General features: G+C 50.0%; 31 protein-coding genes (1 of these 31 running past the window's edge). 7 read left to right on the forward strand and 24 right to left on the reverse strand.

The annotated features are described in order from the left end of the window. On the forward strand, positions 1-525 hold a 525-nt coding region (locus ABEA66_RS10320), incomplete at its 5' end, for a transposase (protein WP_345587484.1). Between the two features lie 361 nt (positions 526-886). Here ABEA66_RS10320 and ABEA66_RS10325 read toward each other — a convergent pair. Continuing rightward, the gene (locus ABEA66_RS10325) at positions 887-1,261 is read right to left on the reverse strand and encodes a DUF805 domain-containing protein (RefSeq protein WP_079912365.1); all 375 of its coding nucleotides are present in this window, start codon (positions 1,259-1,261) and stop codon (positions 887-889) included. 159 nt (positions 1,262-1,420) lie between these two features. After that, on the reverse strand, positions 1,421-3,094 hold the full coding sequence (locus ABEA66_RS10330) for an MFS transporter (RefSeq protein WP_345587485.1): 1,674 nt from the start codon (positions 3,092-3,094) through the stop codon (positions 1,421-1,423). Positions 3,095-3,262: 168 nt separating this feature from the next. Between ABEA66_RS10330 and ABEA66_RS10335 the strand changes: the two genes are divergently transcribed. Beyond that, on the forward strand, positions 3,263-3,835 hold the full coding sequence (locus ABEA66_RS10335) for a TetR/AcrR family transcriptional regulator (protein WP_345587486.1): 573 nt from the start codon (positions 3,263-3,265) through the stop codon (positions 3,833-3,835). Between the two features lie 97 nt (positions 3,836-3,932). On the opposite strand, the gene ABEA66_RS10340 is transcribed toward ABEA66_RS10335, so the two are convergent. Both ABEA66_RS10340 and ABEA66_RS10345 read right to left on the reverse strand, forming a co-directional pair. After that, positions 3,933-4,562, reverse strand: coding sequence for a helix-turn-helix transcriptional regulator (locus ABEA66_RS10340; RefSeq protein ID WP_345587487.1), 630 nt, complete (start codon positions 4,560-4,562; stop codon positions 3,933-3,935). 39 nt (positions 4,563-4,601) lie between these two features. Beyond that, positions 4,602-5,795: an ABC transporter substrate-binding protein gene (locus ABEA66_RS10345; RefSeq protein ID WP_345587488.1), complete on the reverse strand. Its 1,194-nt coding sequence runs from the start codon at positions 5,793-5,795 to the stop codon at positions 4,602-4,604. A 646-nt stretch (positions 5,796-6,441) separates the two neighbouring features. On the opposite strand from ABEA66_RS10345, the gene ABEA66_RS10350 reads away from it, so the two are divergent. Next, positions 6,442-6,846 carry a DoxX family protein gene (locus ABEA66_RS10350; RefSeq protein WP_345587489.1) on the forward strand — a complete coding sequence of 135 codons (405 nt, stop codon included), beginning with the start codon at positions 6,442-6,444 and terminating at the stop codon, positions 6,844-6,846. Positions 6,847-6,957: 111 nt separating this feature from the next. On the opposite strand, the gene ABEA66_RS10355 is transcribed toward ABEA66_RS10350, so the two are convergent. The 8 genes from ABEA66_RS10355 to ABEA66_RS10390 all read right to left on the reverse strand — a co-directional run bounded on the left by ABEA66_RS10355 (position 6,958) and on the right by ABEA66_RS10390 (position 37,594). Further along, positions 6,958-7,647, reverse strand: coding sequence for a S1 family peptidase (locus ABEA66_RS10355; protein WP_345587490.1), 690 nt, complete (start codon positions 7,645-7,647; stop codon positions 6,958-6,960). A gap of 29 nt (positions 7,648-7,676) precedes the next feature. Next, on the reverse strand, positions 7,677-17,186 hold the full coding sequence (locus ABEA66_RS10360; protein ID WP_345587491.1) for a chitobiase/beta-hexosaminidase C-terminal domain-containing protein: 9,510 nt from the start codon (positions 17,184-17,186) through the stop codon (positions 7,677-7,679). Positions 17,187-17,264: 78 nt separating this feature from the next. Continuing rightward, positions 17,265-24,878, reverse strand: coding sequence for an S-layer homology domain-containing protein (locus tag ABEA66_RS10365; protein ID WP_345587492.1), 7,614 nt, complete (start codon positions 24,876-24,878; stop codon positions 17,265-17,267). A 101-nt stretch (positions 24,879-24,979) separates the two neighbouring features. Continuing rightward, entirely contained in the window at positions 24,980-30,475 is a 5,496-nt protein-coding gene (locus ABEA66_RS10370) for an Ig-like domain repeat protein (protein WP_345587493.1), read from the reverse strand. A 366-nt stretch (positions 30,476-30,841) separates the two neighbouring features. Beyond that, the gene (locus tag ABEA66_RS10375) at positions 30,842-33,907 is read right to left on the reverse strand and encodes a hybrid sensor histidine kinase/response regulator (protein ID WP_345587494.1); all 3,066 of its coding nucleotides are present in this window, start codon (positions 33,905-33,907) and stop codon (positions 30,842-30,844) included. 19 nt (positions 33,908-33,926) lie between these two features. Continuing rightward, complete coding sequence (locus tag ABEA66_RS10380; protein WP_345587495.1) at positions 33,927-35,036, reverse strand: response regulator; 1,110 nt, start codon at positions 35,034-35,036, stop codon at positions 33,927-33,929. 456 nt (positions 35,037-35,492) lie between these two features. Further along, positions 35,493-36,347, reverse strand: a complete 855-nt coding sequence (locus tag ABEA66_RS10385) for an NAD-dependent epimerase/dehydratase family protein (RefSeq protein ID WP_345587496.1) — start codon at positions 36,345-36,347, stop codon at positions 35,493-35,495. Further along, positions 36,344-37,594 carry an MFS transporter gene (locus tag ABEA66_RS10390; RefSeq protein WP_345587497.1) on the reverse strand — a complete coding sequence of 417 codons (1,251 nt, stop codon included), beginning with the start codon at positions 37,592-37,594 and terminating at the stop codon, positions 36,344-36,346. Before ABEA66_RS10390 ends, ABEA66_RS10385 begins: the two co-directional genes overlap by 4 nt. 130 nt (positions 37,595-37,724) lie before the next feature. Here ABEA66_RS10390 and pdxR point away from each other — a divergent pair, with 130 nt between their 5' ends. Next, positions 37,725-39,134: a MocR-like pyridoxine biosynthesis transcription factor PdxR gene (gene pdxR / locus ABEA66_RS10395; protein WP_345587498.1), complete on the forward strand. Its 1,410-nt coding sequence runs from the start codon at positions 37,725-37,727 to the stop codon at positions 39,132-39,134. A 79-nt stretch (positions 39,135-39,213) separates the two neighbouring features. Here pdxR and ABEA66_RS10400 read toward each other — a convergent pair whose 3' ends face one another. The 3 genes from ABEA66_RS10400 to ABEA66_RS10410 form a co-directional block, all read right to left on the reverse strand. Beyond that, entirely contained in the window at positions 39,214-39,774 is a 561-nt protein-coding gene (locus tag ABEA66_RS10400) for a DUF1697 domain-containing protein (protein WP_345587499.1), read from the reverse strand. A gap of 82 nt (positions 39,775-39,856) precedes the next feature. Then, complete coding sequence (locus ABEA66_RS10405; protein WP_345587500.1) at positions 39,857-40,474, reverse strand: cyclase family protein; 618 nt, start codon at positions 40,472-40,474, stop codon at positions 39,857-39,859. 86 nt (positions 40,475-40,560) lie between these two features. Then, positions 40,561-41,031 carry a GNAT family N-acetyltransferase gene (locus ABEA66_RS10410; RefSeq protein ID WP_345587501.1) on the reverse strand — a complete coding sequence of 157 codons (471 nt, stop codon included), beginning with the start codon at positions 41,029-41,031 and terminating at the stop codon, positions 40,561-40,563. Positions 41,032-41,269: 238 nt separating this feature from the next. Here ABEA66_RS10410 and ABEA66_RS10415 point away from each other — a divergent pair, with 238 nt between their 5' ends. Both ABEA66_RS10415 and ABEA66_RS10420 read left to right on the forward strand, forming a co-directional pair. Further along, a complete protein-coding gene (locus tag ABEA66_RS10415; RefSeq protein WP_345587502.1) occupies positions 41,270-41,581 on the forward strand; it encodes a PadR family transcriptional regulator in 312 nt (103 codons plus the stop codon). An 18-nt stretch (positions 41,582-41,599) separates the two neighbouring features. Continuing rightward, entirely contained in the window at positions 41,600-42,229 is a 630-nt protein-coding gene (locus ABEA66_RS10420) for a DUF2812 domain-containing protein (protein WP_345587503.1), read from the forward strand. A 214-nt stretch (positions 42,230-42,443) separates the two neighbouring features. On the opposite strand, the gene ABEA66_RS10425 is transcribed toward ABEA66_RS10420, so the two are convergent. The 6 genes from ABEA66_RS10425 to ABEA66_RS10450 all read right to left on the reverse strand — a co-directional run bounded on the left by ABEA66_RS10425 (position 42,444) and on the right by ABEA66_RS10450 (position 53,542). Further along, complete coding sequence (locus tag ABEA66_RS10425; protein ID WP_345587504.1) at positions 42,444-43,607, reverse strand: anti-sigma factor; 1,164 nt, start codon at positions 43,605-43,607, stop codon at positions 42,444-42,446. Then, positions 43,604-44,104 (reverse strand): sigma-70 family RNA polymerase sigma factor, encoded by a 501-nt coding sequence (locus ABEA66_RS10430; RefSeq protein WP_345587505.1) that lies wholly within the window; start codon positions 44,102-44,104, stop codon positions 43,604-43,606. The genes ABEA66_RS10425 and ABEA66_RS10430 overlap by 4 nt, the downstream gene beginning before the upstream one ends. A 234-nt stretch (positions 44,105-44,338) precedes the next feature. Next, the gene (locus ABEA66_RS10435) at positions 44,339-49,858 is read right to left on the reverse strand and encodes a family 43 glycosylhydrolase (protein ID WP_345587506.1); all 5,520 of its coding nucleotides are present in this window, start codon (positions 49,856-49,858) and stop codon (positions 44,339-44,341) included. A gap of 142 nt (positions 49,859-50,000) precedes the next feature. Beyond that, the gene (locus ABEA66_RS10440) at positions 50,001-51,566 is read right to left on the reverse strand and encodes an extracellular solute-binding protein (protein ID WP_345587575.1); all 1,566 of its coding nucleotides are present in this window, start codon (positions 51,564-51,566) and stop codon (positions 50,001-50,003) included. A 70-nt stretch (positions 51,567-51,636) separates the two neighbouring features. After that, the gene (locus tag ABEA66_RS10445; protein ID WP_079912342.1) at positions 51,637-52,530 is read right to left on the reverse strand and encodes a carbohydrate ABC transporter permease; all 894 of its coding nucleotides are present in this window, start codon (positions 52,528-52,530) and stop codon (positions 51,637-51,639) included. Between the two features lie 34 nt (positions 52,531-52,564). After that, a complete protein-coding gene (locus tag ABEA66_RS10450; RefSeq protein ID WP_345587576.1) occupies positions 52,565-53,542 on the reverse strand; it encodes an ABC transporter permease in 978 nt (325 codons plus the stop codon). A gap of 380 nt (positions 53,543-53,922) precedes the next feature. Between ABEA66_RS10450 and ABEA66_RS10455 the strand changes: the two genes are divergently transcribed. Next, positions 53,923-56,178, forward strand: a complete 2,256-nt coding sequence (locus tag ABEA66_RS10455) for a helix-turn-helix domain-containing protein (protein WP_345587507.1) — start codon at positions 53,923-53,925, stop codon at positions 56,176-56,178. Between the two features lie 148 nt (positions 56,179-56,326). Here the strand turns inward: ABEA66_RS10455 and ABEA66_RS10460 are convergent, their stop codons facing one another. The 3 genes from ABEA66_RS10460 to ABEA66_RS10470 all read right to left on the reverse strand — a co-directional run. Then, positions 56,327-56,776 carry a hypothetical protein gene (locus ABEA66_RS10460; RefSeq protein ID WP_079912341.1) on the reverse strand — a complete coding sequence of 150 codons (450 nt, stop codon included), beginning with the start codon at positions 56,774-56,776 and terminating at the stop codon, positions 56,327-56,329. A gap of 124 nt (positions 56,777-56,900) precedes the next feature. Further along, a complete protein-coding gene (locus ABEA66_RS10465) occupies positions 56,901-57,023 on the reverse strand; it encodes an NUDIX hydrolase (protein WP_345587508.1) in 123 nt (40 codons plus the stop codon). Positions 57,024-57,048: 25 nt separating this feature from the next. Beyond that, positions 57,049-57,671, reverse strand: the 3' portion of a protein-coding gene (locus ABEA66_RS10470; RefSeq protein WP_345587509.1) for an aminoglycoside 3'-phosphotransferase. The gene runs 109 nt beyond the window's last position; only the last 623 of its 732 coding nucleotides appear in the window; the start codon falls outside the window, past its right edge — the gene reads right to left on this strand; its stop codon occupies positions 57,049-57,051.

The raw sequence follows: 57,671 nt of genomic DNA on the forward strand, positions 1-57,671 counted from the left end.
GGTTATTTAACCAACCCTATCTGTAAAAGCCTTCATGATAGAAAGATCTTTGCGGTTATTGCGCATCGTCGTTTTCACCCTACACAGGGTTTGTTTCCCAAATGGAAATTTCACTACGACACAGTAACGAATTCATATACGTGCCCAAACGGTCAGCAGCTTACTTACAAAACAACGAATCGGGAAGGCTACAGACATTACGCATCGAATCCGGAGGTTTGTAAAAACTGTCCTTTTCTCTCCCAATGCACTCGTTCCCGGAACCATAAAAAGATCATCACACGACATGTGTGGGAAGCAAGTAAGGAATGGGTGCGCGAGAATCGTTTGAGTAAGTCAGGTAAATATCTGTACAAGAAGAGAAAAGAAACGATTGAGCGAAGCTTCGCGGATGCCAAACAGCTCCATGGGTTTCGCTATTGCCGTTTGCGGGGGTTGCAGAATGTGACTGAGCAAGCGTTGATGACGGCAGCCGTACAGAACATGAAAAAGATCGCTCTCCACCTGGATCGACAGGTCAAATGAGGAGAACGATCTTTTTATGCATTCCATTTATTACCTAATGCGATGAAGTTTCTTTACACAGAGGGACTTTTTCGACAATCTGGAGACCTCTTTCGAGGTCTAGAGTCTGTTGAAAAACCTGAAAACCGGAAATATTGCTTCGGTCCCCCGGTGGGGTATCCCCTTCCGGCCGCTGTTGTTCTCGGGAAACTTTGATTAAATTTGCTTTATAGCGGGAATTTCCCGAGAACAAAGGCGAACGCTTAAGAGTTTTCCAAAGGAAAACTTACATCGTAAGCAAAGGGGATACCCACCTCTTACCTTTTGCATTTTTCCGTAGGATAAGGTTTTCAACACCTTTGACCTCTTTCGAGGTCTCTTTTTACATAGTGTGAGTCGTATTTCCGTACAAATCACCTTTAGGATTCGGGCCGTACTGATTATCACCCGCTTGGCTGTCTTGACACATAAACACAATCAGGATAATGCTCCCGATGATCGGGATCAAACCAATCAGCAGCATCCACCCGCTTCTTCCCGTATCATGCAATCGACGTGCCCCAACCGCAAGAGACGGTACGAGTATTGCCAAAGCATAAAGCATCGATAATATGGAGAACAGACTTGTGATGTTGCTTAATAACGACAGGACAACAGAGATAATAACATTGAATAGAACGAACATCCAATACTCCTGCCGTCTTGCCCGCCCTTCAAATCCTGCGTAATTTTTGATTACTTTCATGTACCATTCCATTTGTACACGCACACCTCATTTTCATTTTGATAAATATTTCCTTTGGTTGACTTTATCGGCAAGAAAATGACATTAGTTAATAGGTATATGCATTTTTTTACATAAATGATATAAAATAAGTCCCCGCTCCTATGAAGAGGGGGACCTATTGCTCACAGCCTACTGCCTGGCAGGCCTAGTTTTTCTTGCTAAAATGAGACTTAAAGGCAATAGCAAAACTGCATATACCGCAAGCACGTACAGACAAAAGACAAAGGCTGCCATATAGCTCCTTGTGGTCGCCTGCCGGACCCCGTCCGCGAACAGCTTCTTGGCTTCAGGGGAGAAGGAGGCCAGATCGGTACAGCCAGCTGAAACGGAAGCACGGGTGCTTATGAATTCGGGATAGCAGACCCGGAACCGGGAAAGTGCCGCTTCGCTTTGTTCTGTAGACAGGGGTGCATAGACCGCCGTTTGCTGACGAAGCTGCGCCTCGGTCTGAGCGCCGGCCTTATCCGCATTGTGGCTGAGCGAATTTAACCATACGATCCCGATAAGAGCGATTCCGATGGCATAAGCCACTTGCATTCCTGTCGTCAAAATCCCGGAGGCAGAGCCAATATCCTGTCTGTTGACCTTGGAAAGCACGACATTCGTCAGCGGAGCGGCAATAAAGCCCTGGCCTAGTCCAAGGATGGTCAACGCCGGCAGCCATGCGGCGATATTCGGCGACAGCCCTGAGCCCTGCACCGTAAGCGCGAGGAACAGGTACCCTCCTGCTGTGAGTACTGAACCCAGGCTCAGAACATGCGGCCCTATCCGGGAGGCAACGCGCGAGGACAAGAGTGAGGCAAGGAAATACCCCATTCCCATGGGCAAAATGACAGCTCCGGCTTTGAGCGGGGAAAATCCCAGCCCGATTTGGAACAAATAAGCGGAGATTAAAAAGAAGCTGGCTTGGGAGGACATAAGCAAGAAGACGACAGCCATCCCGACGCTGAAGCCCCGCTGCTTGAACAAATTCACGTTCATGAACGGATCGCCGTTCCGGCGCAAAATGGCTTGCTGTACCCAGACGAACAAAGCCAGCACGGGAATCGATAGGAAGAGGCTAATGATGAGGATAACCGGCCAGCCCTCTTTTTGGCCCTGCACTAGCGGGTACACGAGCAGGAGTAAGCCGGCGGCGACTAACGAAGCGCCGAACCAATCCAGCTTCGATTGAACCTTTTCCTTGGAGTCGGCGATAAAAGGAATCATGCCCAACAGTGCGATGCCTATCGGTACGCTGAAGAAGAATACCATTCTCCATTCCAGATTCCAGGGGTTCCAATACAGCAGCAGCCCTCCGATCAACTGCCCCGTAGAGGCGGCAATGCCCTGCGCAGCTCCGTAAAGGCCGAATATCCTCCCTCTTTTCTCAGGCGCATATTGAGCTTGAATAAGCGATAAAATTTGCGGGGAGATCATGGCTGCACTCAGGCCCTGCACGACCCGGATCACGGCGAGCATCCCCACTCCGGTAGATAACCCGCACAGCAGGGAGCTGACCGTAAAGCCGGCGACGCCGGCAAGCAGCATATTTCTCCGTCCGAAGCGGTCGCCAAGTCTGCCGCCGATAATAAGCGCAATGGCATAGGACAGGGTGTAGGCGGAGATGACGAATTGAACGCCGAAGAAATCGGCATGGAGCCCCTGCTGTATCGAAGGGGTCGCCACATTGACAATAAAAATATTGGCTACCGCCATAAAAACAGATAGCAAAATGACCGCCAGCATGAGACGCGGACGCTGGAGGGCACGCACCTCCACCTGCTGACGATTTAGCGAGCCTTGTGCCGCCGCTTGAGACATAAATCTTTCTCCTCCTTTACGCACCCTGGGAACATTGACATAAGCAGGTATGCTCGATTACAATAAATGAGACAGAACTGTCTCATCCATTACTGATTCGTATCATACAGACAGATCTGTCTCATGTCAATATCGTTTTTTCTTACATTTGGAATTGGGTGATCATCTATGGAAAAGAAAGAAACGGCGAAGGAGCGCATTTTGCGCGTCGCTTCCGGGTTGTTTTATAAAGAGGGGGTTCGTGCCGTCGGCATCGACAGGATCATTGAAGAATCCGGGGTTGCCAAGGCGAGCTTTTACCGCAACTTCCCGACCAAAGACAGCCTTATCGTCGCGTATTTGGAGAAAAGGCATTGCAATAGATCAATATCCATTGAACAAGCCATTCAGCGCTTTCCCGACTCCCCGAAGGATCAGCTGTATGCCCTTCTGGATGAACTGGTCGAGCGGATGACTCATCCGGAATTTCGCGGATGTCCATTTATGAATGCGGTTGTCGAGTTTCCCGATCTGGAGCATCCGGGTCACCGGTCCGCCGTAGAGAACCGCCACCGGACATGGGATAAGGTGAAGGAAATCGCGATGAAAGGCGGCGTTAGCGATCCGGAAGAGCTGACTTCACAGCTCCGCATCATTAGCGATGGGGCCATGATGAGCGCCTATATCGATAAGACCTCCTTCCGGCCGGAACATTTCCTGAGTGCGGCCAAGCGGTTGATTGAGCATCATTTTTCAGGTTAAAAGCATCGCCCTTTATCAGACTGCGGCCTGATAGGGGGCGATGCTTCTTCTGGCGTCAGGCAAGAACCACGCCTGTCTCCAACCTGGCTTTTGGCCGCTATTTCACCATGCTATATACGGTGTCGGTCAAAGCGATCCGTGTCATCTTCTCTAGAGCATAATACTCTACTTCTCCCGATTGCTCGCAAAAGGCGATCACATACATATGGGAGGACTGGGAGTAGATTCGATACGGGTGTACAAGGACGGTATACTCATCTTCCCCGTCCTGATACGTAAGATGAAGCTTCAGGCTCCTTTTAATAGCCTCGTCGATACTATACTTCATGTTGGCCTGCTTCGCATCTGCATACAGGAGCGGAATCTCGCTCTCTTCAGGCTGATAAGGAACGAAGCGCTTGAGCGTCTGCACGACCCGGTCCAGTCCTTCGATATACCCCATGGACTGTGCCGCTTCCTCATACTTGTAGATTAAAAAGTTAAGAATCCGCACATCCGTCTCCGTCAAAAATACGGAAGGTAAAATATAAGCCGCATCCTCATATTCGTAGCCGCGATGCTTGGCATTATACGATATCGGTGCGTGGAGCGAGCTTTGCATGTATTCGATATCGCGTCCCGCCTGGCGAACGGATATTTCGAACTGCTCCGCCAAGTCCTTTGCATTCGGGTAACGCTTGGCGCGGATTCGTTCGTCGAACCACAGGATCCGATGCATATTGCTCATGGTACCGTCATCAACTCCATTTGCGGTCTTGTTATCCAGCTACCAGCCCGGAAGCGAGTGAGGGTCAAGAGGCTGTAAGACCGGTGTTCTATCGACCGTTTCCTGCAGTACCCGCTTCACATCGGATGCATGGCGCATCTTATCAAAGGTTTTATTATGATGGAAAGTCGGAATCATATTCAGCCATTGATAGGCGCTCTTTCGGCCATATTTCAGCTCCTCCAGGAATGGGATATATAATGGATCTGCCGCCTGCCCGCTTTGGATCGCCGTCGTTTTGGATACGGCCAGATTAATAACCGCCCATAGCTTATCGACCCCGCTACCCGGTAAAGCAAGCTTGCGCAGAAACGACCATGCCAGCTCCTTGTTGGCACATTGCGGCGAAATTCCATAACCGTAGACTTGAAAAACATTGGCTTTCGGCTGTATCTTGTTCGATGGAAAGCCGACGACGCCGAATTTGTCTTTTTGCACTTGTGACATCGGTTTGATTGCCCAGTTCGCATCCATATACATGGACATTTTGCCGTGAATGAAGCAATCTATCCAGGATTCGCGCCCCACGCCCAATCTTGGAGAAATTCCTTTATCGATCAGACTTAAATACTGTTCGAAGGCTTCTATTGTGGCCGGATGGTTTAAAAAGCCGTCCAATGTCCTGCCATCCGCGGACAGGAATGCCCCTCCGTTGTTCCAGACAACCGGTTCGATGTAGAACATATAGCCGAAGCTGGTGAATACGCCGTGACGCACAATATTTCCTTGCTCATCGGTCCGTGTCAGCTGTGCCGCGGTGGCCGTAAATTCGTCCCATGTCCATCCCTCCTGCGGATAAGGCAGGCCTGCCTCGTCAAAATGCTCCTTATTGTAGAAAACACCAATCGTTTCCGTCATCACCGGCAGAGCCCCTACCCTGCCCTGGTCTGTTATTGCATTGCGGATGCACGGATAATAATCATCAAGATCGACTTGGTCTCGTTCAATGAACTCGGACAAATCGGACAGCAAACCTCCCTCCAAACATTGCCCTATGTTCGCGTCTTCCCATTCCACAATATCGGGACCATTGCCGTTACGAAGCATCTCCATCAGCTTTTCCCTCATCCACGTCTTATCCGGAAGCATCTCCAGAACAACGCTGACATCCGGATGCTCCTTGCGAAACTGCTTCACTGCTTCTTGAATGACGGCCATTCGATGCTCGTCGTGTGTTGCGATACGGATTTGCATGGGGATATTCCCTCCTTGATTGGTTTGACTTACACCCTCAGTATAAAGGGAGTACCCTGACATATCGTGTCCGACTGTTTAGTCCGCTCAGGGAGATTTCTGTTTTATACCATACAAAAACATAACAATACCCAATATCAAAAAAATGACGACAAACGGGTTATCTGCAAAATCTATTTGAGGCGAGCTGAAGGAGCCATTCCCTGAATGGACAGCCAGCCCTCCGGATGATAAGCCAATGGCAATCCAAGAACCAAACCGTTCTACGGTGTAGAACAAGCCAGCTAGTATTATGAATAGGACACCTATGCCCTGATAAAATTTGCACATCTCGCTCTCTCCTTCCTCATAAAAACTTCAATAACCTCAACCCCCCACCATTTTACCATAATAATCCAATGGGTCTTAAGATATGTTCTTGCTTTACTTGCTGCCTCAATCTAAAATCGAAAAATAATTTAAAATATTCCTTTACAGGAATATTCCTTATCGGTTATATTATAAACATGAACTCGACAATAACGTTTTTGCAGTGCCTAATCGGCCGCACATTGCAGAACTCTTGTGTAATGCCCAGCGGGAGAAAACGGTTTAACAAAGTTGTTTGTGCCAGAAACAAAACAAAACTGGAGAGGAAGAAAAACGCATGAAAAAAACAGCTATCTTTTATTGGATTTTTACCGGGCTGCTCTCAGCCATCATGGTTTTCGGTTCTATACCGGACATTATGTCCGTACCCGACGCAGTTGCCCTGTTCCAGCATCTAGGTTACCCAGCCTACCTCCTGCCTTTCATTGGAACTGCAAAACTATTAGGGGTTATAGCCCTGCTGACGCCCGGTTTTCCACGGCTAAAGGAATGGGCTTACGCCGGGTTTGTTATTGATTTATCCGGAGCCATGTATTCCAGCATATCGGTTGGCGACCCGCCCAGCGGATGGTTGCTCTTTATAATCGGATACATTTTGATTGCCGGTTCCTATGTTTTCCATCACAAAAGAGCAAGATCGGCGGCAAGGCATTCGGGGCTGTCAGCAAAGCCTTCTCTATAAAATGAATTCAAGTATCTACTGAGAACAGATCACACTATAATGTAAAAAAACCGGTACACCATTTGGCGTACCGGTTTTGCGTCAATCGAACAGCTCTTTTACAGATTCATCTTATTGCGGCGAAGGCATCAAACTTCGCACATCATTCATCGGGATGACTAGATGGATATTATTCATCGTCTTCAGCGAGCCGGAAATAATCCCGGCTAACCGCCCGTACTTGTCTATGATCGGTCCGCCCGACATGCCGCTCACGATCTGGGCCGAGGTCAAGATACGCCCCCGCCCGTTGATCTCTGCATTCGGAGAGTTCACAATGCCCTCGGTTATGATCGGAGTGTCTTTCAACGGATAACCGATGGCAAATACTTGTTCTCCATGCTTTACTGCCGTTTCTCTAAATGGGAGCGCAGGATATTCGGTAATCCCCTGCGGGCCCTCATGGAGAGCAGGCAGCTTCAGCAGCGCCGCATCCGTCTGCTCGTCGCAGTTCAGCACCTCGATTGGAGAAACCGTACGTCCGTTGTTAAACACTCCTTCCAGCTGCACCGCTTCGGAAAGAACGTGGCACGCCGTCGCTGCCATTCCATCGGGTGAAACCACCACCCCGGTTCCGGTGGCTTTTAACGCCCCCTCGCCGTTCAGAGCCCGGATGTAGAACACGGCGCTTTCTGACCGTTCATAAACATCCTCGGCATTATATACAGCCGCCTCATCTGCATTCGCTTTGGCAAAAAAAACGACACCGCTCAGCAGCAAGAGGAATATGCCTAACCCTGCAGCCAATACTTTTTTTCTCATCTGCATTGCCGCCTTTCTAAATCTGAAGCTTATTTCATAGCTGCCATAATATCTTGATAAGCCCAGTGAGATGACGGAAGATCACTGAATTTTGCAGGCAAATCCTGCTTCTCCTTGCCAATGATACGGTTGATCAGGACAACGGCCTGAGCTCTTGTAATCTCGCTGTCAGGTTTGAAGGTGCCGTCCGGGAAGCCGTCAACGTAGCCTGCTTTTGTAAAGGAATTGATATATTTCTCCGCCCAATGGCCGGATACGTCGTATAAGGCAGCCTCTCCCGCATCGCTAATTTGGAGCTTCAGCACTCTGGACATGATGACGACAAATTCGGCTCTTGTGAGCCCTTTATCACCGCCATACGTATTGTCCGGGTACCCGTCAATGATGCCTGCGGATGTAAAGAACGCAATTTGATTCTCCTTGCTGGTATCGACGTCCTTCAGCAGATTACCGACACTTACATCCTCCTTATTCAGCAAAGGAGCAAGCATGTCCGTGATTTCGTATCGGCTGAGCGATTTTTCCGGTCTGAACTCGTTGTTCTCATAGCCGGAAATGTACTTCATTTGTCCAGCATCGCTCTTTAAATCGAACTTCGCATTTTCCACCTCGTAGCGGATCGTGACTACTTGATCGTTTTGATCCGTTATCATCTTGATCGTCATACTCCGGGTAAGAATCAGCTCTCCTGTATAGCGCAGGCTGTTCTTGGTCGGAGTGCTTCCGTCGGTCGTATAATAAATGATTTGACCGTCTGGCGCCGATAGCGTCAATTTGCTGTTTCTTGCAACGGTCACGGATGCATTGTCATCCGCCTTAACCGCTTTGGAGCCAATATACGCTGTAACAGCCGGCTCAGCTACCGTAGGAGGAAACCAGATACCGCCTCCTCCGCCTCCCCTAGGTTTATCTGGCTCTAACTTCGTCCAGGCTCCCGACAGCACTTCGCTGCTTTCCTTTTCCTCTGCGATGGTGATGGCCTTGATCGTTGTCGTCTTGGTCAATACGATTGGATCTGTGTAGATCATGGACCATTTGTCCGGTTGACTGCCGTCCAAGGTGTAATAAATGACCCCGTTAGCTTCATCGGTAGCCAGCTTAACGGATACTTGGCTCGTGAAAGTCGTATTTCCCGAGACCACTTTCGGCTTCAGAGCCGTTTCTGCAAATGCAGGAGCAGGCACATTAACAGTTAATGCTCTTGTATCGCCATTGACTGCAGCTGTCAAAACGGCACTTCCCGATGTTACCATAGAGCCTTTCGCTGAACCTGAAGTTAGGTTAAGCGCAATAGCCTTCGAATCTGCCGTCCACACCACTTCATTATCGCGAGACAGCTCAAATTCGGATTTGATGCTGGATAGGGTATCTTTATCACCCAAAATCAAGGCTGCAGCGCTCAGCTTGGATGCCGCGGTTCCATTGAACGCAGCGAGCTGTGGATAAAATCCTGGAGCCGCCTTCCATACGGCTGCATCCAGACTAATCGGGAGCGTTCCTTTGACCATATTCTTGGCAAGCAGGCCAACAGCTTCTCCTGCCGCTCCTTCGGACCGTTTTCCCGCCGCCGTATAATAAGCTGTGCTCGTTTTGAGCATTTGCTTGTTAAAGGCGGTATTTTTGATTACGGCCCCATCGTTCTTCCGACCCGCTATACCGCCGAAATACGCGGAGCCAGGCACCATTTTACCGTTTACGGCTGCAGAAGCTTCGCCATAATTCATCGAATCGCTTATCGCACCTTCCGCTGCGTAACCGGCGATACCCCCAGCCCATGCTTTTGTCGTGCCCATAGCTTGGATACGACCTGAATTGTACGTGTTAGCTATCGCTCCGCGATTCAGCCCCGCAATACCTCCGGCCGTCGCTTGATCTGATGTAATCAAAAGATCTGCAAACGAGAACGACTCGCTGATCTCTCCGGCTTTTCCATTCTCTCCCGCAATTCCGCCTGCCATCACAGTCTGGCCTTCCTGGAGGGTACGGAGAGTACCTCTTGCATAAGCTTTGCTGATTTTACCGTCATTCGTACCTGCAATACCGCCCATAACACTGCCTGCAGCGTTAATGATGCCGTCGACAGACACTTTGCTGATGGTACCAGAGTTCTTGCCGGATACGCCGCCCGTGTTATTAGCTCCTTCAAGTGTCAGAGACGTAATGCTGACTTCCGACAAAGTCCCTCCATTGGTCCCTGCCGCGCCGCCCGTCAAGTCAGTGCCATTTACTTTTACAGCTTGAATGCTGATATTCGTAAGCCCGCCTTGGTTCTCACCTGCAATTCCACCCGTATTCAGAGAGCCTTTTACGGACAAATCACCAGCATTTACTTTCGAAATCGAGTTCTCATTTTTTCCTGCTGCGCCGCCTGTGTAATCTGTACCGGTTACGCTCAAGGCTTGAATCGTTACATTCGTAATCTCACCTTGGTTAAGTCCCGCTGCTCCTCCGGTATACTCCGTACCTTTCACCGACCCGCCTACTGTAATTCCGCTCAGGACCGCTCCCGCGTGATTGATTCCTGCTGCGATACCTGTGTTCGTTCCACCAGTGAGGTTAGCGTCGTTAAAGACGATGTTGCTGATTTTACCGTTGTTTTCTGCGACAAATCCATAAGCAGGCGCGCCTTCAGCCGTACCTTGGAGTCCTTTGATCGACTTGCCCTTACCATCGAATTCCCCGTTAAACACGGCAAAAGGAGTCCATGAAGTGCCTTCCATCAAAATATCTGCACCGAGCGAAAGCCTGTTCAAGCTCGGCTTGGCATCGGCTGTCCGGTTAAACAACCGGTAAAAGCTCAGATCTGAATCATTGTACAGCGCTACTACGCCATGAAGTTGTTTTGCGTTTTGAATCACAACTTCCCCGGCATCGTACAAGCTCAGGTAGGAAGCATCCGCTTCGAAATTCCAATTTCCGAAGCCGTAAGAGCCCGTTTGGTCTCCCTCCGCTTTGGAAGCTTCTACGGATCCCAAGCTGCGGCCGACCGCAGCCATAGAGCCGAGATAGGTGGAGGAGGATACCTTACCGTCTCTAAAGTTATAGCCGATGAGTGCACCGCTGAACGCATTGGCGCCCGTTACATTCATCTTAATGTCTGTACTGCCGGCAAAAGCCTGTTGAACTAGGCCGTCGTTATACCCTGCAAAGCCTCCGGTATACGATCGGGTGGCATGGTTAACCCCGTTAGTCGTCACATGGTCCTGCGCCGCATAGGCGTTCTTCACGGTTGCATACCGTTCAATGACACCCGCAAAGCCTCCGGTTCTCGTATCGAAGCCTGTATTTACTACATTCCCGGTCGCATAGGCATCATTAATCTCATAACGGTCTGCCGAACCTGCAAAACCGCCTGCATAAGCGCCCGTTATACCCTGGACATCAACGCTGCCTTTGGCATAAGCCCGGTGAATGGCCCCTGCGCCTGCCGGATCTGCGTCGCCCAACAAGCCTGCAAAGCCGCCTGCATAAATGGTATTATCCTGATTGTCGCATACGACCTGCACAGGAATATTGGCAAAAGAATCCGCGAACAACGCGTTGTCCGCCATTCCTGCAAAGCCGCCGACATGTGCGGCTGGTATCATGCCTGATTTCGTAACGGCACTGCCAACGCTAATCTTCTCTCCCGCAACAGCTGCAGCGTTCGAATAATGAATTTCTCCTCCTGCCGCAAGACCTACGAATCCGCCGACATGATAGACGCGGCTGGCATCAGCAGCAATGCTGCTATGGGCCGTTGTGCTTACCATAATACCGCTGCTGAAGCCTGCGATCCCGCCGACGATAGAGGTTTTCCCTCCGTTGACGGTAATCCCTGCAGCAGATAAGGAATGATAAATGGAAGACGCTCTATTGCTGCCGGCAATACCGCCGACGTATAGATCCGCTCCATTATCGGCACTTACGGCTTTCACGGTTTTGGATGACACCGATGCATTATAAACACCGTGATACATTGGAGCAAGCTTGCCAAAATCAAAGCTTTTGTTACTATCGTTCGACGATAGAAGTCCAACAACGCCGCCAACGAAGGTTTCACCTGTCTTGGAAGCTGACTCGATGTCCGACTTCACATCAACCATATAAAGAATGGATTGTTCGGCTTGCCCTGCGGCGCCGCCGACGGTCACCCGATCACCGGCAGCTTGGAGCGAACCGGTTACTGATGCCTGACGCACAGCGGAGTTGACGAGCTTTCCTGCAATACCGCCGACGATGGCTTGCTCACTTGCTTCCAAGCTGGACAGTGTCACACCATCTGCTTTTACTTGATCCATATCAAAGGAATTGCTGCCCTTTCCTTCCTTCACACCTACGATACCGCCGACAATGCCATTCCCCAGCATATGTTGGCCGGCGTTGGCAGCAGCAATCGCCACATGATTCATCGGATTATCCGCGCCGGATTGTCCAACGACTCCTCCCAGAGTCGATCCCGCTCCGAGTGCTTGCAAGGTACCGTCTGTAAAGGCGAGACTAATGTTCTCGAGCTTGCCTGAAACCTGCTGCCCGATCAGTCCTCCCACAATGCTGCTTGGACCCGCAGCTGAAATTCGGTAATTAGCCGCAATATTCATGTTGATTCCGGTGATATCCCCGGCTTGTCTACCTATCAGCCCGCCGATGGTAGCCTGATTTGCCGAGCTTCCGATACTTCCGTCTGCCGATTGGAATGTAAACAGGCCTGGATTCATGGCAAACGCATTGTCGCCAATAAGTCCTCCCGCAACGGCATTGGCACCAGTGCCCTCGATCCGGCTTCCGCCTTCAATTTTAATGTCCACCTTGTTAATCGTACCGGTGTTTTTTCCCAATAGGCTGCCAACCGTACCGCCGCTAATCTTGGCCCCGCCTACCAGCTTAATGTCTATACCCGATACGGCGCCTTTATTGAATCCGGCAAGCACGCCTGTATATTGCTGCCCGGCTATGGACAAAGGTTCCAGCTTGATGCTTTCCACTTTAGCCTTCTGCCCGATCACTCCGAATAGTCCGGAATAAGCGGTTGTCGACGTTAACGTCAGACCGTCAATCAATTGGTTATTTCCGTTAAAGCTACCTTGAAACGCACTGTCCTCATTAAGACCGATCGGAATCCACTGTTTGGATTGAATGTGGATCGGGTTCATAACTTTAATCGTTCTGCCTTCAAAAGAGAATTTCGGAACGCCAGGGATCGTGCCGTTCACTATAGCCGCGAGTCCGGCAAGCTCTGCCTCGCTTTTCAGCGTGAAGGTAATCGCTCCTGGATCACGAACATACCAGTTGATATTGGCATTGACGTCACCGCCGCCGCCCGTCTCTCCTCCGCCATTGGCAACACGGATTAGCTCCGGATATTTATACTCGGCATCCACCGAGCCGTATCTCCAGGTTGAATTGAAATCCCAGCCGGACAATCCCGGGAAGTAGCTTCTGTCCTTCAGCGTGGCAGACAAGATCGTGCTCAAACGGGCATGAGCATTCAGCCAGAGGAAGCTGCCGTCTGCAAAATCCGGCAAATCCCCATTAATGTCGTTGTCTATATCCTTCACATAATAAGCCTTGTACAGCAATTCTTTATTGGTATTGTCATAGCGTCCGGCAAAGCCGCCCGCATACGAGCCATCCACTGCCGTTACTTTGCCTGCAGAATAGGCGGTCGTTACGGTTCCGTTCGTAATTCTGCCGAGAAGACCTCCGGCATAAGAGTGGTCGGCACTTGCAGTAACCTCTTTGGCCGCATAGGCATTCGTCATGCTGCCCGCAACATGATCACCTACCAAGCCTCCGACAATGGAGTAGCTGCCTTTTGCCGTAACCGTGGAAACAGAGTAGGATTTGTCCACAGTTCCGCTGTTACGGCCTATCAGTCCTCCCAAATAGACAGGACTGCCTTCCGTACCATGTGCATTGCCCGTGATAGCGATGTCCACATAAGAGGCCAGCACTTGACCCAGGTTCTCGCCCACCAAGCCGCCGGCAAGCGTGTTCTCGCCTTCGATCGTCATGTTCGCATTAGAGTAAGTGTAATATAAGGTTCCCGTTTCCGTATTCCGTCCGGCTAAACCGCCGACAATACTTGAATTCCCTTCGGAAGTAACGGAAATTTTATCGGAAATGCTGTTATTGGCAATCAGGCTCCGGTTCTCACCGACCATACCGCCGATTAGTGAACCTTCTGCATTTACCAATAAGGTACCCACGGCCCGGCTGTTCTGAAGGGTACTGACCGCTTTGCCCGGATCGGCAGTCGGGTCTCCCGCACGCCGGTCGTTGATCCCAACGATACCGCCTACTGTGGAGGAAACCGCAGTCGGTGTCACCTTCAAGCTGAGTGCAGACGTATTATTATTGATAAGAATAGAGGTCGTTTCCGTCCCTAGATTATAGCCGACCATACCGCCGACTACCGAACCAGGTCCATTTACAACCAAATTAACGGAGCCCGATGCGAATTTTTCCATTCGGGTTTGGCTGCTATATCCCGCGATACCGCCAATATGGGGTGACTCAGCAGCAGCCGTGCTGATGATAAACAGATTGTTTGCATTGATTTTGACTTCGTCACCAATGATCTTGCTGTTTTCGATGCGACCTGCGATACCTCCGGCCTTGGCATTGATGCCCGCGACAGATAATGTAGCGTAATCAGGAAGCTCCGCATCTACCGAGAAATCCTTGATTTCCGTATTTTTGACATATCCGGCAATACCGCCAAGAACGTTGTTGGCTCCCGACGATTGGATCAGTGCCTCTTCTCCGGCTTGTACCGAGACGCTGTTAATGCTTGCTGGCGATGTACTTCCGTCCGGTGCTTCGGATCGTCCAACGATACCGCCGATTTCTCCTGCTTCACCACTATTCTCAAGATGATGCTTCTGGGCCTGCACATTGGCAATCGCGCCGAGGTTTTTACCGGCAATACCCCCGATTTGGTTCGCCGAACCCGCTGCAATCACATGAACATTAGTGGCCAAGCTCTTAGGCGTTGTCTTGTCGTTTTCCCCAAATAGTCCACCGAGCTCAAGCGCATTTCCTTGGGAGGTCATAGTGATATCTTTACCCTCTATGACCAAGCTGTTGTCGGTCCCATTCCCTATTACCGTGTCCTGAACACCGGCAGCACCACCCACCTTATTCTCGGAACCCGATACTTGAACGGATAGTCCCTCAATAAAAACAAAAGTTTGCGGCGCACGGTTTACACCGATAGCTCCACCTATATTACTTTGATCCACGTTGATTTGAATGTCCACTTGCTTGACCTTTACGGGAGCCCCTGCCGCTCCAATTTGAGCTTCAGGCGTCAGCGTACCCGCCATGGCACCCAAGCTGTAGCCGGTTCTTCCCGCTTCATTCAGCAGGGCGATCCGGGTTACTAAAGTGTCTGCACCCGAAATAGTGAGAGGTCCTTCATTGCGGCCAATGATCCCCCCCGCTGTCAATCGGTCGATGCCGTTGGCAGCAGCAAGCTTCACACTATCGCTGCCGGATGCGTCAGCATCCCCAACGACCACTTTGCCGCTAATGGCTCCTTGCGCGGTGCCGGCAATTCCCCCGGCAAAGCCGTCTGCCGTTTGAACAATTGCTGTCAAATACTTGATGGCTGCTGTATCGACAGTACCTTTCAAGTAGCCCGCTACACCCCCGATGAAGCCGTCGGAAGTGATCGCTGCTTGACTCTCCTTCGTGTTTCCTGCATTGACGTTGGAAACCGTCCCTCCATCCACATATCCGGCAATACCGCCGGTATACGTGCTAGCGCCGCCGCCTGTGGATACGATCGTACCACCCTTGTAGGTTTGGACTCCGTTAACCACAGCCGCAGGGGTTCTGGTAAAGGTAGCATTGCTGATGCTTGCATTGCCGCCTGCCATATAGCCGACGATACCGCCCGTACTAACTGTACTTTCAGGAGCGGAAGATGCAGCCGTGACGGTAATATCATTGGCAAACATTACGTTTGCTATCGTTTTATCCGGGCTATCGGCCGGAAGAAGACCAATGTATCCTCCCGTATAGAGCTTTGTCTTACCATCAACCTTGATGTCTCCCTTACTCGTGACATTGCTGATCGTATTCCCTGTTCTCGAATAGGCCCGGTTGGAAATAACACCTCCGGTATAAACGCCGGTTCCGCCGCTTACCGTAATCGTTCCGCTGTTTTCATAAGCCGATGGAGCTGTACTTTCGAATAAAACCCGATTCTCAGCATAACCGATCAATCCGCCGGTATAGGCTTCATCCGGTTTATCCGCTAGAGCTCCGCCTGTTACGCGGATCGCTCCGGTATTTTTGGCATTTCCTTTAAAGCTGAAATCCCCTGTTGCATAACCGATCAATCCGCCGGTATACACATGATCTTTACCGGATGCCGTCACGTTAACGCTATTCACATAGCTTTTTTCCCAGGAAAGAGCACCTTCGATATAACCGGCAGCCCCCCCTGTGTACACGTTGCTTCCGCCGTTGTTAGTTACAACGCCCGTATTGTTAAACACAATATCTGTACTCGCGGTGCCCAATGCTCCCGCCAATCCGCCTGCGTAGGATCCGCCTGCAGAAGAAGCGTTAATGTTGACGGAGCCGCTATTGGAAGTATTGGCAGAAAACTTCGCCAGCCCGTTAGCCTTGCCCACGATACCGCCGGCATAATTTTTCAAACCGCCGGATACGGTAACCGTACCGGAGTTCGAGATGATCGTATTGTCCGTATCCATCACAATGGAGATCGGCGATTGTCCGATTATTCCCCCGGCGTACACATCCTGACTGGTCTTGCTTGTCGCGTTCAGCGCGCCTGTATTCCACGTTTTAACCATATTTCCGTACACGCTGCCTGTAACCCCACCGGCATAAACGTTGCCACCGAGAGCAGTTACTGCACCATTATTTTTCAAGTTGGATAACGTCCCTCCCCCTTGACCAACGATTCCTCCCACGTAAGTGTCGCGGGTCTTCGAATCGACTGTAATGGGCATATCATTAGTGATGTCGTACAAAATGCTGCTGTTCACCATCTTACCGACGGCTGCACCCACATAGACATCTTGAGTCACTGAGGTCATGGTAATACTGCCGGTTCCCGTAAACTTAAAGCCGCCTACGGTAGCTCCATCCATGTACCCAATGAAGCCACCGTACATGGTATTGTCGCTTACGGTCATGCCCCTAATTTCTTTAGTCACTCCGCCTGCGGCAATCAGCGTGCCCTTGAAGGGTCTGGCATCCGTTCCGATAGGTACCCATTGGAGCCCGGACAGGTCCAGATCCTGGCTAATCTCTAAAATTCTCCCGCTGAACCCGTTGACAGCTACCCCATTCCGGTTGGTCCCATCGTTAACAAGCTTGGCAACCCCTGCCAGCTTAGCCGACGTATCAATCGTATAGGTTCTGTATTCTGTTGCGTTGTCAAACCAGCTCGTATCCGCGTTACTGCCATCCGTCCAATGGCTTGCGCCTGCATTGGCACGGAATGTCATAAAGCCAGCTATTAACGCTAAAACTACTATAGCAAATCCAATCGCATAGATGGATTTTTGCTTCAATGCCATCTTTACACCGCCTTAGTTAGGTAAAAATCCGAAGAGCTACCGGCGAAAGTCATTTTGACTTAAGCCGGTAGCTTTCGTTTATGGATTGCTTGTGATCCATGAATCAAGCCTTACCGCAATGGCGGCCGCTTGCGCCCTTGTCAGCTCGTCCTGCGGATTCACTCTGCTGTTGTCTCCCTCAATAATGCCATTCTTGATGCAGATGGCTGCCGGTATTCTTGCCCACTCAGGGACGCTTGCCGCGTCCGAGAAGGTGCTGAGCAGCTGATCGGCCTCCTCCTTGGAGATCTCCTCGGCTAACCCAAGCGCTTTAAGCAATCTTCCCGCCATGGTCATCGCTTCAATTCTTGTCAACGTTGCCTGTGGCGCGAAGGTGCCGTCGGCAAAGCCGTTCACGATGCCCATTTGAGCAGCTACTGACACGCTGCGTTCGTACCAGTCTCCCGAATTTACATCCGTGAACGAAGCTTGACCGTTCTTATTCATCATCCCCGCTGCACGCAGCAGGATCGTCGGATATTCAGCCCGGGTAATATGGCTTTCCGGATCAAACTGGTCCTTGTCTTTCCCTAGTACGAACAGCTTCGCAGCCGCCTGGCTGATGCTGTCCTTGCCCCAGTAGCCGTCCTCTACATCAGAGAATGTTTTTTCGTTTCGGATAAAGGCGATATTTCCGTTCCCCGTCAATTGAACATCGACGTAAGACCCATTGCCGCTATTATTCAGCTTCCAAGGCAGCGGGGTCCAAGCGCCCTCCGGATTTTTCAGCATAACCGCTGTAAGGTGGCTCGGGTCGATGGAACCCGGTACCGGTACGCGAAGCGGTACGTAGGTGCTCCAATTGGACGCCGGAATATTCGTCTTAATGGAAACGCCTTGTCCTGCTCCCAGTAAGGTCGAATCCAGACTGTCCGCTATGCTGCCCAGTTCTCCCAGCTCGTAGCTTTCGTTCTGGAATATATGGACCTCCAGGTTTCCTTTCAGATCCTGCAATTGTTTAGGCGTTAAGGTCAACCGCGCCAACGGAACATCGATAACAAGATTCCGCTGCTTGCTTACCGCATGCTGTACCACCGCCGGATCTACCCGGAACGTATAGCCCCTCATGGTATTATCCAAAGAGGTGATCACAATGTCTCCGCTGCCTGCAGCATCCACGTTCGCCGCCGTAATGTCGGCTACCAGAACATTATCCTGCTTCTCGGCATTCATGCGCTGCTCATTAATGGTAATTTCCGAGGTTTCCGTTGGCGTTAGAATTCCTCCAAAACCACCGCCACCTCCGGCACCGCCGCCTCCTTTGGACCGCCATACATTGGCGGACAGTCTGCCTGTTGAAGCTACGGCCAGCTTGCCCGTGGAGGTTCTTTTGGCGACAACAACGTCATTTCCGGCTTCTGCATTTATGATTCCGTTCGCAGGCAGGATACTCCAGCTGCTGATATCCTGATTCAGCTTCGGAAGCACTGCGCTTGTTCTGGCAAACACCTTGTACGCCAGCTGATAGCCGAGCATTTCACCAGCATCGGTTACTGTTACTTTTGTTCTGCTGCTATCGTTACTCAAAGCTGAGGTGGTCGCCATAATGGTTCCCAGCTCTGTTGGTGCTGGAACCTCTACCGCAGCCGCAGCCATAGCCTGCAAGGTAACCCCTTCTGCGACCTCATAGCTTGCCTGAACCAAACTTGCTCCTCTCGATTGCGCTGTGATCGTTCCATCGTCTTTCAGATCGACCGCGTCGCCTGACAGGACCGAATAGCTGACATGCCCTGGAACGGCTACCTCTTTGAACTTCGGCTTGCCTTGAGCGTCCTTGCCATCGGACACACGCAGGAAGGCCTCCAGCTTCTGGCTGTCTCCGCGCTTCATGACCGGCACTTGATGAATGACGAGCCCTGCCGGAACTTGATAACGATCATTCGTCACCGATACAACAGCCGTATTCTCGTTACCGGCTCCATCGACCGCCTTGACGGTAAGCTCTGCTGTCGGGCCGTTGGATTCTACAGCCACCTCACCGGAGAATCGGCCGTCATCCTGCACTTTCAGAACGGTTTCTTTCCCGTTTCCGATCACCTTCAGAACGGCGTCGTTCGAGCTTCTGCCGGAGAATACAATCTTGCCGTCCTTCGTTCTGGCACCTGTTAACGGCTTGTCCAGATACAATACAGGAGCAAGTGTATCCACGGTCAGATACAGCATCTTCACCTTGCTGTCTTTGGTTTTCGTATTTGTGGTGAGCAGCTCAATAGCATACGTTCCATCCGTCGTAAGCGGCTGCTTCAGCTCAAGCACACCGTGGCTTCCGCTGCCATCATTGTCGAGATGAACCTGGCCAATCGATTGGTTGTCGTAGAAGGCCTCTACGGCAACATCCGGCTGATTCGAGAACAGCTCAATGCTTTGCTGTTTCACATTGTTGGTCAGCCAATCGATTTTCGGCTGCGGCTTCTGCAGCAGCTCCTTGCTTGGTTGAAGCTCTGGCTTCACAGGCACAGGAAGCAGCGTATTGGCGCTATCTACCCGGTTCGCATAATGGTAGTTTTCATTTTTATCCAGATCCTTGGAAGGCTTGACGACAGACGACACGCCTATCGTATACTCCTGGCCAACCTGCAATCCGACATACTTCACTTCAGCCGGATCTACGGGCTTGGCGTCCAGGCTCTTCGGATCCGTCTTGGCTTCCGATGTCGTGGTAGCGGTCCAGCCGCCGAGCATAATGCCTTCGTATTTGCCTGTAGCAGGATTCCAATGGCTTGCAAGCTCTTTTTCCGTGAACATGAGCTCACCGAAATTGTTGTAAGGCTTCAGCTTGCCTCCTTGCTCCTGCATCGCATTGATGACATAGCTGTGTTCGAAATTGCTTAACGCGTCCTTCTTTGCAGCCGGTTTGAAGGATAGACTGAAATACCCGTCCCCTGCCGGCTCTATCGTTACGTCACTAACGGCCTGCGGAGCTAGACGATCGATGATCTCGAATTGCTCTGCCGATGTTTTGGTACCGAAGGTGGATTCGGATTTGAGCTCGGCACGCAAATAATAGTTGCCCTGCTGCATAAGCCCGGTAATATCTTGTATATCCTCCTCGCCACCGTTTTCGTTCAGGGATACTTTAGTAACGTCAATCACTTTATGGCCGTCGGCAACCGGAATATTTTTGGCAATCAGAATACCCGGATCCCCTGGCTCAAGCACATCTTCCCCGTTTGCAAGCTTCGTAGTAGCAGCACTTACCGTATCCTTAGTCAAATACAGATTGACCGTATCTTCCTTCTTGGCATTGGCGACTGTCCAGCTTGCCGTGAATTTGTTCTTGTCACCGGCATCCTTGGTCAAGCTGACGTTTTGCAGCTGAGGCAGAGTAGGCACATTCAACAATCGGCTCTGTACCGCCGCCTCGGAGGTAAGGGTCCATGTACCGCCATTCGCTACGCGATCCTGCGGAACAATAATGTACGCCTTCCAATGATCCGCTTTATCTCCGTTCTTGGCGTCGGCCTTGATATGCTGTGTAAAGGCTGTCGCTTGCGGATTCGTATTTTTCTCATCAAAAATGATCGGGTAAGGCTGACCAGCTGCATCCTTCAACGTCAGGTTTGGCAGATCCTTGTCATATTCCACTTCAATAATCGCGTTGCCGGATACGTCATTCATCGGAATTTCATGAATGCGTCCGCTGTTTTTCACTTTGATGCCGCCGATGCCGATATTCATCGCACCGTTATCCAGCACTTTAATTCCATCTTCCACATCGCGGTATACGATCTCATGAGTTTCCTTTTCCGACTCTACCCAAGAGGTTGCGACCGTCTTGACCCCTTGCCCGATAACGAGCAGACGCGGACCGCGTTCCGGATCGTCGATCAACAAATGAGTAAATCCGTCAGGAAGCTGCTCGCTGGAGGTTCCGAATTCAACCCCGCCGCCCCAGTAATAAGTAATTCCCAGGGAAATGAACAAGATGCCTACGCTTCCCCATACCTTGTCGTTGTTCACCCCGAAAAATACGCTGGACAACGGCATACCGCCGACAACCGGCACTTCTTCAGGAATTTGTATCTTCGCTCCGATATAGCCTTCAAAGTCCGTCCGGTGCTTCTCCAGATTTTGTCCGACGAACACGCCGACTCTGCCTACGATGACATTCCAGCCGCCAATATCGACCTCCGCCTGCATTCTTACGAACCATGGAGTTACCCATTGCGCTTCGATCAGTGCTTGGGTCAGCATTTTGATTAATTCTTTATCTTCAGGATCACTTTTTGGCGAATAATCCAGCTTCCCTTGCAGCGCGATTCCTGTTCGCTTCAGCGTCAGATCGATATCGCCAAAGAAGTAAGCAGGGGCGATACCAAACCGCAGGCTGACGCCGGCCTCTACGACAAGCGGGAACGGATCATCCTTGGTTCCCCCGGCAATCGTATCTGCCAGCTCACGGACCGCTCCCCGTATTCCGGTCAAATAAGTTGCTCCGGTAATCAGCACTCCCGGATTTTTCAGCGAAGCACTAAAGCCAAGCACATCCGGTAAAATCCGTCCGTCATCCACTTTCTTGAACGCAATTTCGACCCCGATTTCCGTCATGCTTTTCAATTGGGCATCGAATTTTAATCCGTAAGTATTGGAAATGCCCTCAACCGGCTGCACAAAGTGAACAATGTCGATCTCACCGCTCGGCTTCTTAGGACCTTCCGGATCTTCCTTTGCGTCTTTCTTATCCTTGTTCTTTGGTTCGAATAACCCTAACTCTTCATTCAAATCAAATTTCAGTCCGGCTTCAATCCCGACAAAGCCTTTCTCGTTAAACAGGACGTTGCGAACTTCAGCGTTCAGCACCTTAAGCGAGATGGTTCCTCCGAAGGAGACGCCGCCGGGTCTAAGAATAAAATCGTTAAACGATAACCCAAAGCCGGAGAAAGTAAAATTCGGCACGGCAAACAAGCTATGCTTGTTGAAATACACCAGCTCGATCATCACCTGACGCAGCGGATTCGCCTTGTCTCCAAGCGCACCTGAAGCCCATTTTAAGGAGCCGTTTAAGCTGTCGTCCTCTTCATTTCCTTTCTTCTCGGGATATTCCGCTTGCGGAATGGTATACCCTTCACCTAATGTTTTCTCAAAGCCGTTGAAGAAATCGAGCGTCCATTCTCCTTTATGGAAAACAAATCCGCTGTTCGCTACACTAAGCGTTCCGTCCCCCTTTACAAAGAGCGTGTCGAAGAATGGCATGCTGTCATAGCCGTTCACCCGCTGTTTGGCACCGAAAATATCCAGCTTGCCACGGGCAAACACCATATCCTTACCCCGATAAGCAACGGCCCCGTTAATAATCGCCGGCTCGGTCTTCGTATCGACAACGACCTGACGATCGCTACCGGTGCCCGCCTGCTTGATCATCCCGCGGATGTCTACCAGCTTCTCCCGAGCTTCATCCTCGAAAAATTCATCCATTTCCTCTTCCGATTCAAACATTTGGTAATTGTAAGCAGGCACTTCCTTTAGCTTTTCATCATCCAAAAACGCCGCCAAATCAAATTCCGGATCCAATGCCTTACTCGCTGTACCGAAAAACGCCTTGGTCTGCTTGTACACCGTTACGGCACTGTACAAATCCTCTCCCTTTTTAAACGGCTCTCCCGGAAAAGCTTCATTGATCTGTTCCAGCAGCTTACCGTTCAACGAAGGCGTCACATGGCTTAAATCGACCTTCTGCTTGTACACGGCCATCAGCTTCGCCTCGCGGACACGGTTGATCTCGTTATCCGTTACGGCAAAGGTTTGGGACGTCGTGATGTCATACATCGCAGCGATTTCCGGATCGCCTCCGGTATCGCCTTTATAATCAATTTCTACCTGGTATTCACCCAAAGGCAGCTCAGGCCCAAGTCCTGCTTGGATCACTTTTCCCTTGTTATCTACCAAGTCTCCGCCACGATACGTAATGCGCATATCTCCGGAGAACCCGTCATCGGTCGGTTGGATAATGACCGAGCTTTTGACAGGAACCTTATAACGTTTGCCTGTCACCCTCTCCTTGAGAAACAGGTCAAAGTTGGGCTCGCTTGTCTCGTTGCCCGTATTGTAGGCATCAATATTAGAAATATTGGCCGTAATGTATTTCACATCACTGGAATACACTTCTTTAGGCGATAGGCCGTAAGCGTACGTTGGTACGGCATTGCCGATAGCCGGCAATAAGATAAAGTTGGATTTGCTGGATTCATACTGGGCTTTAATCCCTTCATCCGTCTGCCCTTCGAGCTTGACCTGGGTTTCCGGACTTCTCGCCGTCAGCAAATACTGCTTGGTTGTCGGCCAAGGTCTTCCCTTTGCCTGTATTTTAAAGGATGCGGTAACGGTCTCACCCGGCTTGTATTTCGGAATGATGCCCTTCTCCGCTTCCTCCGGCGTAGCCGTTTTTCTAAACTCCAGCTTTTTGTTTCGAACGGGCTCCGTCAGAGCTTTGCCGTTCGCGTCGCGCATAATGTTGCCTGACTCATCCAGCTTGACGAAGCTGAGTCCGGAATCCAAGGTCAGCTCGACCTCTATTTTGGACTGCTCCATATTGTACATAGCGAGATTTTCTACTTCGGCGTACATATCGAATATGCCCTCGTTGGCATAATTGCTGTTGTCGCTTAGAGTAGCCAGCTGCTGCGGGGTATCGAGATAACGAATGGAGAATACTTTATCCGGTTCGATAATTTCCCCTAAGCCGTACACCGTTTCAAACGTTTGTACCGCATTGTTCGCGAGTGATTTCGGATTCCAATAGAAAGCAACGGCCGAATCCTTGGTTCCGTAATCGTTCGTATCTCTCGTAAAATCAAGATTCGGGTTCGGCGTATAGTCCCATTTGGTATTCGCCAGACCGTTCCAATGACCAACGATCATTTCATCGACGATGTTAATATTTTTTTCCGCAAAGTTATTGAAGCCATAAGCCATGACGTTGGTAGCCTGCGGATTCGTCGGATCCAGCTTATCCCGCATCACCCAATAAGGCGGCAGTTTATATAACGGTCTGTCCTCCTCCGTAATCGCCGGGTCATTCTCCGGATCGTGAACGAGCTTTCTCTCGACCAATAGAGGCGCCTTGGACGCGGTTCCAATCTGGAATTCAGGACCGTCATTCCCTCCTACCATCGTATCCAGCAAAATCCGGGAGCCGAGCTCTACCTGAGCGCCGCTCCGGTTGATGACTTCATAGCGGATGTTCACATTGCCTGCGTTCTTCTTATCCGAGCTGTCGCTATAGAGCATCAGGATCTGTTTGATTTCTACACCCTTGATCCGCCAGATCGTTTCGATCTGTTTGGTGCCATCGGTGTTCTCAACAACTCGAGGGGGAGTTACTTCTGAGAAAAAATTAGCCCCAAACTTGTACGGATTTCCGAAAATATAATCGGTTCCATCAATCCGAAACGTCGTAAAGGAGGTTTCCGGGTCATCACCACGGAACAGCATGTTAACGTTATCGTCCTTTTTGCGAATCGGCTGTCCGGCTACCGTTCTTATGCCATACCGTCCGGTACCATTATCGACTGTAATTTTAATGAAATCGTTTTGCAGCACCGTCACTTTGGGAGCGCTGAGCTCTGCCGCAAGTACGGACGCAGCCTGGGCATTCGCCCCCATGATGAAAATGATTACAAACAATAACACAAGCGTCCTTTTGAGAAGCTTCAATTCAACTGCCTCCTATCTTGAACCCCGTAGATGCCATCTATTGAACAAGGACAAGGGCTTCCTTCACAGGGGCCCTTGCTCTTGCTCCTAACAATAACCATTTAATCTTTCTTGCCGATAAAGAAGGTTGAATATTCACGTTCCCGCTCCTGGTTTCTCACAATGATCGTGTACCAGCCTGCTTCAGGGAAGGTGACCTTAAACTTGCCGTTCACCAAGTCGCTGTACGAAATTTTGCTGGCGATGTACTTCATTTGCCCTTCCCGGTACAGACCCGGCTGATACATCAGATCGTAAGTACCCCATTCGTTAACCTGCTGCTGCCCGTTGACTTCCATGATGTTGTACTTCAGGATGTTGAAGGTCAGCGTATTTTTATCAAACAAGGCCGATTCTCCGCTGGAGGCGGAAATAAGTACGTCATCAGCGAAGATGAGCATGCCATCGCTCGAGACCACGGTCACGTCTTGATAAGCTACCGAAGTATTACCTACCTGATCTTCGGCGGTATAAGTCACTCTCTGACGGCCAAGCTTGTACAGATCCAAGCCGCTGATCGTAACCTTGATATCTTGGGCAGCGGACACATTGTCGCTTACGGTATAACCGCCCAAATCCTTGGCTGCATCGAAGTCTTGTTTATTTTGCGTAATGCCGACCGACGACATATTGAGCTTGATCTCCGGAGGCGTGTTATCCAGGCCTTTGATCGTTACAGGAACTTTCCTCGTATTCCCGAGAAGGTCCGTCAAGGCGACCAGGGTCGATCCATCCGCTGAGAACGTACGCGAGTAGCTGTACGATCCGTCCGCATCGCTGATCTGATTCGTATACTGACCATTTACTTGAATTGGCGTCGTTCCTGTAAATACTTTATTGACCTTATGCTCCTGCTGTCCGGTCAGCGTTACCTTCATTTTGCCCTTGGCATATGGCTGCCCGTTTATCGTTACGATTTTGCTGTCCGGCAAGGCATTGCCGTCTTCATCGACAAAGGTATACGTTATCGCTGCCGGTGTCGGAGCCGTGGAAATGATATTGTTTACCTCGCCCTTCACCACCGTCGTATTGCCGTACTGGTCGGAGACCGTAAACGAAGCGGTGCCGTTGTCGAGCAGTATCACACTATCCTTGCCATCCACGTAGAAGATTTGCTTGTTTTTGTCATTGTCATCTTTTTCTACCGTTAAGGTGACTCCGTTGGAATACAGCACTTTGCCGTTATCGTCCACAATCGTTCCGAATGTCTTGCTGCCATTCTCACCGTAAGCATAAGAACTCACGACTCTTACTTTCGGCGAGCTTTTATCGATATTACTGACGGTTGCTACGGCTTCGCCTTCATTCCCCGCCTCGTCCTTAAACTTAAATGAGAATGTGCCGTTTTCATTAAAAGTGTAGGTCGAACGGCCCTCAGGGGCAGTAACCGTAACCGGTTCGGATAATCCGGTCAGCTGAACCGTTACATTCCCGTTCGTTTGCGTTGTGGTCAAGTATTCAACCGTGCCCACCGGTTTAGTGGTATCCACATTTTTGACCACGGCATACAGGGTCGCTTTTCTGGACGCATCGGCGTTGTCCGTCAGATCAAAGGAATACAGCCCGTTTTGACTGACATGAAACGTATTGCCGGTACGCACCGGTATCGAAGGATTTACAGCCGAAGGCACGACTTTGATCCCCAGCGGAGCTGAGATATCAATGTCTACTCCTGTCTGTGCATTGACCGGTCTCTCGGCGCTTAAGGTCGCTAATGCATAAACCGGCGTCTGCTTGGATATGCTGCCCGCATCGAGACTCTTCGGTTCGCCGACAACTCCGGCAGCCGTTCTGTATTTCACTTGAATATGCAAATCGCTCGTTTTATTCGAAGGCACCTTAAGTGCAACAAAGTTCGTATAAGGGCGCCATCTGAGCCAATTAGCCCCATTGTCAGGAGATACGGAGAAATCGTAACCGCCCTTATCTACCGATTCTTCAGCCAATCCGAGCTTCACAATAGCCGTATAGCCGTCTTCTTCATCGCCGTACAAGTAGATCAGGTCGGATGTCACATCGGCAGGAGGCTTGTCGGCACCCTCAGACTTCGATACAACAAACACTCCGGACGTTTTTGCAATGACGCTGTTCTTAGCACCATCGGTAGCCCATACGTACAGCCGGAAGCTTTTTTGCTCCCCTGGCTGAAGCGCAGCATTGCTAATTTCAACTTCCCCGCTTACCGGCAAATCGGACCATCCTGGGGATGCTTCGTTAGGAGCTGGAAGCTGATCGTCGATCCATTGATATTTCTTTTGCAGCCCTTTATCGCTCAAGCTCTCGTTCACCTTTGCGGTTACCGTTTGCTTATCTTGCGGATAACTGACACCGGTCTTGCTGAAGGTAACCGTTGGAGGCTCGTTATCGAAAGCGTATTGCTTGGAAAAATAATACGTTTTCTCGAAACCGCCGTCATTGACCTTGATCAAAATATGAATGTACGGCTTACCATTTAGAGACGTATCGGCAGGTACCGTGTAAATACGCTCTCCATTACTCCCGTTGTTATAACTGGCAAAGGCTTTAAATGAAGCTTCTCCCGGGCGCAGCTGGCTGGAAGTAACCGCGTAACCCGCATACGTTGCATAAATAAGATTGTTCACAGATAACAGGGCTTTCCCCTGGTAGGTCGATTGCGTTACAGTTCCCGAATACGTCGTTTGTGTCACCGTTCTTGTATAAGTCGTTTGGGTGACGGTTCCCGGGTACGTTGCGGATGTCACCGACATCAGCGACAGAGGCCCCTGACTGTTAAGCCCCATGAGCTTAAATTGCACATCGTGGCTTTTTACATAGACCTCCATATTGGAGTCAGGCTCAAAGCGGCCGCTGATTTGATCGGAGGAGTTGACTGTAATCTTCTCACTGTCAAACATCCGTTCGTTGCCAGCCTTATCACGCGTTTTCACTTTCAGAACATACTCTCCATCTTCAACAACCTCGTTTTGAGTTGTTACTATAGCTTGGTTTCCTGCGAGAGGCATCCATGCCGCTTCTTCTATTGAGCCGGATTCTTTTTTCACCCATTGGTAGAAGCTGCTATCTACACCGCTGTGCTCATCCGTGATGCTGAGCTTCATTTGAACCGCAGCCGTATTGTCTCCGCTGATTTCTTGAACAGCGACCGTCGGTGCCTTATTGTCTATCTTGATGGTTCCTACACTATGTACCCAGTTGGAATCGTCTTGTTTAAAGTCGGCTAATGGCCAAACCTCCAGGTTGCCGTAGTCGCCCACTTGGGCTAACGCTTTATTGTCTGCATAAAAGATTTTATCCGCTTCAGAGCCCGGGGCCTCTGCTTTCCACGCTTCATATTGCTCTGGGTGACTCTCAACATACTTCTGTTTCTTCTGGTATTGCATCAGTTCCCTGGCCGAATCCCAGGTCATATCGGCTGTCCAAGTATGCAAGTACCATTCGCCGCTTTTCTCCTCAGCCAATGCCTCAGACGGCACGGCGATCAGATTCGTTTTGTTATTGGCGACGCTAAGCTTGATATCTTTAAAAGCATCACCTGGATACAGATCTTCACCAGGCTGCTTAGCCTTCAAAGAGAATCTTTTGACTGCTGCAAAATGATCCGCTTCTTTGCCTGCAAAAGGATCGTTCGGGCTTTGACTCCACATGTAATAGACCAGCCCTACAGCAGGTGCAGATGATCCCGTCATATTGGAAGGACGGTAAATCCCCTTGCTTGGTCTAATCTCTCCAGGTTGGTTAGGATCCAGCGACGGCACGATCAAAGGCGGATCGTTAGCGTCAATCGTGACCTTGCCTGATTTTTGATAAATCTTGTCGGTTGCTCCGCCTGCTTCATACCGGTAGCTGACTTCCGGATTCGTATTGTCGATGGACAGCTGAGCCCAGTCTATTTTGGAATTGACCTTCGAAGCGTCCTCGCCATCCTCCGGATCGGTGAAGATATCGTCATAGTTAGCTGGCTGAATCAGCATATTGCCTGCATAATCTTGAAGCACATTAGTATCTTTGTTCTGATTGGTCGCAGGATCAATGACCTGATTCTCATGGGTCAAGGCTATGACCTTAAGAAGTGGGGCCTCTATGTTAACCCCATCCGGAATATCCAAGTGGAAGGTCCATTTATCCGTCTTATCACCTGAAATATACTTTGCTTTCATCCCGTTATTCAGCAGCAGGTACGTTTGATCCGCTTCCCACCCTGTTTTCACAATGGCTTCTTCCGTCAGCTGTACCGTGAAATCAAATCCATCGTTTCGGTTCAAGGTGACCCCGGTCAAAATTTCCGGCTGAATCCCGTTGCCAACCTTCGTATATTTGGGCCGCACAGCGTCTACGATGACCCGGAAGCCGCCTTCCTTATAATTGAAGGGATCGACGGACTTGTTGATTAAGTAATTTCCGCCTACCGTAGTTACGCTGCTTGGAGTATTTAAGGCTGAAAAATCATGAACTATATTTCCTGCTGCGTCAGCAAGTACAGCTCCCCTAAGCTTTTGCTCCAGGGACGAATCCATATCGTAGAGATCGTTGTTTGCATTCGTCTCTGCCTCAGTCCTTGATATGACCGGTTCGAGAGGAAGGTTGCCGCTATGATGATACTTGCTAGCCGTATACTTATATTCAAGGCTTTTCGTAATGGGCACTTTGTCAAAGCCCTGAGCAAAATCCGCTGCGGTGTAGTTTGTATTCGTTAAATACTGCTGAACGCCGGCAGCCGGCAACCCTGTATCTGCCGGATTTACAAACAGCTTATGCTTCAGAAAAGGATCGCTGTATGCTGAGCTTACTGATGTCGGTCTTACAGCCTCACTGAAGTTATAAGCGATACTGATAAATTCATCCTTCTTAGCGTATAACTCTTGTTGGCCTATCTTTTTATTTTCCCGCGACACGCCATTACCATTAAAGGTATAATCCTTTAAAACGGGACGTTTTTCATCTTTAAATTTAACGTATAATCCTCTTGGACCTGACGGAGCATCGGTTTCGTCCCGAACCCCTTTTATTTTAATGGCAATCACAGAGTTAGTTTTAATAGCAACATCGTTAGTGTGCCTAGAACCGACTCCACCATCCCAGGCAGTTTCATCGAGTAGGACTTTGCCATCGACACTGACTGTCACTTCGGTTCCCTGAAAGCACTTAAATGCTCCAAAAACACCGCACCCGCTCCCTTGTTCAACCCAATGCAGAGACGACCATCCGATAGCAACCGTCGCATCCCCACTCATAGCCAAATCATGCAAGGTAGGATTTTGGGCAACATTGATGGATAAATTCATCGTATCGCCGGAATAAACAAAAATATTCCCCCCGGCAAAATCCTGGTTACCGCCAATATTACTGGGGCTGTAGCCTGGAGTTGAATTCCAAAAATTCGCTAACGCATTCTCCGCGTCGTAGGAACAGTTACCAACTCTAACCGCTGCAGAACCGAATCTGACCTCCAGATCTCCGGATCCACAAGCGCCGCTCGCCGCCTCCACCTCAGGAACATCCCAGGGCAGCAGCGAAAATAACATGCTCAAGCATAAAATGATTGAGCACCATCGTCTTGCCGTCTTGCTGTTAAGCATTAAAACTAGACCTCCTCAGATAAATAGAATCCTTGATGACTAGGCTGTCGTGAACGCCTTTTGTCCGGTATGCCGGAGTCTTAGAGAACCATCCCATCTTGCCTACTAGGACCTTCCTAGTGTTTTTTTACACCTTACGACACCAAACCTTAAAGAAACCTTAAAAACTAGTTCTTAAGACTCATAATTTATCGAATGATGTAACAACCTATATCCTAAAGATTTGTTTAGAAAATAGATGAATCGCAGGACGGTGAGTTGGCTTGTAAGCTTAATCAGCTGCTTCACAAGAAGTCCCTAAGCTTATAAAAAAAGACAACCTTCTCCGATTTGCATCGGTGAAGATTGCCGTCTTGGTGCAGCACATCAAACGATATTTGCTTTTGGAATAGAGTCCCGGATCGCTTCCATCGGAATCAGTACCGTGACCTTAGTGCCTTTTCCAGGTGTGCTTTCCATCCGCAATTCGGAATGATATTCATATTGGAGGCGTTTCATAATATTTTTAAGTCCGACTCCCCGGCCAGCCTCCTGATTCTGATCCAGCAGCTGCTCGATCTTCTCGGCTTCCATCCCGACCCCATCATCTTCAACCTGAAAGCAGTAATGGTGTTGGGTTTTGTTTGCGGTAATTTTCACTGTGCCTCCCTCGGTCAGTCCGCCGATCCCGTGACGGATTGCATTTTCAACAAGCGGCTGGAGCAGCAGCGGCGGGATGCTGACGCCGTGCATCGTCTCCGATACGTTATATTCAACCCTCAGCCTGTCTTTAAATCGGGCACGTTCAATCTCCACGTAAGAACGGATCAAGCTCAGCTCTTGAGAGAAGGTAGTCCGCTTCTGAACATTGCTGAAACGGAAGCTGCCGCGCAAATAATCAGCCAAATCCGTTATTAATTTCCGTGACTTTTCCTCGTCCGTATAGCTTAAGGCAATGATCGTATTCAGCACATTGTACAGGAAATGAGGCTTGATCTGGGACTGCAGAAAGGCCACCTCCAGCTCGATTGCCTTTTCAAGCGAATCCTTCATCAGCAGCAAGCCTTTGACCCTCGCCTTCAGCTCCATCGCATCGAACGGTTTCGTCAGAAAGTCATTGGCCCCCGCTTCGAAAGCAGCGAGCTTATCTTGAGGCTGAGACGCGGTCGTCACCATCAACACCGGCATCTCCAGCAGCGTATATTTGCTGCGGATCTTCTGGCATACCTCGAACCCGGACATTCCAGGCATCATAAGATCCAGAATAACCAGATCGACCGTGTTAGGCATATCAAGCTGCTCGACCGCCTCATACCCGTTCTTGACGGCGATGACATTACAGCTCAGCGGCTTAAGCGCATCGATCAAAATTTTCAGATTCGCAACATGATCGTCCACGATGAGAATCGTATGCGGCCCTTCGCTCTCCATATAGTAAGGAGTGGAGAAGGATTCCGTCAGCTTGCCGCCCAGTTCACCGTGTGCCGGTCTCTCCATCTTGACGCCATTGCTATTTCCGGCAGATGGAAGGCTGAAGGTAAATGTAGTGCCTTCGCCTTTGACAGAAAAAACCGAAATGCGGCCATGCTGCAGCTCAACCAGCTGCTTCACGATAGGTAACCCCAGACCGAAGCTATGACTTCCCGATGATTCAAACGATTGAAAGGGTTCGTAGATAAGCGCGATAGCTTCAGGGTCGATTCCTTCTCCCGAGTCTTTGACTGAAATTTCAATAACCCCTTCCCGTTCCTCCGCAGATACTTCAATGGTGCCATTTTCCGTATGCTTCACGGCATTATCGAGCAGATTGTTCAATATTTGCCGAAACCGGTTTTCGTCCGCCAGCACATTCGGCAAATGCTCCGGAACGTTATTGATTAAGCTTATCTGTTTGCCTGCTATTAGGAAGGAAAAGATCCGCAGGACAATATCCACCGTAGTACGCACATCCACCTTCACAGGCCTGACCGTCAGGTCTCCCTGCCTGAGCCTTGACAGGTCTAAGATATCGAAGACCAGCTGCGACAGCTTCTTGCTGATGCTGTGCACCAGCTCCAGCTTCTCCTTCTGCTCCACCGGCAGAGGTTTGTGCTCATCGCCGATCATCGATTCTGAAATCATGATGATGCTCTGCAAAGGCATTTTAAATTCATGCGAGGTTTTCGACAGAAAGTCATCCTTCAATTTATCCGCTTTAAGCAGCTGCAGGGAAAGCTGCTCGTTCTTCTTGAACGCATTGGAAAACCGAAGCGACATCAGCAAGGCAAGCATCAGCAGAACCAGGAACACCTCGAAGGGAAAGGTGAGATATAACGGGACATTCGTATAAACATTGAAGCTTTGAATCATGGAGTGGTAATTAAAGGATATCGCCGCTACGACCAGATATAAGCTGCCTTCCGCCCGATGAAAAGCGGCAAGCACATACACGTACGTCGCATATAAAAAAGGGGCCGTGGCGTAAAATGTCGTAAGCACCCTAAGGTATTTGCTATTGTTAATATCGACAAGCCCGATTAGCATCAGGCACAATCCGAAGCCGATACCCACATACACCGTCCACTTGGAGCAAAAGGGGCGAAATGCCGTATACACGTACAGCAACAGCGAGATACAAGCGGCGTACACCGAAATCGTCTGCATGCGGATATAGAGGCTGTAGGGGACGTTGTCAAATAACACAAAAAGCAGTCTTTCTCCGCGCGTCGATAAGTACACGGTCGTAAATAAGCAGAGAAGGCCAAAGGCAGCCAATGAAAAATCGCTTTTCCGCTGCAGATACATGCCGATAAAATAGATGCCGATAATAAAAAAGCAGCAGATTGAGATTAAATCGTGAGCAAGCGCGGTATCCCGCAGCTTGGAAATCTGCTCCGAATAGCCGAAAAATATAGAATTGGAAATTCCGCTGCTGGTGGCGAAGTCGTAATTGGCGGCTTGGACGATAATTTCATTCCAGCCTGGCTTCAATGTGAAATAGCTTACATACGGCTTGTTACTCCCGGTGTAGGAGCCTTGGTCCGGTCTGCCTGCCGAGCCAATGACCGCTCCATTGACCAGAATCCGATTGGACATTTGAATGGACAGCGTCTTTAATCCATAGGTTCGACTGGTGTCATCTACACGAAGTAACAGACGGTAAGTAGCCATACCGAACATATCCATCCGGCTTCCCCACGAACCGGGTACATTGATCAGATCATGCGAAACATCGGAACCGACCGGGGTGGAAAGCAGGTCATCATGCCCAAGCAGTCTGCCTGGATAAAATTCCCATTCCCCGTCAAGCGGGACCGCTCCATTTTCGAAAAAGAGCCATCCGCTAAGATCCATTCGGCCTCCGGTCGCCACCGGCGTACGTTCCTCGTTCGCCATGAACATATGATATAAAAATCCGTAGCTAACAGCTAACATGATTAGAGTTACCGCCGCTGCGGCCAGTTTTTTTCTCATGCTGGTCTCCTCGAATGAATTAAGCGAAGCTTCTGTACAAGCGAACCGTCTCTTCTTCCAGCTCGACGCCGAGATTGACTCGAACCGCGTGATCCAGCTGCCGGAATATTTTCATGGCCTCGTTACGCTTGTCCGTATGAAGATACAGCCGGATCAGATCTCTCCCATCCTTCTCCGAGTCGGGGGAAGCTGTCAACACATGCCGTAGGCTGTCAGCAGCAAGCGCCATATTGCCGGTTCTCAAAAAATGGCCGTATGCCGTCCTCAACGTTTGTATGTATTTATTCTTCAACTCTTCTCCTTTCCACATCGCCCAATGAAAATCGCAGCCCTGCAAATACTCCCCCTTATATAGCACGTTCAATTTTTCGTATTGCTTCTCACTCATAGCCTGCTCGGTTGCCGTCTGCTCGGCTAGTAACAGGAACTCCGCGACATCGCTTTGAGTTCCTTCCATGTCGATGGCGTAGCCTCTGCCTGCTTTGGTTACCTTCAGCTTGACGTGGTTAGCCTGGAAGCTTTTTCTCAAATACGAGAGGCATGTATACAAATAAGCTTTCGCTTTATCCAGCTCAGACTCCGGCCAGATCGAGTTAATCATCACCGCAGCATCCGCTTGTTGGCCCGCATGATGAATCAGGAATGCGCAAAGCTCTTTTTCCTTATTCGTCTTCCAGGAAAGCAGACCGTTGGCCGTCTGAATTTGGAAGCCTCCGAAGCATTGAACGTAGGTTCCAGCTCCAGGCTCAGCTTCTGTCGGGCTGTTATGCGGCTGCAGCTTCACAAATCGGGAAATGGTATTTCGCAGGCGTTCCTTTGTAAACGGCTTCAAAAGATAGTCTATGGACTGAAGCTCAAAGGCTTCGACTGCATATTCGGAATAGGCGGTGGTAAAAACAATTTGGGTATGCGGAGCTGCAGCCTTAATCCGTCTCGCTGCTTCTATTCCCAGCATACCCGGCATCTGGATATCCAAAAATACGGCATCCGGCTGCAACTGTTCCAAAGCATCAAGCGCCTGCATCGGATTCGTATAGCGACCGGTCACCGTTACACTGCCAATTTCGCGCAATAGGATTTCCAGAATATCCAGCGCATTCTCTTCATCATCGATAAGTATAACGCGCATTAGCTTCATTCACTCCTTGTGAAGGGATAGGGTCAAAGAGGCTGCTGAAAGGGGAGTGGAATCTTTCATGTCTTAGCTAAAAGCATTATACACTGCCGATTCTTAATAAATCTACTAGGTAAAATAACCTGATTCAGGTACTTTGCGGGGAACCACGAAGTTTAAAAATTATATTAAGATCAAATAGGACTGCCCAACGGCAGTCCCCAGATTGTCGAGAAACCTATAAGGCTTGAACTATTGCTAATATACTACGGTGGGGTATGCCCCTCCAGCCGCTGTTGAAACCCGTGAAAGGGATCAGATTTAGTGGTATTTTCACGGGTTTCAAAGGCGGACGTAAACTCTTCCGAGGAATACCCCACCTCCATATTTAGCAAAGTTCGCGCAAAACTAGGTTTCTCGACAGACTCATAGGACTGCCTAACGGCAGTCCTTCACTGATTTTCTACTATATCATTTTAAGCTTTGTGCAAATCCGGATCTCCAGGAAGAGTACATCGGCATCCACCCTAACTCTCCCCGTGCTTTGGTGTTCGATGCCCCGCGTTCCCCCCGATTACTTCCAGGTTTATACACGGGGGCAGGAGCATTCAGGGCTTGCGCGTAAACAGGCAGCCACTCCTTACCGGAAGCGGGCTCATCATCTACGATGTTTACCGCTCCTGTAGGCCAATCCAGTGCCTGGACAGCGGCAATTGCCGCATCCTCCACATGTAAAAACGACGTGAGTCCGTCCGTTGCCGGCAGCTCACCATTTCGTACCTTTTCCGCCATGTCTCCCTTGGCGTCATACCAAGTATCCGGTCCGTAGAGCATTCCATACCGGAGAATGACGTGGTGCGGCATTTCGGCTACGGTCCTTTCCAATGCAACAATTCCCTTTATCATTGATATGCGGGGCAGAGGTGCATGAATATCCAAAGGAACTTCTTCTGTTGCAGGATGATCGCCAGGCTCATATGCCCAAGAGATGCTTTGTGCGATCATATGCCTAACCCCTGCCGCTTGTGCGGCATCCACCAGATTGCGGGTTCCTTCTATTCGAATCCTGGCATTCTCGGCGAAATTCCAGTTGCTTAACGAAGTCAGCTGATGAATAATCACATCCGGCCGCACTTCCCCTATTGCCTTAATCATAGCCTCGCGATCAAACACATCGACTACCATAGACCTTGCCCCCATAGCTTCAATGAGGGGCCTCCGTGCTTCATCATGGGTCATTCCAATGACCTCATGACCCGCTTGCCCTAGCTTGGGAAGCAGGAAACGACCGATAACCCCTGTGGAGCCTGCTACAAATATTTTCATCCTATTCCCTCCTGCATGCTTGTAGTTTGAGTCACCGCTTTTAATTTCCTATTCATATTTCGAGAGCAGATAAGAGCTTGAATCACCATTAATATAACCGTGACGAAGATCAATAGCAGGATCGCCAAGCCAAATTGGTGCGTCATGTCATTAAACCAGCCCAAAAGGATGGGTCCTAATGCCCCGATAATGTATCCCGCCGATTGCGTCATGGCAGCCAGGGAGGATGCTTCCTGCGGACTTGAGGCCGCATCGATCGGGAGCAAGGTTCCAAGCGCAAACAGCATCCCCGATCCAAAGCCTAGCAGCACAGCTGCTAACCAGGGAACCATCGTGCATAAAATCAGCAGGAATCCGATGAGCTGCAATAACGATGCGGTAAGCAGCCACAACAAGCGGGATGGGACACGCTTCAGCAGCAATTGCAATACCCAGCTGCTGGGAATCTGAACTACAGCAAAGATTGTCAGCACATTTCCCGCATAGAGGCGGGAATAACCGAGGCTTTCTGTGATAGGCGACAACCACGCCATTAACGAATAAAATACGAATGCCATGAGACCAAAATGCAAGGTCAATAGCCAAGCCCTCTTACTTCCCCAGGGCAGCTTTGCCGCCTGAGCTGGATCAGCCGCACCCTTGGGAGCCTCCTCCCTTTGTCTGACAACAGCATACCACACTGGTGCTGCTGCCACAGCCAGCATCGCCCAAAAAGCCAGCGACATCCGCCACGAATGGGCGGCCATTTGCAAGGGAACGGATAAGCTGGAGCCTAGTGCGGCCCCCAAAGACAGGGCCATAGAGTAAACGGCGATCATCATGGGGATATTGCGCGGGAAATGCCGCCGGATAAACCCTGATAATAAAGGCCCCATCGCTGCAATCCCCGAGCCTGCTAGGACCGAAGTCACCAAGAGAATGGCTGTGGAATTTACGACCAGGCGCAGCATGGTGCCCCCGCTGATCAGCACCAGTGACCAGGCAATAACCCGCTCGATTCCGATACGTGCGGCAATTTTAACAGCAAGCGGTGAGAAGAAGCCCATGCACAAGACGGGGATGGAGGTCAGCAAGCTTGCGACAGAGGCATTCATCCCCAATTCTCCCCGGATGCTCTCAAGGACAGGCGCTATGCTGCTGATCCCCGGCCGCAAATTTAAAGAGGCCATGAAGAGGGCTGCGATCATGAATCCATCGGCCATCTTGCCCTTCTTACCGATTCTCTCAAGCTGCAGCCACAGACTCATCGTTTCCACCTTCCTCCCATGTTTTGTTTTCCATTGGCAATGTCCATGTTATCATGTTAAATTGGTAGCATTAAGTACCACATTTTGTTTAAATTAAGCATACCAATTTAGGGTCAAAGGGGGCAGCCTTATGCCAAGACAGCCCATGTCCCACCCTGCCGGGACGAAGACAAAGCAGGTTTATACCCTTCTGCGGGAGAGAATCTTTCTAGGCACATACCCGGCTGGCAGGAGATTGCCGTCAACGAGAGATCTTGCAAGCGAATTCGGGGTATCACGGGCACTTATCGTGGAGGTCTATGAACAGCTGATCGCTGAAGGCTATTTGGAAGGCCGACAAGGCTCAGGCACTTATGTCGTGGATTTTGGCGGCCGACGGCCCTCTCCGGTTTTTCAGCAGGAAAACCTCTCCCTTGACGCAGCCAATTCTATAAAAACTACTACAGGCTTCCATCGCATTGATTTCCGCCCAAGCTTCCCGGCACTGGAGCATATTCCCCGCAAAAAATGGAAGGAAACCGCCTCGGCCGTATACGAAACTACAGATGCATGGGAATACGGCTATGACCAAACGGAGGGCCATCTCGAGCTCCGCACGGTCATATGCCAGCTCTTACGAAATACCAAGGGGATTCATTGTCTCCCATCCCAGGTCATTATTACGGCCGGTGCTACCCAAGGCATAGCCCTGCTGTGCCAGCTTTTATTGAAACCCGGAGCTGCCATGGTCTCAGAGGATCCGACTGCTACCTTTATTTATGAGATGTTTGCCTCTACCGGCGCTGACATTGTACCCGTTCCTGTCGATGACCACGGACTATGCATCGATGATATCCCGTCTTCCGTTCGGCCCAAGTGCATCTTTGTTACTCCTTCCCACCAATTTCCGTTTGGCAGTATTCTGTCGATAGGGCGCCGTATGGAGCTTCTGGAGTACGCCAGGCAGACGGGCTGTTACATTATCGAGGATGATTACGACAGTGAATTCCGCTATGCGGGAATGCCGGTCCATGCTTTAAGAGAGCTGGATGCAGAACGGGTCATCTATGTCGGAACCTTCAGTAAAAACCTGTTCCCCGCACTCCGGATAGGTTATTTAGTTGTCCCTAATGAACTGATCGCTCCTCTTCATCGCCTGAAGCGACTGGCGGATATGCAAAGCCCGACTCTACCCCAGCTCACTCTGGCAAGGTTCATAGCAGAACATCATTTGGAGCGTCATATCGCTCGTATGAAACGCATCTATGGCAAAAGACGAAACCGTCTCATCGCCTGCTTATCCGAAGCGTTCGGCAGCGGGGTCCGAATATCCGGCGATGCCGCGGGCCTGCATCTGGTAGCGGAGTTAAACCAATTCAAGCTGGATTCCTATGCAGCTGCGCGGCTTGCGGAACGGAACATTACCATTTATCCTGCGGAGAAATATACTATCGCCAAAGGACAGTACGAAGACCGGCTCATTATGGGATTCGGCAACGTGTCGGAACCAAACATTGCGGAGGGGGTTAAAGCCCTTGCGGAGATTTTACAAGCGGAATAGCGGAGGATACACGACCACCCAGGATAGGTTGGAATGAGAAAGCAGGCCTCTCAAGAAGGCCTGCTGAGCTTGCCGCGGCTCAAGACTCCATTGCCAGCCCTAGAGCCAACAGCTTGGATACTGTCTTCCAGTTGCGTACGGTGGTCGGAACCGCCAGCTTGGTAAGATGAGCCGCCAGCTTGGAATCGCGGACGCTGTTGCGGAATAAGAGATAAATCTCCCGTCCCGCTGCATGATATTTATCATCCGCGGTTTGGTACGGCTTCAATTTTTCAAGCTTCTCCGGCAACGGCTCTTCCAGCAGAAACGCCACATATAAGCTTTCCGCATCGGAGGCCGCATCCGCTTCGGCAATTTCTTCTTCAGTGAATGGGCAATGGGCAGCCACCTCTCGCAGCTCGTCCAAAGTTCTTAAAACGACTGTAATAGCGAAGCCAAATGTGTTCTCCAGCTCCCGCTCCATTCTTTGGCGCAGCGATCCATGCTCTTCATCGCACTCTAACAGCACATTGCCGCTTTGAATATAGGTTTGCACGCGGCTTATGCCGTCCATTTGTTCCATCATTTTCTTCAAATCGGCCATTTTGACTTTATTTTTGCCGCCTACATTAATCCCCCGCAGCAGTGCGATATAGATCATCAATGCTTCATCTCTTTCTTGGTAAAATTATTGAATCCATCGTCTCCGTTAAAATAACATGACCGCCGCTTTCCCCTGTCATCTATTCCGCTTTCGCAACAACCCTGGTTAAAGAAGAGTCCGCTTTAATAGATAACGGCAAGGCTATAATTTCAAAAGATGGCACTTGCAGCAGCTTCTCCACATTAGTCAAATTTTCAATAATCAGAATGTCGTGTTGAAACAAATACTTATGGATTTCAAATGGGTATGAGTCCGGTGACGGGAAATCCAGCCCAATCATTTTCACCTGCTTCCGCACCAGCAATTCTGCAAATTGCAGGGTCAGCACAGGATGATCCGTGTAATACCGGGGTTGTCCATAATATTGACTGTACCCTGTATACAATAGGACGATTTGCTTTTGCTGAATGTGCTGCTCATATTCCGCTTTGTAGTCGATCGTTCTATCTTGGGAGACATCAAGCAGACATCCTTCCCCTATAAAGGTTTCCACTGGAAATTCATTAAGATACTTATCGCAATCCAAAAGATGCATAGGCCCGTCGATATGCGTACCGGCATGCATATTTGCGGACAACTGATGGTTAGTATAGCCATCTTGCTTGATATGCTTGGAGCGTACCAGTGAGGTTTCAGCGTCTCCAGGATACACAGACATTCCGTCATAAATGGGATGCGAGAGATCTATGATTCTCATTCAAGCTTCCTCCTTTGATTTAATGCAAACCAATATGATTTAGGTTAGGGGAATGAGGTGGCCAGCTCGGGATTTTAACGGCTTCCTCATAACGACTTGATCATTTTATAATTCGCTAATTTCACCCCCCTGCGCTCTACTACCTGCGATTCCAGGACCCGGTACCCCATCTTTTCAAAAAAAGGCTTGGCCGTAATGCTCGCCTCCACATCGATCTCAACCAGCCCCAGCCGTCTCGCTTCCTCTTCCAAACTATCCACCAACGCCGAAGCAATGCCTTGTCTTTGATAGTCTTTGTGAACGTACAGCCTGTCCAGATGTCCCTCAGAAGTCATATCCGAAAATCCGGTAATGACCCCGTCAGCCTCAGCAACATAAGTGACATTGCGGCTCATCGAAGCTTCCCAGGCTTTCAGCTTTAGGGCTTGCTCATCTCTCGGCGCCCATGCATCCAGCTGCTCTTGCGAGTAGTCTCTGCCGTTAACCGAATGGACGGTTTCGTAGAACAGCGAGACGATCTGGTTCATATCGGAAGCTTGAAATCTTCTGGTTTTCATAACGGTCCTCCCTAAGGGAAATATTGCCATTAGTCCATTATACGGCTTTGTACGCTTTGAGAAAACCTTTATCAAAACCCTCAAACATAGAGCGGCCCCATTCGATGCCCTTTCAGCCCCAATAGAGTTCATTCCTCTCTAAGGCTTTTTCCCCATTGCAATATACAGTCAGAATGTATATAGTATAACTATACAGTTAGACGATATACAGTTTGGTTGAATAAAAAGGAGGTCCTATATGAGTCGCGATAAGCATTTACCGCTCACGGAAACCGTCTACTATATTCTCTTGGCTTTGATGGAGCCTGCTCATGGCTACTTGATTATGCAAAAGGTGGAGGAGCTCAGCCGCGGGCAGGTCAGAATGGCGGCAGGAACGCTGTATGGAGCGGTCGAGAATCTGCTGAAGCTTCAATTCATAGAGCCCGTTCAAAGCGATGATAGCCGGCGCAAGGTTTACGCTATTACAGATAAAGGCAGAGAGATTTTGCGGCTCGACCTAGAACGAATGATTCATATGATTGAAGTAACCAAACCAATTCTCGGTTAAGAACGGGAGGAATGACAGATGAGAAAATTCAAGTTTTTTCTTAACTTTGATAAAGAAGAGCAATGGTTGAACGAGATGGCGAAACAAGGGTATCAGCTAACCAATAAATCATCGTTTGGATATGAGTTTCAACCGGCGAAGCCTGAACCTGCCATGATCAAAATCGATTACCGCACCTTTAAAAAGAAGGGGGATTTTGAAGATTACCTGGCGCTATTTGAGGATTGCGGCTGGAAGCACATTGCAGGAACGAAGAGCTCCGGCACGCAATATTTTAAAAGAAGCGACGCCCGTGGAAATGAGGATATTTTCTCTGATGCCGACTCCAAAGCAAGCCGCTATAAACGGATATCGGAAATGTGGATTACCCTTGCGGCAACGTTTATTCCTATTTTCGCCGCATTGGTTTCCACCGGGTCGATTAAAGTAGGGGCACTTCTGAACCCCAAGTTGTTATATTACACGCCAGGACTGTGGGAAAAAACCGGGGCTTCCTTTTGGACCGCCTTCTTGTTTGAAACTCCGTTCGCTTTCTTTAGGGGCTTCTTCTGGATGATCATTCCGCTCATGATTATTTTGTATCTTTTCTTTGCCTACAAAGCCAATAAACAGTACCAGATGACACAAGAAAATAAGCATATAAAATGAAGGTAAAGCAAGCAGGAGCTGACCAGGACCCCAGATGTGGGTTAACCCGGGGCAGCTCTCTTTTTTATTACCGGCGTTTTCTGCAAGAATCCGTCTTTGCGGCGGTAGAGGGAAACGGCAGCAAAATAACCCCACAAAGTGGGGCCTTGGCGTCGAAGCTGATCCAGGTACTTTGCGGGGAGCCCCGAAAAGCCTCCAGCTGCCTGCTCCTCTCTCATGGACGGTCATGCCAATTCCATAATCTTACTTCGCCCACACGAATAGTGGACACCCACGGTTCTTGCTGCAGCTTCAACAGCTCCTTGGTCGGTCCCGTCAGGACGACGCCATACAGCTTAACGCCGTTTGCCTCAAGATATTGAACGGCGGAATCCAGCCGAAGCCACGGGGCAAGACGCTGAGTGATTCTGGAGTATTGCTGCAGAAGATGGAGCGTATCCATAAAATTTTGCTCCCTGATCTGTCCGTCTCCATAAGCTTGAACCCCGGGCGAGGAGGAGCTCGTTATGACAACCTTACTGAACCATCCTGTTTTTTGCTCCTCATAGCTGTTGACCTTCATATCCTTCTTATGCCAAATAGGAGTTGACGGAAACCCGACAGGGGCCATCACCGCCGGATCGTCCTCAGTCCTCTTCTCTTGATCCGTGTAAGCGGCGAACCAGACCGGATCCATATTTTTGTTTTCAAGAAGCTTTAGCAGCTCATCGGTCGTGTACAACCGGTCCAAGGAGACGAATACCTCGGAAACCGTGCCTTCCGGCAGCTTTTCCAATCGGCTCCACTCCGGGTCCGCTTTATGCTTTGCATCAGGAAGCTGGAACAAATAAGCACCAGAAGCAGAGGCTTCATTACGCCACGTCGTTTGTTCAATCCCCGGCCACCCCAGCAAGAACGAGAACTGAAAATCCCCGATCGACGACTCCATCGACCCTATTTTCTTTCGCAGCGTTCCTTTGTAATCCATCGTGAAAAAGGCGCTCGAATTGCTGCCTCCGCTCACACTTAAATTTGGCCTGGTCAGCGATATTGCCGAGGAAATAACGTCTTGGTACACAGCGGAGCGATCGCCAAGCCCGTAAAACAATCCGGTCAATATAGCACTTACCATGGTTAGAGAAATGAGAATCCCGATTGCGGTCAAGGCCGTTTGCAGACGGGCTTTCCATTTGCCCTTGCGAAGCAAAGAGGCCTCTTTGCTGGTTGAGGCTGCCCCATCCTGGAGCGGACCACGTTCCTCCTCCTTGCCCAGAATCTCATTCAAATAGTTCTGGTAAGCTTCCATTTTATCCAGCTCTTGCTCCAGCTGCTCTTTCTCGCTGCCTGTTAATTTGCCTTCCGCATAGTCCTGTAGCTGACGTTTGAAGTGTTCGCTCATAGCTGCTCCTTCCTTTCCTTATGCTGCCTTAAGGCTTGCCTGGCGCGATACAGCACTATTTTAAAATGTGAAAGTCGGATCTCCATAATATCTGCAGCCTCCTGATAGGACAGCCCGTGAAAGTCATGCAGCAGAATTGCCTGCATCTGAAGCTCGGGCAAAGCATGAATGACATCTCCGATCTGCTCCCACTGCTCTTGATCCAACACATATTGATCTGGAGTACGATGATCCGGCAGCCGGGCAAAAAACTCCGCTTGGGTCGGAACGCTCCGCTTCTGCTTGCGATAGGAATCCACGAATGCGTTGTAAGCAACGCGGAACAGCCATGGCTTTACTTTATCGTCCTTGCAATGCTCCAGATACAGGTAAGCCCGGTAAAACGTTTCTTGAACCAAATCTTCCGCAGCATGATGATCCCGGCAGAGGGAGAACAAATACCGGTAAACATCTTTAACATATAACTGATACAAGCTGTCCAATGAATACCGTTTCATTCCATCCCCCCTCTCTCTATACACGAATGAAATCCGGGAAAGTTACACTCCTTCAAAAAAAGTTGGCGCTTTAACCAGTTCCGGAACAAAACAAAACTAAGGCGGGCCTCGATTTTCCTGGGTTTGGCACTGCAGAAAAAGACCCTCCACCTTTCCCTAGTCGGAAAGTTAAAGGGCCATGAGGACTATGCATACGGTGTTGTAAACTAAGATCGCCTATCTAAGTAAGACCGGTTAACGTGCTATTGCACTCGCATCGCGCAGCAAATATCCGGCCGCCTCTTTGGTAATATGCTTGTTACTCTGCGCCTCCACCTCGTGGATAAACGCTTTGATATTGTTATGCTCCAGCTTTACCTGCAGGCTGTTGGCAATTCCGGCGTTATCGATCCAGCCGTTCTGTACGAACCTGGCGACTAAAGCTTTCAGGCCGTCAACGCTTGCATAGGTTTGGAATGTCACGGTGGAGCTCTTCGTGTTGCCGGCGTTATCACTCACGGAGACCACTAGCGAATGCGAACCGAGCGGCAGCGTATACAACGCAATGGCCTCTCCAAGCTTGTAGGCTTTCGAATCCAGCGTCGCCTGCGCTGTGCTCTCATCGATCCCCGATACATTGTCCTTCATCGTGATTAAGGGCAGCCAGGTGCCGGCATCACTCATACGATCGTACACCACGCCCGTCACTGTGATCGTCGGTGCCTCCGTATCCAGCTTGATAGTGACCTTTTGTGCGGCTTCTACGTTACCCGCCCTGTCCGTTGACCGGTAGGTGAACGGATTCATACCATTCTGCTGCACCGTCACTGCCCCGGTATAGCTGAGCCACGTGCCGCCGCCGTCCAGGCTGTACTCCGTCTTGAACGTGCCAGGCAGGTTGTCGTATACAGCCAGACTAACCGTCACGGGGTGTACGTACCAGCCGTTCTTTCCGTCCGGCAAGGCCGGTGTTACTACCGCTGTCGTTACCGGAGGCTTACGGTCGACCGGGTAACCGAATACCTTCACTTCCCCGAGCTGAGGCGTATACCAGTTGTTGCCCGGGTTGTTCCACAGCACGGCATCAATCATCTTTACACGCACGTATCGCGCTTCGACCGACAGCTTATCGGATGTGAACCCATAATCCTTGTTGTCTGTACGATCCAACGCGGTCGTGAATGTGACGCCATCCTTGCTTGTTTCGATCTGGTACCTATGGTAGCCCTCCGATCCGTTCACCAAATACCAGGAAATCTGGATGCGGCTTAAGTCATACACATCCTCCAAGTCTACCATCCACCACTTCGGCCAGGAGTTATTGGCAGCTGTCCAACTGGTGGTATAGTCCCCGTCGTTGGCATAGGATGCCGGTTTCCCATCGGCCGAGTCCTGTGCCATGGCAGGCTTGCCCTGAGACAGGAGCATCCCATCTTGAACCGGGACAACGACCCCCGTCTTGCGGTTGAATAGAACCTGATCGTAGTAATCATAAGAAGCATATCCGTTATCCAGCGCTATCGGCAGCCAGCGTTGCATGGAGCCCGTGGCCCCGCTGGCCCATCCTTGCAGCCATCGATTCGCTTGCATGACATAGGAGGTCGTATCCGTTCCACGGATCGTCCAGACGCCCCCGGACTGGGCGGAGAAAGTCGTCGAATTCCCGATTCTTCGCAGCTCCGAATACGGCCCCTCAATGGACGTTGCAGACGAATACATTCCCTTGCTCGGATACCATCCGGCCGCCTCAGAGGTAAAGAGATAATAAAAGCCGTCCTTCTTGATCATGGAAGGAGCTTCACGATGCTTGCCTTCATGAATTTTGGCCGCTTGCTTCTCGACGGTAAGATAATCCGGACTCAGCTTATACAAGAACAAATCATTGTTATTGTTTCCTGCCGAGATGAGATATCCCGTGCCATCGTCATCCTTAAAGAACGTCATGTCACGAGAGTCATTCCCGTTCGGTCTGAAGCTGCCGTGGAAGGTCATCGCCTCTCCGGGATAGCCCGATAAGACGGCTGCTCTGCCAAGGGAATAATCCTTATTATTTTCATAGTGCAGCCAGACGACAATCTTGCCTGTTCCCTCATGATAAGTAAAGTTCAACGATTCGAACTTGCAGGCAGCCAGCTCCGGATGGGAGTCCCTGGTGAGAACCGCCTTCTTGGGCGTCCAATGCTCCCCGTCCTGCGAAGTCTGGACATTCACCTGCTTGAAGCCGCTGCTGTCCCGTTCGTATTCGTAATAGTAGGATGTCGAGCCCACTTGGATCGTGGGGAAAATCCTCGGATTGCCCGCTTCATCCAGCCACTTCATCTCTACGGTGTTGTCATAGGTTTCGAGCTGATCGGGCACGACGAACGTTCTGACGCTTGCAACAGCCGAATCCTCCGATGCTCCGCCGGCATGGAAGGCTTTCACCTTATAGTAATAAGTTTGATTCGCAGTTACATTAAGATCGCTGTAACCCGCCGCTCTGCCGGTATAAATCTCGGAATACGTACCGTTCCTGTCGTTCGACCGATACAAAGCATACCACTGTGCATTCGTCACCGAGCTCCAATTGAGATTCACACTCGTTTCCTTGGTTTGGCTTGTGGTGATGAACGGCGTTGCCGTAAGTCCGGCCGGCGGGTCAAGCTTCCTGTCCGAAGTATAAACCCTTACCTCATGCAAGCCTCTGTACCAGGTGACAGGCTTATCCGCATTGTTCGAATGGCCGAACTCGCCCAGGATCGTTACTTTAACATAACGGTAGGTGCCGGATAGCTTATGGCTTAAGAAAGAGGTCGTCTTGTTCTTGCTCTGGTCTACCAATGTTGTGTAGTTAACATCATCGTTGCTGGCTTCGACCTTATAGGTGTAATAGACCTCCGAGCCGTTCGTTTCTCTCCAGCTCAAATCGATACGGCTCAGATCATATTCGCGCTCCAGATCCACCCGCCAATACGCCGGAAAGGAGGTGCTGTTCCAATCGAAATAATTCGAGTAATTGCCGTCATTAGCCGCGGATGCGCCGAAGCCTGATGCCTGCCCGCTAGCCGTCACCGGCTTGCCTTGAGATACCAGCAGGTCCTTGGACGGCTGTACTTCCCCCGTTGCCGCATCAAAATTCCATTCTCTCTCGTAATTCATGTCCGCGATCCCGTTTTCCAGCTGGAGAGGAAGCCAGATATATTGGGAATTGCGCAGCTCCGACGGATTCCATCGATCCCCCACATAGATCGTATGGGTCTCTTTGCTGCCGTTCAGTGTCATAATAAACGCAGGCTGCGTATAAAAGCTCGTCGGATCGCCGAACAGCTTCAATTCCGACCAGCTCGCCGGGTCCTTGATGTTCTTCGTCGTCGTGTACTTGCCCTGGTTCGGGTACCAGCCGGATTGCCCCGAGGAGAACATGTAGTAAATGCCGTCCTTCTTCACTAAGGCCGGTGCCTCCCGCCGGACATTCTCCAATATGGTGTACATGTGATGATCGAGGTACAAATAATCGTCGGTCAGCTGGAAAAAGCTGGTGTCGGCTCCGTTATTAGTGGCCGAGATTAAATAAGCCGTTCCGTCGTCATCCTGGAACAAGGTGAAATCCCGGGAACCAATCCCGTACGGCCGGAAGTGATACAGGAAGGTATAGGGACCGTCCACCGTATCCGATACCGCCACGACCACATTAGAAGGACTATAGCTGTTGGCTGTTTCCCAGTGCCCCCATAAGACAAACTTTTTCGTAGCGGCATTATAGAGCACTTTCGGGCGCTCAATCTTCGAATAAGCCAGCTCCGGGTGAGAATCGGGCTTCAAGACTGTATTGCGGTATTCCCACGTCTTCAAATCCTTCGAGGCATAGATCGATACCCCGTACAGCACCGCCGAGTTATGCCCCTTGTCCTCGCCGAACCAATAATAAGTATCATCGACCTTGAGGATGCTGCCGCCATGAGCCTGGATCATACCTCCGGACGTATCATACCAATATTCTCCATTGCGGATCGTATCGCTGTATGCGCTTTCGTCAATGACAGTCACTTCTGCTTGAACGCGGGTTGTTCCACCCTTCACTGTCCCTCCGGCTGTGAAGGTACTAGCAGCGGCATAATGCTTCGGGTCTACAGCATCCCACGCCACTTCCAGATTTGCATACAAACCGTTGGTATAGTCGACCTTCACAAGCTCAGGAAGTCTGGGCGCGATGCCTGCTTTAGTGGTCAGCTTAAGAACGTTCGGCGACTTGAGGCTGGAGAGCTCGTTGACAAGATAGCCCCATTCTTTCTCCGAAATGAGCTTGAAGCTGCCGGTGACCGCATCGGCTGGCATGGAAACACTTGAGTTCTCCTTTGACCAGCTGCCAGCTGAATTCAACGCAGAATACAGCGACCAGCTTCCATTGGCGAACTCGTATTTATACCACTTGTCCTCCGATAGAGCCTTAAAGACAGACGGATCTGATCCTGCCGTCCCCAGCGCCTGGTCCAGGATCGATTGCGGTACGGCGCTCCCGCCGTTCAGTCCGGTCCAAGCCTTACCGTCCCGGCTGACGGCATAGAACCGTTCTCCCGGCAAGGAGCTTTTCTTGCGGTATTCCATTAAGTAACCGGTAAAAGGGTCCTGCGCACGGATTGTCACCGTAAAGGATTTGGTGTCCGTTGCGGCCCCCCTTTTTATAGTTGCCGTAAGCTTCACGGGAAGATCCGCCTCTCCGATCGGAGGACGGCTGATGACTCCGTCCGGACGCAGATGAGCTTCATGATCGGACTTCCAGCTGATTTCCGATAGGTACGCTCCCGTATGCGGAAGGCTCAGATGACCCGTAACGACCTCCGGAACCGTAAGAGCCGCTTTATCCAACGCTACCGAATCAGCATCAGAAGGTGAGGCCGTCGTAACGCTGAGGGCCGGGGAGAGAGGGGACTCATACCCGTTCTGCTCGACCGTAACGTTGTAATAATACGTAGTTCCCAACGTCAGATTTTGATCCTCGTAGGACGTGCCTGCCCCATCATACACCAGCACAAAGCCGCTATCCGGCTTCGTGGAACGGTAAAGACGATACCTTACTTCTCCCTCTGCTGCAGCCCAGCTTAGTGGAATCGTAGTAAAGGTTGGCGCACCCGCCGTTAATGCCGGGGCGGCCGGCTTCGGATCCGGGATCGGCTTCACGGCAATATCGTCCATCCCCGCTTTGCCCCATTTGGTCCGAAAGCCAATTTTACCGGAGGCTAGCGAGCTGTCGGTCACATTAAAAATCAGATTGCCGTCCAAATAGCACCGTATGGAGGCTCCTTCCAGAGCCATTCGCATCGTGTACCACCGGCCCTTTTGAGTCGGGAAATTGACGGAGGCCAGAGTGGAATCCGTTCCATTGACCTTCTTGTTCAGCTCCAGCTTGTTAATGCTCGTAGGATTCAGCCTGAAGTAGTAATAATTATTGGTATCCTTGAATCGGGCCAGCATCCCGGGATAAGGTCCGTCATCAACCAGCTGTATCTTGGTCTCATAGATATAGTCCGTCCAACCGCTATCCCCTGCCGTTGCATAGGCTTCCTGGCTGGTGTTGCTCTGATACAGCATTTTGTTGCCTGAAGCAGTCCCATCATCAGTGACCGACCATGTCCCGCCCGATATCGTCCATCGGGCAAAGCTTCCGTCCTCGAAGGTATCGGACAACAATACCGCTTGGTTTGCGGCGGCTTCAGCCTGACTAACCGAAGCGAACGAAAGGATTCCAGCCGCTTGAAGCAAAATCAATACTATGGACAGCCATCTTCTTAAACGCAATGCTCACACCCCACCCGTTCTAAAATGGTTTTCATATACCAAAATAAACCGCTTACATTTTGATTTGCGCCTTCACGCAGGAAAGGCTTTCGGACCGGTACTTACCTATACCTAGGTTCACCGGTCCTGTTCCTATAAACTCCTACTTGATTCCTTTATTCGCCGTGTATTCAAGCCATTGCTTCTTATATTCAGCCTGCACCTTCTCTAGCCCGGCTGTTTTGGCTTTGCTCAAGAAAGTATTTAACCCTTCATCGATATTAGCGACCAGTCCGGCCTGCAGCGGATACAAATACTGCTTCTCTACCTGCTCCAATGCCGCACGCTCTGCCTGATAAGAGGTGTAATCTTCTGCGAAACCGAGGAAAATGTCGGGCTTCTGGATTTTGTCCAGCTCATCGAAGATCGCTTTTACATTGTCATAGCCTTTGTCAAACAGCATGAACTCCGGATTTCTCCAGGCCCATCCCTGCATGCCTTCACGCGGGAAGCCGTTTGTGTTTTTATCGCCCAGCATCGTGTAGTAGCCGTTTTCAATTTCGAAGTTTTTGCCTTGAATACCGTATTGGGTCAGCCAATTATATCGTTTGTCCGTAACCAGCTTCTCGTAGAAAGCCAACGCCCGCTCCGCGTTCTTGCTGCTCTTCGGAATGGCGAAGCCGTTATGAATCGGATGCACCGGCGTAGCAAAGCCGATGGTCAGCCCGTATGGATGATACCCGAGATCCCAATCCGGATGCGCCGATTTCATCTTGATAAGGGAATCGTTGAAGCGGGTCGGGTTATCGCCGATAATGGCCGCCGCTTTCCCGTTGACGACTTGGTCCGGTATGGTGTCTTTAACGTTCAGGACGTTTTTAGGGAAATACCCGTTATCGGCCCAGCGTTTGACCATAGTCAGCTCCTTCTTCTGCTCATCGGAGCCCCAGTAGGAGTACACCTCGTTCGGCTTATCGTATTTGATCCCTATTCCGTAAGGAATCGGTCCGCCGATCCATTTGTTAAACTCGCGAATCCGATCCGTCAAGCCGGAAATGTCCGAATTGGCGGCAAGAGGCATAATTGTCGGCTCGTTCTTCTTGATGCCGTCCAGATAAGCCTCGAAGGTAGCCAGGTCAACAGGCTTCGGCAGGTTATATTTCTTGCGCAGATCCTCGCGCCATACAAACCCGTTCGTGACATACTCCTTGTAGGTAGCCGGAACGGTGTAAATCTTCTTATCGATCTTGACCGCATCCCACATATCCTTCGGAACATGAGCCTGCAGCTTGGGCGCCGCTTTGGGCAGCAGATCGTCGAGGGCAAGGAAGGCTCCGCTCTTCGCATAAGCCTGGAACTTGGTCCACTCCGCCGTAAAAATCAAGTCAACGGATTGCCCGGAGGACAATAGCAGCTTATATTTTTGCTCCCAATCGGTCCACGTGGTGAAATTGAATTTCACAGTTGCATTCAGGTCGGCCAGCGCCAGCTTATTGACCTCCTCTTCTATAATAGGAAGATCCTTGGGCGCGCTGCCCAGCATGTAAAATTGCAGCTCGACCTTCTTCGAGGTATCGACGCCTGCCTTCGCTGGGGTCTGCGAGCCGGTCGGGGCATTATCGGAAGCAGCAGGCTTGGGGGTATTGCTAGCGCCCGTGCATCCGGACAATGCCGTCGACAGAAGCACGCTTGCCATGAACAGCGATGCGGCTGTTTTTCCTTTATTCATTTTCATGTACATCCTCCCTTAAGTTCACTTGATATATGTTAGCCGGGCGGAATGGAATCCTATCCCGGATTTAACCTTTTACCGCGCCAATCGTCAAGCCCTTGACAAAATACCTTTGAATAAATGGATACAAAAGCACGATCGGCCCCGTTACGATTAGCGCCATCGCCATTTTCGTCGATTCCGTAGGAATATCCTCCCCAAGACTGATGCCGGTGCCCGCCCCCATATTCGTAATAAAGGCAATCGTATTAATGATGTTGTAAAGATAATACTGCAGCTGGTACATCGACCTGTCATTGATGAACAGCGAAGAAGTAAACCAGTCGTTCCAATAATGGAGCGCGAGGAACAGCCCAACGGTGGCAATTCCCGGCAGCGAGAGCTGAAGCACGATCCGGTAATAAATCGTAAAGTCGTTAGCCCCGTCGATCTTGGCCGATTCAATGATTTCGTCAGGCACGGCCGAACGGATAAAGTTCTTCATTAGAATTATGAGAAACGGGGACATCAGCCCAGGCAGCACCAGAATGGCATACGTATCCATCAGCTTAAAATATTTGGTCAGCATGATGTACCAAGGGATCAGCCCGCCTCCGAACAGCGTGGTGAAATAAATGTAGAAGGAGAAGCGGTTGCGGTACTTGAAATCCTTGCGCTGCAGCACATACCCGGCCATGGTGATGAAGAAAAGACCGAGCAGCGTGCCGATTACTGTCGTGGATGTAGTTACCCAGTAAGCCTGCAGTACCTCTTCCGGAAACTTGAATACCATCCGGTAGCCTTCAAAAGAGAACTTCGCCGGAATCAGGTGATACCCGTCCCGGATGATGCTTTCATTGTCCGTAAAAGAGGCCGAAATAATCAGAAGAAACGGAAACAAGCAGGCAAGCGTGACGAGGGTAACGACAATATAGGCCATCGTTTGGAACACATTGTAATACTTTTCTTCCTTGATCTTCATAGAATCCTCTCCCTGGCGTCATTGGCATTGTTCACTAGAACAACGCGTACTCATCGTTAATTTTTCGGATGATATAATTGACCGTCATAATCAGGACAAATCCGAAAAGCGATTGGTATACCCCTGCCGCCGTAGCCATGCCGATTTCAAAGGTCACCTTCAGCGAACGATACACGTACGTGTCGAGAATATCGGTCGTGTTATAGAGCAAGCCGTTATTGCCGACAAGCTGATAAAAAAGGTCGAATTGACCCTTCATGATGCTGCCGAGAGCGAATAAGAGCAGCATGACGAAGGTGGTTCGCAGCATGGGAACGGTAATATGCCAGATCCGCTGCAAAATGTTCGCTCCATCAATCTTGGCCGCTTCGTAGTATTCGTCGCTTATGCCGGTAATGGCGGCCAGATAGATGACCATGCTGTAGCCGATGTTTTTCCACAGATAAAAGAGGATGATCAGAAAAATCCAAACCACCGGCTTGCTGTACACATCCACGGGCTCCATGCCGAAGCTTTTGAGCGTCGTATTCATTACGCCTGTTTCATAATTGAACACGTTGTAGACGATAACGCTCAAAATAACAAACGATACAAAGTATGGGAGAAACATAATCGACTGCGTCCATTTCTTGAGCCATTTGGTCTTCAGCTCACTGAGCATAATGGCTAAGGCTACCGCAAGCACGTTGCCCAGCACGATAAAGGCCAGATTGTATCCGAACGTGTTTAAGGTCAGCTGAAGCAAAATACCCGACTTCCATAAAAAACGGAAGTTCTCTAAGCCTACGAATTCACTCCCGAACAGGTTCGTATTAAAATCGAAACGGGTAAAAGCATAGTAGATTCCAACCATCGGAAAATACGAATTAATCAGAAAAAACAAAACCGCAGGCAGCAGCATCAAAAACATCACGCGGTTTATTTTCACCTCATGCCAGAAGCCTCTCTTCTTGCTGCCCACCGGCTTATCGGCTTCTCCAGCCTGGATCCGGTTATTATTTCCTTCCATCATTGTGCTTGCGTTCAACCTGTATCACCTTCCTTGAATAATCTGCCGTTGTTCTATTCGTCGTTGGAGTTCGTGGTTGGACAATCCCCTGACCTTGGGCTAGGGTGTTCCCTGATTCGAAGTATAGGGGATGCCTGTTCGGATGGAAACTGAAGCTTCTGGAGGTTTGTGAACTATCCTGCGATGGGGTATATGAACAATAGCTGCAGGAATGAATCCTGGCTGCAAGCGCCTCAAGCTGCTGCATTATGGACTCACTTCCGGTCCGCAGTTCACAAAAGTAAGAATAGTTCACTTCGGTTGTGTTTTTTAACTGGACTACTTTTTGTCTGGTATAGTATGATTTCTACACGATTTCCTAGTTCGGAGTGGAGGTGCCCTTAGTGAATGTGAATATCCGATCCTTTGTAAAAAACCGCAAGCTCTACACGGTCTTTCTCATGAGCATCACTTTGTGTATTGCGGTAACGCTTATGATCTCTTCATACGTCTATTATAGAAACTACACGGGCATTGCTTTGGAGCAGGCTTACCAATCCGATGTGAACAGCTTGACCGGCAAAAGCAAGGAAGTCATTGGCATGACGGACAGCGCACAGGCCCTTTCCTTTCAGATTTACCGCAACAGTACGATCGGGAAGCTGCTGTACTATCCGGTTCCCAATATTTATGACGTCACAGCCGCTATGGTGGAAATTTCCAACTATTTGAATTCCATGCCGTTTATCGAATCGATTCTGGTGTATAATTCGGCTTCGGATACCTTTTACGTAGCGGCGCATTCCGGGCAGAACGGAATCTTCACGCGCAGCGAGCTGGCGGATACCGGCATTCTTGATATCCTGTCGCATTTCAATGAATATAAACCGTTTACACCGATCCCCAGATCGTACGATATCAGCTCGGATACGAAGGAGACGATAAGCGCTTACACCTATCTCTGTTATGATGCTATTAACAAAAATCAGACGATCAATTCGGCTGTCGTAGTGAATATATCGGCCTCGTGGATTAATAAGGACATTGCGCCGGATCATGAGAGCACGCCGGGGCAAGCGTACATCCTGGATGATAAAAACCGGATGCTGTCCATCACGACGCTGCTGCCCCCCAACTGGTCCGAAGCGGATAATGCTCTGATTCTGAACCATGTGGCCGGCAGCAAATCCGGTTACTTCATCGATAAGATTAACGGGGAGAAAGCCCTGGTCACGTTTACCGAGAAGGATTCCTTGGGCTGGCAGTATGTAAGAATTACTCCTTACCGTACCTTAACGAACAGCATCGGAACGATCCGGAATACGACGATGGCTATTGCCTCCGTCATCCTGCTGGCAGGATTCATCATCTCTTGGCTGCTATCCGGCATCCTGTACAGGCCGATTCGACGAATGATGCATAAGGTCCATTCGCTGGAGACCGAGAGGCGCGACCATTTCCAGACCATCAAGCAAAATGCCCTTCGGCGGCTGCTGCTCGGCACGCGTTCTTTATCGAGCGAGCTGAAGCCGGAAAGCTTGAAAAGCATTGGCATCACCTTTCAATTCCATCAGGATTACCGGGTCGTTATTCTGAGAATCGACCGTTTCCAGAAGCTGAAGGCCAGTAACGGCAAAGATCTGCCCCTTTATAAGTACGCCATGATGAATATCAGCTCGGAAATTATGTCGAGCCCCTATCAAGCGGAAACGGTGGACATGGACGATGACAGCATCACGATGCTGGTGAATCTTTCGGAAGAGCAGACTTCAGTCAGCGAAAAAGGCTTTGTGGAGCGGCTGCAGCAAATTCAAAAAGCGATTCATGATTTCCTGTCCATCAGCGTCTCTATTGCCTACAGTCCGGTTACTAACCAGCCTCACCACCTCCACCCGCTCTATGAGCAGGTAAAGGAAGCGGCGCTGCACCGCATGTTTTACGGTCATGGCTGTCTTATTGATTCAGAGGATATTGTGGCGCTGAAATCAAGGGAATATGTTTATCCTGTAGAAAAGGGCAAACGGCTAAGCGATGCGATTATGGCGGGGAAAATGGAGGAAGCGAAGGCGATCTTTGACGACATTGTTCAGGAGACGTCCCATTATCCGATTCATGTGATGCGGCTTGCGATCTCCCATTTGTCCATGACGATCAATAATTTGATCTATACGATCCAGAAGAACGGGGCATTGGAGTTTCGCAGCGGGCTGGACATTTATATGCCGTCGGTCGAAACCGTAGAGACGGTGGAGGAGCTGACGAGCTCCTTCCATGCTTTCCTGGATGAAATCCAAAGCAAGCTCGTAGAAAAGAGAACGATGAAGCAGGGTGATCTGATCCGCAGCATCAACGAGCTTATTGACCGGCATTATGCCGATCCGAATCTGTGCCTCAACTGGATTGCAGAACAGGTCTCCATGTCTTCTATTTATGTCAGCCGCGTGTATAAACAGCAGACGCTGAATGCCATTGTGGATGTGATTAACGAGGTCCGTCTGAAGAAAGCCAAGGAGCACCTGGAGCAAAGCGACAGCTCGATTGCTGAAATTGCGGAGAAAACGGGATATACCAGCAGCTCCTATTTCCACCGCATGTTCAAAAAACGGTTCGGGGTAACCCCGGCTGAATACCGGAAGGCTGTGAACGTCCGCATGGGGTGAAAATAAAAACACAGGCCGCTTAGCGCCTGTGTTTTCCATTTTGCTAAAACTAGCCGGCCTTGGAGCAGTGGGGAACCCGCAGGAGGTCAGCAGCATTTGGGCCATATCGTACCTCCTTAACCTTTCTATAGTAAGCGTTTACAACAATTTACTGCTTCAGCTTGAACGAATTGCGAATAGACTCCACATCGTGAAACATAGACAGGTACTGCTGCTTCTTGTTCTCGTCGTCCGGAACATATTGAACATCGGAAGGGGTATGAAAAGTAAAGACCGTATCCCCGGTCTCGCCAATCTTCGTAACAGGAATAAGCTTCACAAGCTCCGTCCCATCCTTTTCCCACTTTGCCTTGGGCCATACCTCTACCGTAAATAACTGCCCTGCCGGACCGTTGATCTTGTTGGCAAAGGTAATGCGATCATTCCCCTCTGTTACCGTATATTGATTCTTCCACTTCACAGGAATGTCCAGCGTAAAGCGATGCTTCGTATTTTCATAAACCATGCTCTTGGAGCCGTCAGCCTTGTCGTCGGCACAGGCATTAAGAATACAAAGTGTGGTCAATAGCAGCACTAGAACAAATTGATTGCCTTTCATTCCCTATCCTCTCCTTCGGCATTCATTCCCTTGCATCCTTATACTATGTAGACGTACAAGATTGTAAAAAGTTTCCTTTGGATTACTTCTTTTTTTGTCCGGCAGGAGAGGATTGCGTATAAATTTATTGCGGCTTTAGTTCCAGCCAGCGCTTGACTGCCCAGACATGATGCTCAAGGAACAACTCCTCCGCCCGCCCCATATCAATCCATTTCATAAGATGATCGTTCTCTATCGGCTCCGTCACTTTATTGACCAGCTGTGCTGCCCACTCAATCCACCGAATCCATCCACAATGTAAAAAGTTTCAACCGTTCCTCATCCACATCCTGTCTCCCATAGGCATCAAGAAATGCATCCATGTATCGGTCTGTCTTCAAATTATAGGCGAGCGTCCACATGCCCCAGTACAGATCATAATGCCGATCTCCAACCCCGCCGTATCCGAGGTCGATAAACCCCTTCAATGCGAAGTTATCCATAATGATGTTAGGCAAGCAGTAATCCCCATGAATTAATACATGATCCTCCGCCGCACTCTGAATCTGCTGTACGATGACCGGACTAAGCCGACTCCCCGTTTCCTCCAGCATTTCCATCGTTCTATGAAGATAGGGGCAGCCCTCTGCCGGAAGGGAGTGAAGCATTCTTAAATACTCCCCGAACACACCGGCTAATTTCATCGGATTTGCGATATGTGCTTCCGACGTACCGTCTTCTCCCGCTACCGCTTGCGTAACTAAATAGTCGTGATCTTCATCGAAATCATAGGCCATCACATTAGGAGCTAGACCATGGCAGTGGTGCAGGTATTGCGTCATTTCAAATTCCCGCTTCAGACGCCCCCGCTTGCTTATTTTGAGAAAAGACCTGTCGGTTCCCTCCACAAGCAGGG

Source organism: Paenibacillus vulneris (genome assembly GCF_039543185.1).
In the GTDB taxonomy this organism is placed as follows: Bacteria; Bacillota; Bacilli; order Paenibacillales; family NBRC-103111; genus Paenibacillus_S; species Paenibacillus_S vulneris.

Bases quoted from the DNA above. Each gene is read 5' to 3' on its own strand.
- ABEA66_RS10360 (WP_345587491.1), bottom strand. From the start codon at position 17,186: ATGGCATTGAAGCAAAAATCCATCTATGCGATTGGATTTGCTATAGTA.
- ABEA66_RS10425 (WP_345587504.1), bottom strand. From the start codon at position 43,607: ATGAGCGAACACTTCAAACGTCAGCTACAGGACTATGCGGAAGGCAAA.
- ABEA66_RS10340 (WP_345587487.1), bottom strand. From the start codon at position 4,562: ATGAGCAATATGCATCGGATCCTGTGGTTCGACGAACGAATCCGCGCC.
- ABEA66_RS10440 (WP_345587575.1), bottom strand. From the start codon at position 51,566: ATGAATAAAGGAAAAACAGCCGCATCGCTGTTCATGGCAAGCGTGCTT.
- ABEA66_RS10385 (WP_345587496.1), bottom strand. From the start codon at position 36,347: ATGAAAATATTTGTAGCAGGCTCCACAGGGGTTATCGGTCGTTTCCTG.
- ABEA66_RS10330 (WP_345587485.1), bottom strand. From the start codon at position 3,094: ATGTCTCAAGCGGCGGCACAAGGCTCGCTAAATCGTCAGCAGGTGGAG.
- ABEA66_RS10450 (WP_345587576.1), bottom strand. From the start codon at position 53,542: ATGATGGAAGGAAATAATAACCGGATCCAGGCTGGAGAAGCCGATAAG.
- pdxR (WP_345587498.1), top strand. From the start codon at position 37,725: ATGCCAAGACAGCCCATGTCCCACCCTGCCGGGACGAAGACAAAGCAG.
- ABEA66_RS10370 (WP_345587493.1), bottom strand. From the start codon at position 30,475: ATGCTTAACAGCAAGACGGCAAGACGATGGTGCTCAATCATTTTATGC.
- ABEA66_RS10445 (WP_079912342.1), bottom strand. From the start codon at position 52,530: ATGAAGATCAAGGAAGAAAAGTATTACAATGTGTTCCAAACGATGGCC.
- ABEA66_RS10355 (WP_345587490.1), bottom strand. From the start codon at position 7,647: ATGAGAAAAAAAGTATTGGCTGCAGGGTTAGGCATATTCCTCTTGCTG.
- ABEA66_RS10345 (WP_345587488.1), bottom strand. From the start codon at position 5,795: ATGCAAATCCGTATCGCAACACACGACGAGCATCGAATGGCCGTCATT.
- ABEA66_RS10335 (WP_345587486.1), top strand. From the start codon at position 3,263: ATGGAAAAGAAAGAAACGGCGAAGGAGCGCATTTTGCGCGTCGCTTCC.
- ABEA66_RS10350 (WP_345587489.1), top strand. From the start codon at position 6,442: ATGAAAAAAACAGCTATCTTTTATTGGATTTTTACCGGGCTGCTCTCA.
- ABEA66_RS10390 (WP_345587497.1), bottom strand. From the start codon at position 37,594: ATGAGTCTGTGGCTGCAGCTTGAGAGAATCGGTAAGAAGGGCAAGATG.
- ABEA66_RS10415 (WP_345587502.1), top strand. From the start codon at position 41,270: ATGAGTCGCGATAAGCATTTACCGCTCACGGAAACCGTCTACTATATT.
- ABEA66_RS10325 (WP_079912365.1), bottom strand. From the start codon at position 1,261: ATGGAATGGTACATGAAAGTAATCAAAAATTACGCAGGATTTGAAGGG.
- ABEA66_RS10420 (WP_345587503.1), top strand. From the start codon at position 41,600: ATGAGAAAATTCAAGTTTTTTCTTAACTTTGATAAAGAAGAGCAATGG.
- ABEA66_RS10460 (WP_079912341.1), bottom strand. From the start codon at position 56,776: ATGAAAGGCAATCAATTTGTTCTAGTGCTGCTATTGACCACACTTTGT.
- ABEA66_RS10380 (WP_345587495.1), bottom strand. From the start codon at position 35,036: ATGCGCGTTATACTTATCGATGATGAAGAGAATGCGCTGGATATTCTG.
- ABEA66_RS10375 (WP_345587494.1), bottom strand. From the start codon at position 33,907: ATGAGAAAAAAACTGGCCGCAGCGGCGGTAACTCTAATCATGTTAGCT.
- ABEA66_RS10405 (WP_345587500.1), bottom strand. From the start codon at position 40,474: ATGAGAATCATAGATCTCTCGCATCCCATTTATGACGGAATGTCTGTG.
- ABEA66_RS10410 (WP_345587501.1), bottom strand. From the start codon at position 41,031: ATGAAAACCAGAAGATTTCAAGCTTCCGATATGAACCAGATCGTCTCG.
- ABEA66_RS10400 (WP_345587499.1), bottom strand. From the start codon at position 39,774: ATGATCTATATCGCACTGCTGCGGGGGATTAATGTAGGCGGCAAAAAT.
- ABEA66_RS10430 (WP_345587505.1), bottom strand. From the start codon at position 44,104: ATGAAACGGTATTCATTGGACAGCTTGTATCAGTTATATGTTAAAGAT.